This window comes from Allorhizobium sonneratiae (assembly GCF_023700755.1).
GTDB classification, from domain to species: domain Bacteria; phylum Pseudomonadota; class Alphaproteobacteria; order Rhizobiales; family Rhizobiaceae; genus Allorhizobium; species Allorhizobium sonneratiae.
Map to the genome: position 1 here is coordinate 172,649 of NZ_JAMKOJ010000001.1, position 57,671 is coordinate 230,319.

47 protein-coding genes and 1 pseudogene (2 of these 48 running past the window's edge) are annotated in these 57,671 nt (G+C 58.5%); 24 read left to right on the top strand and 24 right to left on the bottom strand.

Features of this window, described 5'->3' with window-relative positions; all coding sequences use genetic code 11:
- A protein-coding gene (locus tag NAC44_RS00695; RefSeq protein WP_250936861.1) for an N-formylglutamate amidohydrolase crosses the window boundary here: on the top strand, window positions 1-103 show its 3' portion. Its footprint begins 782 nt before the window's first position; 103 of the gene's 885 nt are visible here — the last part of the coding sequence; its start codon lies beyond the left edge, outside the window; it ends in the stop codon at window positions 101-103.
- Between the two features lie 293 nt (window positions 104-396).
- The gene (gene hisN, locus NAC44_RS00700; RefSeq protein WP_250936867.1) at window positions 397-1,170 is read left to right on the top strand and encodes a histidinol-phosphatase; all 774 of its coding nucleotides are present in this window, start codon (window positions 397-399) and stop codon (window positions 1,168-1,170) included.
- Here hisN and NAC44_RS00705 read toward each other — a convergent pair.
- Window positions 1,161-2,099, bottom strand: a complete 939-nt coding sequence (locus NAC44_RS00705; protein ID WP_250936868.1) for an alpha/beta hydrolase — start codon at window positions 2,097-2,099, stop codon at window positions 1,161-1,163. The genes hisN and NAC44_RS00705 overlap by 10 nt on opposite strands.
- 510 nt (window positions 2,100-2,609) lie before the next feature.
- Here NAC44_RS00705 and NAC44_RS00710 point away from each other — a divergent pair.
- Complete coding sequence (locus NAC44_RS00710; protein WP_250936869.1) at window positions 2,610-3,077, top strand: Hsp20 family protein; 468 nt, start codon at window positions 2,610-2,612, stop codon at window positions 3,075-3,077.
- Between the two features lie 62 nt (window positions 3,078-3,139).
- Here NAC44_RS00710 and NAC44_RS00715 read toward each other — a convergent pair whose 3' ends face one another.
- Entirely contained in the window at window positions 3,140-4,195 is a 1,056-nt protein-coding gene (locus NAC44_RS00715; protein ID WP_250936870.1) for a threonine aldolase family protein, read from the bottom strand.
- Between the two features lie 532 nt (window positions 4,196-4,727).
- On the opposite strand from NAC44_RS00715, the gene gltB reads away from it, so the two are divergent.
- Both gltB and NAC44_RS00725 read left to right on the top strand, forming a co-directional pair.
- Window positions 4,728-9,437: a glutamate synthase large subunit gene (gltB, locus tag NAC44_RS00720; RefSeq protein WP_420839847.1), complete on the top strand. Its 4,710-nt coding sequence runs from the start codon at window positions 4,728-4,730 to the stop codon at window positions 9,435-9,437.
- Window positions 9,438-9,528: 91 nt separating this feature from the next.
- Entirely contained in the window at window positions 9,529-10,983 is a 1,455-nt protein-coding gene (locus tag NAC44_RS00725) for a glutamate synthase subunit beta (protein WP_250936874.1), read from the top strand.
- Between the two features lie 43 nt (window positions 10,984-11,026).
- Here the strand turns inward: NAC44_RS00725 and NAC44_RS00730 are convergent, their stop codons facing one another.
- Complete coding sequence (locus NAC44_RS00730) at window positions 11,027-12,238, bottom strand: lytic murein transglycosylase (protein WP_420839848.1); 1,212 nt, start codon at window positions 12,236-12,238, stop codon at window positions 11,027-11,029.
- A 290-nt stretch (window positions 12,239-12,528) separates the two neighbouring features.
- On the opposite strand from NAC44_RS00730, the gene galU reads away from it, so the two are divergent.
- Both galU and bla read left to right on the top strand, forming a co-directional pair.
- Window positions 12,529-13,416: a UTP--glucose-1-phosphate uridylyltransferase GalU gene (gene galU / locus NAC44_RS00735; RefSeq protein ID WP_250936881.1), complete on the top strand. Its 888-nt coding sequence runs from the start codon at window positions 12,529-12,531 to the stop codon at window positions 13,414-13,416.
- A 157-nt stretch (window positions 13,417-13,573) separates the two neighbouring features.
- Window positions 13,574-14,638 (top strand): class A beta-lactamase, encoded by a 1,065-nt coding sequence (bla, locus tag NAC44_RS00740; protein ID WP_250936883.1) that lies wholly within the window; start codon window positions 13,574-13,576, stop codon window positions 14,636-14,638.
- Between the two features lie 15 nt (window positions 14,639-14,653).
- Here bla and NAC44_RS00745 read toward each other — a convergent pair whose 3' ends face one another.
- Complete coding sequence (locus NAC44_RS00745; protein ID WP_250936885.1) at window positions 14,654-16,240, bottom strand: outer membrane beta-barrel protein; 1,587 nt, start codon at window positions 16,238-16,240, stop codon at window positions 14,654-14,656.
- 173 nt (window positions 16,241-16,413) lie between these two features.
- Between NAC44_RS00745 and NAC44_RS00750 the strand changes: the two genes are divergently transcribed.
- Window positions 16,414-17,409, top strand: coding sequence for a KpsF/GutQ family sugar-phosphate isomerase (locus NAC44_RS00750; RefSeq protein ID WP_250936887.1), 996 nt, complete (start codon window positions 16,414-16,416; stop codon window positions 17,407-17,409).
- Between the two features lie 29 nt (window positions 17,410-17,438).
- Here the strand turns inward: NAC44_RS00750 and NAC44_RS00755 are convergent, their stop codons facing one another.
- From NAC44_RS00755 to NAC44_RS00780, 6 genes are all read right to left on the bottom strand, one after another.
- Window positions 17,439-17,897, bottom strand: coding sequence for an NfeD family protein (locus NAC44_RS00755; RefSeq protein WP_250936889.1), 459 nt, complete (start codon window positions 17,895-17,897; stop codon window positions 17,439-17,441).
- A 5-nt stretch (window positions 17,898-17,902) separates the two neighbouring features.
- Window positions 17,903-18,907: an SPFH domain-containing protein gene (locus NAC44_RS00760; protein ID WP_250936896.1), complete on the bottom strand. Its 1,005-nt coding sequence runs from the start codon at window positions 18,905-18,907 to the stop codon at window positions 17,903-17,905.
- Between the two features lie 121 nt (window positions 18,908-19,028).
- On the bottom strand, window positions 19,029-20,084 hold the full coding sequence (locus tag NAC44_RS00765) for a porin (RefSeq protein WP_250936897.1): 1,056 nt from the start codon (window positions 20,082-20,084) through the stop codon (window positions 19,029-19,031).
- 501 nt (window positions 20,085-20,585) lie between these two features.
- A complete protein-coding gene (locus tag NAC44_RS00770) occupies window positions 20,586-21,515 on the bottom strand; it encodes a homocysteine S-methyltransferase family protein (RefSeq protein WP_250936899.1) in 930 nt (309 codons plus the stop codon).
- Window positions 21,512-22,297 carry an amino acid ABC transporter permease gene (locus NAC44_RS00775; RefSeq protein ID WP_250936900.1) on the bottom strand — a complete coding sequence of 262 codons (786 nt, stop codon included), beginning with the start codon at window positions 22,295-22,297 and terminating at the stop codon, window positions 21,512-21,514. The genes NAC44_RS00770 and NAC44_RS00775 overlap by 4 nt, the downstream gene beginning before the upstream one ends.
- Before the next feature lie 52 nt (window positions 22,298-22,349).
- Window positions 22,350-23,186, bottom strand: coding sequence for a transporter substrate-binding domain-containing protein (locus NAC44_RS00780; protein ID WP_250936902.1), 837 nt, complete (start codon window positions 23,184-23,186; stop codon window positions 22,350-22,352).
- 234 nt (window positions 23,187-23,420) lie between these two features.
- Here NAC44_RS00780 and queC point away from each other — a divergent pair, with 234 nt between their 5' ends.
- From queC to queE, 3 genes are read left to right on the top strand one after another with little or no spacing between them, the layout of a single operon-like run.
- The gene (gene queC / locus NAC44_RS00785; protein ID WP_250936904.1) at window positions 23,421-24,140 is read left to right on the top strand and encodes a 7-cyano-7-deazaguanine synthase QueC; all 720 of its coding nucleotides are present in this window, start codon (window positions 23,421-23,423) and stop codon (window positions 24,138-24,140) included.
- A gap of 2 nt (window positions 24,141-24,142) precedes the next feature.
- Entirely contained in the window at window positions 24,143-24,499 is a 357-nt protein-coding gene (gene queD, locus NAC44_RS00790) for a 6-carboxytetrahydropterin synthase QueD (protein WP_250936906.1), read from the top strand.
- Complete coding sequence (gene queE / locus NAC44_RS00795; RefSeq protein WP_250937602.1) at window positions 24,418-25,230, top strand: 7-carboxy-7-deazaguanine synthase QueE; 813 nt, start codon at window positions 24,418-24,420, stop codon at window positions 25,228-25,230. Before queD ends, queE begins: the two co-directional genes overlap by 82 nt.
- A 138-nt stretch (window positions 25,231-25,368) precedes the next feature.
- Here the strand turns inward: queE and NAC44_RS00800 are convergent, their stop codons facing one another.
- The 10 genes from NAC44_RS00800 to NAC44_RS00845 all read right to left on the bottom strand — a co-directional run bounded on the left by NAC44_RS00800 (window position 25,369) and on the right by NAC44_RS00845 (window position 37,678).
- Entirely contained in the window at window positions 25,369-27,453 is a 2,085-nt protein-coding gene (locus NAC44_RS00800) for a HAMP domain-containing methyl-accepting chemotaxis protein (protein ID WP_250936907.1), read from the bottom strand.
- Between the two features lie 439 nt (window positions 27,454-27,892).
- On the bottom strand, window positions 27,893-28,921 hold the full coding sequence (gene hemH, locus NAC44_RS00805) for a ferrochelatase (protein ID WP_250936908.1): 1,029 nt from the start codon (window positions 28,919-28,921) through the stop codon (window positions 27,893-27,895).
- Window positions 28,922-29,213: 292 nt separating this feature from the next.
- Complete coding sequence (locus NAC44_RS00810) at window positions 29,214-30,890, bottom strand: bifunctional metallophosphatase/5'-nucleotidase (RefSeq protein WP_250936910.1); 1,677 nt, start codon at window positions 30,888-30,890, stop codon at window positions 29,214-29,216.
- A gap of 100 nt (window positions 30,891-30,990) precedes the next feature.
- Entirely contained in the window at window positions 30,991-32,049 is a 1,059-nt protein-coding gene (gene hisC, locus NAC44_RS00815) for a histidinol-phosphate transaminase (protein WP_250936912.1), read from the bottom strand.
- A 20-nt stretch (window positions 32,050-32,069) separates the two neighbouring features.
- Window positions 32,070-32,447 (bottom strand): outer membrane lipoprotein Omp10, encoded by a 378-nt coding sequence (gene omp10, locus NAC44_RS00820; protein ID WP_250936913.1) that lies wholly within the window; start codon window positions 32,445-32,447, stop codon window positions 32,070-32,072.
- A gap of 388 nt (window positions 32,448-32,835) precedes the next feature.
- The gene (locus NAC44_RS00825) at window positions 32,836-34,278 is read right to left on the bottom strand and encodes a homospermidine synthase (RefSeq protein WP_250936915.1); all 1,443 of its coding nucleotides are present in this window, start codon (window positions 34,276-34,278) and stop codon (window positions 32,836-32,838) included.
- A gap of 345 nt (window positions 34,279-34,623) precedes the next feature.
- Entirely contained in the window at window positions 34,624-35,271 is a 648-nt protein-coding gene (locus NAC44_RS00830; protein WP_250936916.1) for an aminotransferase class IV family protein, read from the bottom strand.
- Complete coding sequence (locus NAC44_RS00835; protein ID WP_250937603.1) at window positions 35,256-36,425, bottom strand: aminodeoxychorismate synthase component I; 1,170 nt, start codon at window positions 36,423-36,425, stop codon at window positions 35,256-35,258. The genes NAC44_RS00830 and NAC44_RS00835 overlap by 16 nt, the downstream gene beginning before the upstream one ends.
- 148 nt (window positions 36,426-36,573) lie before the next feature.
- Entirely contained in the window at window positions 36,574-36,834 is a 261-nt protein-coding gene (locus NAC44_RS00840) for an ArsR/SmtB family transcription factor (protein ID WP_250936926.1), read from the bottom strand.
- Window positions 36,835-36,916: 82 nt separating this feature from the next.
- Window positions 36,917-37,678 (bottom strand): sulfite exporter TauE/SafE family protein, encoded by a 762-nt coding sequence (locus NAC44_RS00845; protein WP_250936927.1) that lies wholly within the window; start codon window positions 37,676-37,678, stop codon window positions 36,917-36,919.
- Window positions 37,679-37,991: 313 nt separating this feature from the next.
- On the opposite strand from NAC44_RS00845, the gene NAC44_RS00850 reads away from it, so the two are divergent.
- The 6 genes and pseudogenes from NAC44_RS00850 (at window position 37,992) to NAC44_RS00875 (ending at window position 45,101) form a co-directional block, all read left to right on the top strand.
- Window positions 37,992-38,645, top strand: a complete 654-nt coding sequence (locus NAC44_RS00850) for a thiamine phosphate synthase (protein WP_250936928.1) — start codon at window positions 37,992-37,994, stop codon at window positions 38,643-38,645.
- Between the two features lie 62 nt (window positions 38,646-38,707).
- A pseudogene (locus NAC44_RS00855) lies at window positions 38,708-39,772 on the top strand (tetratricopeptide repeat protein); the annotation flags it as partial.
- Window positions 39,773-40,225: 453 nt separating this feature from the next.
- Complete coding sequence (locus NAC44_RS00860) at window positions 40,226-41,026, top strand: inositol monophosphatase family protein (RefSeq protein ID WP_250936929.1); 801 nt, start codon at window positions 40,226-40,228, stop codon at window positions 41,024-41,026.
- Window positions 41,027-41,221: 195 nt separating this feature from the next.
- On the top strand, window positions 41,222-42,259 hold the full coding sequence (locus NAC44_RS00865) for a flagellar motor protein MotA (protein WP_420839829.1): 1,038 nt from the start codon (window positions 41,222-41,224) through the stop codon (window positions 42,257-42,259).
- A 1-nt stretch (window position 42,260) separates the two neighbouring features.
- The gene (locus NAC44_RS00870) at window positions 42,261-43,292 is read left to right on the top strand and encodes a peptidoglycan -binding protein (RefSeq protein ID WP_250936931.1); all 1,032 of its coding nucleotides are present in this window, start codon (window positions 42,261-42,263) and stop codon (window positions 43,290-43,292) included.
- Between the two features lie 162 nt (window positions 43,293-43,454).
- On the top strand, window positions 43,455-45,101 hold the full coding sequence (locus NAC44_RS00875) for an FAD-binding dehydrogenase (RefSeq protein WP_250936932.1): 1,647 nt from the start codon (window positions 43,455-43,457) through the stop codon (window positions 45,099-45,101).
- A gap of 103 nt (window positions 45,102-45,204) precedes the next feature.
- Here the strand turns inward: NAC44_RS00875 and NAC44_RS00880 are convergent, their stop codons facing one another.
- Window positions 45,205-47,061 (bottom strand): M3 family oligoendopeptidase, encoded by a 1,857-nt coding sequence (locus tag NAC44_RS00880; RefSeq protein WP_250936933.1) that lies wholly within the window; start codon window positions 47,059-47,061, stop codon window positions 45,205-45,207.
- 601 nt (window positions 47,062-47,662) lie between these two features.
- On the opposite strand from NAC44_RS00880, the gene NAC44_RS00885 reads away from it, so the two are divergent.
- Complete coding sequence (locus tag NAC44_RS00885) at window positions 47,663-49,210, top strand: sigma-54-dependent transcriptional regulator (RefSeq protein ID WP_250936936.1); 1,548 nt, start codon at window positions 47,663-47,665, stop codon at window positions 49,208-49,210.
- Between the two features lie 497 nt (window positions 49,211-49,707).
- On the top strand, window positions 49,708-51,573 hold the full coding sequence (locus NAC44_RS00890) for a peptidoglycan L,D-endopeptidase MepK (protein ID WP_250936937.1): 1,866 nt from the start codon (window positions 49,708-49,710) through the stop codon (window positions 51,571-51,573).
- 357 nt (window positions 51,574-51,930) lie between these two features.
- Here NAC44_RS00890 and NAC44_RS00895 read toward each other — a convergent pair whose 3' ends face one another.
- Complete coding sequence (locus NAC44_RS00895) at window positions 51,931-52,104, bottom strand: YdcH family protein (protein ID WP_250936939.1); 174 nt, start codon at window positions 52,102-52,104, stop codon at window positions 51,931-51,933.
- A gap of 228 nt (window positions 52,105-52,332) precedes the next feature.
- Here NAC44_RS00895 and NAC44_RS00900 point away from each other — a divergent pair, with 228 nt between their 5' ends.
- From NAC44_RS00900 to NAC44_RS00920, 5 genes are all read left to right on the top strand, one after another.
- The gene (locus NAC44_RS00900) at window positions 52,333-52,536 is read left to right on the top strand and encodes a YdcH family protein (RefSeq protein WP_250936941.1); all 204 of its coding nucleotides are present in this window, start codon (window positions 52,333-52,335) and stop codon (window positions 52,534-52,536) included.
- A gap of 17 nt (window positions 52,537-52,553) precedes the next feature.
- Window positions 52,554-53,054 carry a 5-(carboxyamino)imidazole ribonucleotide mutase gene (purE, locus tag NAC44_RS00905; protein WP_250936943.1) on the top strand — a complete coding sequence of 167 codons (501 nt, stop codon included), beginning with the start codon at window positions 52,554-52,556 and terminating at the stop codon, window positions 53,052-53,054.
- Window positions 53,051-54,148 carry a 5-(carboxyamino)imidazole ribonucleotide synthase gene (locus NAC44_RS00910; RefSeq protein ID WP_250936944.1) on the top strand — a complete coding sequence of 366 codons (1,098 nt, stop codon included), beginning with the start codon at window positions 53,051-53,053 and terminating at the stop codon, window positions 54,146-54,148. Before purE ends, NAC44_RS00910 begins: the two co-directional genes overlap by 4 nt.
- Before the next feature lie 196 nt (window positions 54,149-54,344).
- On the top strand, window positions 54,345-54,470 hold the full coding sequence (gene ykgO, locus NAC44_RS00915) for a type B 50S ribosomal protein L36 (protein WP_003497670.1): 126 nt from the start codon (window positions 54,345-54,347) through the stop codon (window positions 54,468-54,470).
- Between the two features lie 95 nt (window positions 54,471-54,565).
- Window positions 54,566-55,222 carry a tetratricopeptide repeat protein gene (locus NAC44_RS00920; protein ID WP_250936945.1) on the top strand — a complete coding sequence of 219 codons (657 nt, stop codon included), beginning with the start codon at window positions 54,566-54,568 and terminating at the stop codon, window positions 55,220-55,222.
- 846 nt (window positions 55,223-56,068) lie between these two features.
- Here NAC44_RS00920 and pyk read toward each other — a convergent pair.
- Together pyk and NAC44_RS00930 are read right to left on the bottom strand one after the other, a co-directional pair.
- The gene (gene pyk, locus NAC44_RS00925) at window positions 56,069-57,508 is read right to left on the bottom strand and encodes a pyruvate kinase (protein ID WP_250936946.1); all 1,440 of its coding nucleotides are present in this window, start codon (window positions 57,506-57,508) and stop codon (window positions 56,069-56,071) included.
- Window positions 57,509-57,671 carry the end of a DUF1036 domain-containing protein gene (locus tag NAC44_RS00930; protein WP_250936947.1) on the bottom strand. It continues 269 nt past the right edge of the window, so 163 of the gene's 432 nt are visible here — the last part of the coding sequence; its start codon lies off the right edge, out of view; the stop codon is at window positions 57,509-57,511.

A 57,671-nucleotide genomic window follows, 5' to 3' on the forward strand; every position in this document is an offset into this window, starting at 1 on the left:
CGCCGACTTTTCCCTTCTTGCCAATGCGCTTGCCCGGTTCATCGAGCTGATGGCCGCCGTTGCCGCCGATATTGCTGGCGGCGATGCGCTTGCTGCGGAATAATCCCCTGCCTTGATCGGTCATTTCCCAGATTTTTGCAAAAAAAACCGCGCTTTGCGGCGCGGCTATAGTCTAGGGAGGAAACACCCAAGGAGGGTATTTACAGTCGGAAGACTGTGGCCCCATCATATTGTGCAGCGCACATATGTCAAGCGGCATGTGGCAATTTTTTAATCAAGCTTACAGAATGGGCAATTTTGCTGCGAAATCTCTGACAATGAGAAAGCCGGTTCCGTTTTGGCCGGTCCCGCGATAAGGAGTGTGCAGAGCAAACCGATGACATCAGGGAGAGGCGCATGCATCCGGACAAGGCATTTTTCGACGATCTGGCTGCGGCGGCACGGGCTGAGACCCTGCCACGATTTCGTGTCGGCATTGATGTGGTCAACAAGCTTGAAGGCGGTTTCGATCCGGTGACCGAAGGGGATCGGGCGGCGGAGCAGGCGATCCGCAGCCTGATCGAGGCACGGTTTCCCGAGCATGGCATTCTCGGTGAAGAGCATGAAAATGTCGGGCTGAACCGTGATTGCCTGTGGGTGATCGACCCGATCGACGGCACCCGCGCCTTTATCTCCGGCCTGCCGACCTGGGGTACGCTGATCGGCTTTCAGGAACATGGCCGCGCTGTGATGGGCATGATGGACCAGCCCTTTACCGGCGAGCGCTATTTTGCCGATGCGACCGGCTCATTCTATTCCGGGCCGGACGGCCAAAAGCGGATTTCGACCCGCGCCTGTGCCGGTCTGTCCGAGGCGATCTTTTATACCACCTCGCCGGATATTTTTGCCGAGGATGAAAAACCGCGCTTTGCCGCTGTGCGCGACCGGGTGCGGCTGATGCGCTATGGTGTCGATTGCTATGCCTATGCGCTTCTGGCGGCGGGCTATGTCGATCTGGTCATCGAAAGCGGGCTGAAACCCTATGATATCGCCGCGCTGATCCCGATCATCGAGCAGGCGGGCGGCATCGTCACCACCTGGGATGGCGGCAGGCCGGAGGGCGGCGGCCAGATCATTGCCGCCGGATCGCGCGCCGTGCATGAGGAGGCGCTGGCCCTGCTTCAGGCGTGAGCCTCCCGCAGGAAGTCAAGCATCGCCTTGAGCGCCTGCTGGCGAAGGGCTTCTTTTTCCTGCAAGACCTCATGGCGCGCGCCGGGGATCGGCAGAAGCCGGCATGTGGAAAAATCGCGGACAAGCGTCTGTTGCGCCTTGAAGGGCACGACACCATCCTCCTGCGGGGCAATCAGCAGTGTGGGCATGGTGATGAGGGACAGGTGGCTTCGGGTCCGCACCCGGGCAATGGCTTTGCCGCATTCCGACAGCCAGCGCGCGGTCGGCGCGCCAAGCGCCAGATCCGGCAGGCTGGCAAAAAAGCCGGTATTGCGCTGATAGCGTGCCTCATCGGTGGTGAGCGGATTGGTGGCGAACTCTGCCGATTTGCCTGAGGTGCCCATGGGCAGGCTGCCAAGGCCGATCATGGACAGAAAGCGGGTCAGGGCAAAGACCTTGCCCTGCGACAGCGCTTCGCCATGCAGGCCGACAAAGGGGGCGGAGAGCACCATGCGGCTGATGCGACCGACAAGGGCCGGGGCGGCTGACAAAACGATCAGCCCGCCGGTGGAATGACCGAGCAGATGCAGCGGTGCCGGACAGGCGGGCCGCACGATCTGATCGATGAAAAGGGCAAGGTCGCGCTCGTAATCGGCAAAGCGGTTGACGTGGCCGAGCAGCCGGTTTTTTAACGGCCGGTCCGAGAGGCCCTGACCGCGCAGGTCATAGGTGGCGACGGCAAATCCCTGGGCCGTCAGGTCGCGGATGGTTTCAAAATATTTCTCGATGAATTCGGAGCGACCATGCACCAGCACCACCGTCCCTTTCGGCTCAGCGGTGGCGGGAAAGACCGCATAGCGCAGCCGCACACCGTCATGGCCGGTGAAAAACCCGCTTTGATGCGGTTCTGGCACGGGATTGCCGGTCGAGGGATGAAGAATGGCGGTCATGGCGGCGGTCTGGTCCCATGGGTGCGATGGTGGATGAGGCGGCAGGGTAATCGCCAATCTTATACCATGTCGTGTTGTGTCTGCTACTGCATAAGTCCTTAAACCGGAACGGTTTAAGGAGAAAATTATGCAGGAGATTTAAAGCGTTACAGCATCTTATATGCTCTAAAACGCACGATGCTGTATGACTCAGAAAAAAGAAAGGCCGGTCATCGGGGCAATCTGCCCGAAGAGCCGGCCAAAGGCGCTGAAGATGCAGGGACATAGACCTTCAGGCGTCAGTTGCCTGACGTCTCATGCCTAGTGGCCTTGCCATGAACCGTCGCCTAATTCCCCGTTCAGCATGCGTTCATCTGCGCTTTCCGCACCAAAGGTCTTGAACTCGTTTTCGTCCTTTCCCATTTTGTGGGGGCAGGCGCCTGCAGGGCCTGCTGACATGGACCGAAGCCGCCTGATCACGGGGCCCGTGTTCATGAATTTCGCAAACAGTCGCTTCTTTGGAGGACAACCATGCGTCACGTTGATTTTTCCCCCCTTTACCGTTCCACCGTCGGTTTCGACCGTCTGTTCACCATGCTGGACAGTCTCGGCCAGCCGGATCAGGCCCAGACCTATCCGCCCTATAATATCGAACGCACCGGCGAAAATACCTATCGCATCACCATGGCCGTTGCCGGTTTCGACGAGCGTGAGCTTAGCATCGAGGCCCATGCCCATGTTTTGGCCATCAAGGGCGAGAAGTCCGAGGATGAGCAGAATAGCGAAAGCGAATTTCTCTATCGCGGCATCGCCAAGCGCGCTTTCGAGCGTCGCTTCCAGCTGGCTGATCATGTCGAGGTCACCAGCGCTTCGTTGAAAAACGGGCTGCTGCATATTGATCTTCTGCGCAACATTCCCGAAGCGATGAAGCCGCGCCGGATTTCGATCTCCACCGATCAGTCCGAGACGCCAAAGGCGATCGAGGCGCATGTCGCCTGATTGCCGGTGATTGTGCACCAGTGGTCGCGCAATGGATGCAGGGCGGCTTTGGCCGCCCTTTTTCATGGTTGCTGCAGCAGGGCAAGAAAATCATCGACATCCTTTTCGGTGGTGGCGAAGCTGGTGACGAGGCGGATCAGGGTCTCGTCCTTGCCGACCATGTCGGGATGTTCGCGCGGCGGCAGCCAGTCATAGAATTTTGCCCCTTTGGCCAGCGCTTCGGCGGCGGTTTTCTTCCCGATCACGGCGAAGACCTCATTGGCCTGTGTGTCCCAGGCAAGCCGGGCGCTGTTGCTGCTGGTCAGCCCGGCGCGCAGCCGGTCGGCCAGACCATTGGCGTGGCGCGCAAGGCTCAGCCAGAGATCGTCTTTCAGATAGGCGTCGAGCTGGGCGGAGATGAAGCGGGTCTTGGAAAAGAGCTGGGCCGAGCGCTTGCGGATATAAGGCATTTCCTCGGCCATGGCCGGGTTGAAGAAAATGATCGCTTCGGCGCACCAGCAGCCGTTTTTCGTCGCGCCGAAAGAAAGAATGTCGACACCGCGTTTCCAGGTCATTTCGGCGGGGGTGGTGTCGAGCGCCACCAGCGCATTGGCAAAGCGTGCCCCATCCATGTGAACGGGCAGTTTGCGCGCGCGGGCAATGGCCGTGAGCGCCTCGATTTCATCGAGCGCATAGACGGTTCCAGCTTCGGTCGCCTGGGTCAGGGTCACGGCCATGGGGCGGCCCTGATGCACGGAGGGCGTATCGAAGCGGGAGACGGCGGTTAAAAGCGCGCCCGGATCGATCTTGCCGTTTTCCCCCTCGACGGGGTAAAGTCGTGAGGCATGGCTGAGATATTCCGGCGCGCCGCCCTCATCGGCATTCACATGGGCGTCGAAATGGCAGAAGGCAACACCGCCGGCGCGGGCGACGCTGGCCAGCGCCAGTGAATTGGCTGCCGTGCCGGTGCCGACGAAAAAGACGGCCACTTCGCGCTCGAAAATGGCATTGAACTGTTCCTCGATCCGTTTGTCGAGATCGCTTGTTCCATAGGCGCTGGCATAGCCGGACGCCTCCCTGACCAGACTTTCGGCAATCAGGGGATGGGCGCCAGCCCAGTTATCCGAGGCAAAAAACATGAGATCCGTCTTTCGGGTGATGGATGATGATCCGGGTTTTAAAGCGCATCCCGAAAAGTGTGAAGCGGTTTTCGGATAAGATGCGCGCTAACAAGAAGCGCATCCCGAGTGTGTGAAGCGGTTTTCGGATAAGATGCAATCTCGACGATCTGTGAGATTTCGCTTCAGTAACAAATGAAAAGAGCGCGAGGCCAATAGGGATATTTTCTTGCGTCATCCCGGTTGCCCTTTGCAAGGAATGGCTTGCGCAGTTTAAGGCTTTCTGTCATAAGGTATGTGAAATTAGGTCAATCATATTGACATAAATTTGGAAGAAAGACCTCGAAGCTTCCTGCATTCCTTTGGCTTTGAAAGTGAAAAAAGCCTTTCAAACAAGGAATTGATGGAAAGGTAACTTATCGGAAAGGTCGCTTTTGCGACCTGTTTGAAAAGTGTCGCCGGGGAATTATTCGCCAGAGTGTCAAATCTCTGTGGGACAGCCGCGTTAGGTTGATCTTTGCAGAGCAGAAGGAGGGAAGCGATGACGATCAAGATGCCATCCAGGGATACCGATGTGCAACACTCGGCCGAGGCCGGGCAGGTGACGCGTCCGTTTGCCTCTGGCTTGCCGGACGCACAGGGGCTTTACGATCCGAAGAACGAGCATGACGCCTGCGGTGTCGGCTTCATTGCCCATATGAAGGGTGAGAAGTCGCATCAGATCGTCCGCGACGGCTTGTTCATTCTGGAAAACCTCACCCATCGCGGCGCTGTCGGCGCCGATCCGCTGATGGGCGATGGCGCGGGCATTCTGGTGCAGATCCCGGACCGCTTCTTCCGTGAGGAAATGGCAAAGCAGGGCGTGACCCTGCCCAAGGCAGGCGAATATGCTGTCGGCCATTTCTTCTTCCCGCAGGATGACGAGCAGGTTGCGCATTTCAAGAAAGTCATTCAGGACGTCTGTCTTGAAGAAGGCCAGACGCTGCTCGGCTATCGTGAAGTGCCGGTCGATAATTCCTCCCTGTCCAAGGCGCCGGAGATTGCCGCCACCGAACCGCGTCACATTCAGGTTTTCATCGGTGCGGGCCGCGATGCGGCCACGCATGAGGCTTTCGAACGTCGCCTGTTCCTGCTGCGCAAGGTGATTTCCAACCGTATCTATGAAGAGGGCGGCGGCAAGGAAAGCCAGGCCTTCTATCCGGTGTCGCTGTCATCCTCGACCATTGTCTATAAGGGCATGTTCCTCGCCTATCAGGTGGGGGCCTATTATAAGGATCTGTCCGACCCGCGCTTTGAAAGTGCTGTGGCGCTGGTGCATCAGCGCTTTTCCACCAACACCTTCCCCTCGTGGAAGCTGGCGCATCCCTATCGCATGGTTGCCCATAACGGCGAGATCAACACGCTGCGCGGCAATGTCAACTGGATGGCGGCGCGTCAGGCCTCGGTCTCCTCACCGCTGTTCGGCGAGGATATTTCCAAGCTCTGGCCGATTTCCTATGAAGGCCAGTCGGACACGGCCTGTTTCGACAATGCGCTGGAATTCCTGCAGCGCGGCGGCTATTCCATGGCCCATGCAGTGATGATGCTGATTCCGGAAGCCTGGGCAGGCAACCAGCTGATGGGCAAGGAGCGCAAGGCGTTTTACGAATATCATGCCGCCCTGATGGAGCCGTGGGACGGGCCTGCCGCCGTCTGCTTCACCGATGGCCGCCAGATCGGCGCGACGCTCGACCGCAACGGCCTGCGCCCGGCGCGCTATCTGGTCACCGACGATAACCGCGTCATTCTGGCCTCCGAGGCCGGTACGCTGCCGGTGCCGGAAGAAAAGATCGTCAAGAAGTGGCGTCTGCAGCCGGGCAAGATGCTCCTGATCGACATGGACGAGGGCCGCATCATTTCCGACGAGGAAGTGAAGTCGTCGCTGGCGACCAAGCATCCCTATCGTGAGTGGCTGGATCGCACCCAGCTCATTCTGGAAGAGCTGAAGCCGGTGGAGCCGCGGGCGCTGCGTCGCGACGTGTCGCTGCGTGACCGCCAGCAGGCTTTCGGCTATACCACCGAAGACACCAAGATGCTGATGTCGCCCATGGCCACCACCGGTCAGGAGGCGATCGGCTCCATGGGCACCGATACGCCGATTTCGGCGATGTCGATGAAGTCGAAGCTGCTTTATACCTATTTCAAGCAGAATTTCGCCCAGGTGACCAACCCGCCGATCGATCCGATCCGCGAAGAGCTGGTGATGAGCCTCGTCTCCTTCATCGGTCCGCGCCCGAACATTCTCGATCACGACGGCATGGCCAATGCCAAGCGGCTGGAAGTGCGTCAGCCGATCCTGACCAATGGCGATCTGGAAAAGATCCGCTCCATCGGCCATACGGAAGATCGCTTCGACACCAAGACGCTGGACTTCACCTATGATGTGGCCCGCGGCGCCGACGCCATGCCCGACATGCTCGACCGTCTGTGCGAGCGGGCGGAAGCGGCGGTGCGCGGCGGCTATAACATCATCGTGCTGTCCGACCGGCAGATCGGCCCGGACCGCATTGCCATTCCTGCCCTGCTGGCCACGGCGGCTGTGCATCATCACCTGATCCGCAAGGGTCTGCGCACCTCGGTCGGTCTGGTGGTCGAGTCAGGCGAGCCGCGCGAAGTGCATCATTTCTGCTGTCTGGCGGGCTATGGCGCGGAGGCGATCAACCCCTATCTCGCCTTCGACACGCTGACCGACATGCACAAGCAGGGCGAATTCCCCAAGGAGGTCGATGCCGACGAGGTCGTCTATCGTTACATCAAGGCGGTGGGCAAGGGCATTCTCAAGGTCATGTCCAAGATGGGCATTTCGACCTACCAGTCCTATTGCGGTGCGCAGATTTTCGATGCCGTCGGTCTCTCGTCCGAACTGGTGAAGCAGTATTTCTTCGGTACGGCGACGACCATCGAAGGCATTGGCCTTGCCGAAATTGCCGAGGAAACCATGGCGCGCCATCAGGCAGCCTTCGGCAAGGATCCGATCCTGGCCAATACGCTCGATATCGGCGGCGAATATGTTTACCGCATGCGCGGCGAAAGCCATGCCTGGACGCCGGATTCGATTGCCTCGCTGCAACATGCCGTGCGCGGCAACAGCCGCGAGCGCTACCGCGAATTTGCCGATATGGTCAATGAGACCGCGCTGCGGATGAACAGCATCCGCGGCTTGTTCAAGATCAAGACGGCAGCCGAGATCGGCCGCCAGCCGGTTGCGCTCGATGCGGTCGAACCGGCTTCCGAGATCGTCAAGCGCTTTGCCACCGGAGCCATGTCTTTCGGCTCCATCAGCCGTGAGGCGCATACGACCTTGGCCATTGCCATGAACCGGATCGGCGGCAAGTCGAACACCGGCGAGGGTGGCGAAGAGGCTGACCGTTATACGCCGATGCTGGATGGCTCGGCCAATCCGGAACGGTCGGCGATCAAGCAGGTGGCCTCCGGCCGTTTTGGCGTGACCACGGAATATCTGGTCAATGCCGATATGCTGCAGATCAAGGTGGCGCAGGGGGCAAAGCCCGGCGAGGGCGGGCAATTGCCCGGCCACAAGGTCGATGCAACGATTGCCAAGACCCGGCATTCGACGCCGGGCGTCGGGCTGATCTCGCCGCCGCCGCATCACGACATCTATTCGATCGAGGATCTGGCGCAGCTGATCTACGACCTGAAGAATGTCAATCCGGCTGCCGATGTCTCGGTCAAGCTGGTGTCTGAGGTTGGCGTCGGCACGGTGGCGGCGGGTGTCGCCAAGGCGCGTGCCGACCACATCACGGTCTCCGGCTATGATGGCGGCACGGGTGCTTCGCCGCTCACCTCGCTGAAACATGCCGGTTCACCCTGGGAAATCGGCCTTGCCGAAACCCAGCAGACGCTGGTCTTGAACGGATTGCGCTCGCGCGTGGCGCTTCAGGTCGATGGCGGGCTGAAGACCGGTCGTGACGTCATTGTCGGCGCGCTGCTCGGCGCTGATGAATTCGGCTTTGCCACTGCACCGCTTATTGCCGCAGGCTGCGTGATGATGCGCAAATGCCATCTCAACACCTGCCCGGTCGGCGTGGCAACGCAGGACCCGGTTCTGCGCAAGCGCTTCAAGGGCACGCCGGAACATGTGATCAACTACTTCTTCTTCGTGGCCGAGGAAGTGCGCGAAATCCTTGCTTCGCTGGGCTTTACCCGGCTCGACGAGGTGATCGGCATGAGCGAGCTTCTGGAAAAGGATGCCATGCTTGCCCACTGGAAGGCGAAGGGGCTGGATTTCTCGCGCATCTTCCACAAGGTCGAAGCGCCGCATGCGGCGACCTACTGGACCGAGCGCCAGCATCATCCGATCGAGGATGTGCTCGACCGCAAGCTGATCGAAAAGGCGATGCCGGCTCTGGACAACAAGCAGCCGGTGGTCTTCGATGTCGAGATCAAGAATGTCGACCGTTCGGCAGGCGCGATGCTGTCGGGCGAGCTTGCCAAGCGTTTCGGCCACAAGGGGCTGAAGGATGACACGATCCATGTGACGCTCACCGGCACGGCGGGCCAGTCTTTTGGTGCGTTTCTGGCGCGCGGCATCACCTTCGATCTCGTTGGTGACGGCAATGACTATGTCGGCAAGGGGCTTTCGGGGGGACGCATCATCGTGCGGCCGCCGGAAAAGGCCCGGATCGTTGCGGAAAACTCGATCATCGTCGGCAATACCGTGCTTTACGGGGCCATTTCCGGTGAATGCTATTTCCGCGGCGTGGCGGGCGAACGCTTTGCCGTGCGCAATTCCGGCGCGGTCGCCGTTGTCGAAGGCGTGGGCGATCATGGTTGCGAATACATGACCGGCGGCGTCGTCGTCGTTCTCGGTGAAACCGGCCGCAACTTTGCCGCCGGCATGTCGGGTGGCGTGGCTTACGTGCTGGACGAGGCGGGCGATTTCGCCAAGCGCTGCAACATGGCCATGGTCGAGCTGGAGCCGGTGCCGGAAGAAGATGACATGCTGGAAAAGCTGCATCACCATGGTGGCGACCTGATGCACAAGGGTCTGGTCGATGTCTCCGACGACATGACCCGTCACGATGAGGAGCGGCTTTACCAGCTAGTGTCGAACCATCTGCATTACACGGGCTCGAACCGGGCAAAGCAGATCCTCGACAACTGGGCCGATTACCGTCCGAAATTCCGCAAGGTCATGCCGGTGGAATACCGCCGCGCCCTTGAGGAAATGGAACGGATGCGCATGGGCGTTGCCGCCGAATAATTCGCCACCGCGCGGTCCCGGCTGAACGGGACCGCGACCACGCACGGCCTTATGACCGTGCAGTCGCAGGATCATTGAGTAGGACGAAAACATGGGCAAGGTTACAGGCTTTATGGAAATCGACCGGCAGGTGGCGAAGTATCAGCCTGCTTCGGACCGTATCCGGCATTTCCGCGAATTCACCATTCCGATGTCGGATGCCGAGGTGACCAAGCAGGCGGCGCGCTGCATGGATTGTGGCATTCCCTATTGCCACGGTCCGACCGGCTGTCCGGTGCACAACCAGATCCCCGACTGGAACGATCTGGTTTATAACGGCAAGTGGGAAGAGGCGATCCGCAACCTGCATTCCACCAATAATTTCCCGGAATTCACCGGCCGCGTCTGCCCTGCGCCCTGCGAGGAGGCTTGCACGCTCAACCTCGAAGACATGCCCGTCGCCATCAAGACAGTGGAGCAGGCGATTGCCGACAAGGCCTATGAGCTGGGCTTCATCGTGCCGCAGCCGGCCACCGTCAAGACCGGCAAGCGCGTGGCGATCATCGGCTCCGGCCCGTCGGGCCTGGCCGCTGCCCAGCAGCTTGGCCGCGCCGGTCACGAGGTACATGTCTATGAGCGCGAAACCAAGCCCGGCGGGCTTTTGCGCTACGGCATTCCCGATTTCAAGATGGAGAAGAACTTCATCGATCGCCGCGTCGAGCAGATCAAGGGCGAGGGCGTGACCTTCCATTGCGGCGTCAATGTCGGCGTCGATATCAAGGTCGAAGCGCTTCTGAAGGATTACGACGCCGTGCTGTACTGCGGCGGCTCGGAAACCCCGCGCGAGGCTGGCATTCCCGGCGTGGATTTCTCCGGCGTTTATGATGCCATGCCCTATCTGGTGCAGCAGAACCGCCGCGTCGGCCGGGAAAATATCGACAGCAATGGCTGGCCGTCCGAGCCGATCCTGGCGGGTGGCAAGCATGTTGTCGTTGTCGGCGGCGGTGATACGGCCTCCGACTGCGTCGGCACCGCTTTCCGTCAGGGGGCGGTAAAAGTCACCCAGCTCGACATCCGCCCGCGTCCGCCGGAAACGGAAGACAAGCTTGCCATCTGGCCGTTCTGGGCAACGAAAATGCGCACCTCCTCGTCGCAGGCCGAAGGCGCGATCCGCGAATTTCAGGTCGGCACGCTGGAATTTGTCGGTGAGGACGGCATGCTGACCGGGGTGAAATGCTGCCAGGTCGATGAACGCCGCCAGCCGATTGCCGGTTCGGAATTCATCATCAAGGCCGATCTCGCCTTCATCGCCATCGGTTTTTCCGGTCCGTTCAAGGACAGCGTGCTTCAGGACCTCGGTGAGAAGCTGACGCTCAACACCGACCGGCGCGGCTCCACCAATGTCGTTGCCAACGACAAGGACTACAGGACCTCGGTGGACAGGCTCTATGCCGCAGGCGACGTGCGCCGCGGCCAGTCGCTGGTGGTCTGGGCGATCCGCGAAGGCCGTCAGGCCGCCCGGGCCATTGACGAGGCGCTGATGGGCGTTTCGGTTCTGCCGCGATAAGGAATATTCGTCCCTGACCGTACCCCTGCGGTCAGGGACGCCTTCAATGCAATCTCAGCACGTCGAGCAGGTCTTTCGTCGGCTCACCGGTGTCTTGCATGCCCAGCCTTTTCTGGATGGCGGCGATGGCGGCTTTCGAGCCGGAGCCGAGATTGCCGTCGACGGCGCCGTCATAGTAACCGAGTGCTTTCATCCGGCTTTGCAGCTCGAATTTTTCCTTGATATCCAGCGCGCCGTTCGGGCGCGGCCAGGATTGCTGCAAACCGCCATAACCGGCAATCTCGTCGGCCAACAGGCCGACAGCCAGTGCGTAACTGTCGGCGGCATTGTATTTTTTCAGCACGAAGAAGTTCGATGTCATCAGGAAGCCCGGCCCTTTGGCGCCGGCCGGCAGTTTCAGCACCGCCCGGTCGCCCGGGCGCGGAAAGGCCTTGCCGTTCGCACGGCGAAAGCCGAGCTTGCTCCATTGGCCAAGCGTCAGCCTTTTTCCGGCATATTTGCCGCCGCCCGGCGGGACGATGATTTCATAGCCCCAGGTTTCGCCTGTCTGCCAGCCGTTCTGCGCCAGAAGATTGGCCGAGGTGGCCAATGCGTCGGGAATGGAATTCCAGATATCCTTGTGGCCATTGCCATCGGCATCGACGGCATAAAGAAGATAGCTTGAGGGTATGAACTGGGTGTGGCCCATGGCGCCTGCCCAGGAGCCCATCATCTCTTTCGGGGAAATATCGCCGTTCTGCAGGATTTTCAGCGCTGCAATCAGCTGTTTGCGGGCGTAAGCGGCGCGTTTGGGGTCAGCATAGGCAAGCGTTGCCAGCGCTTGAGGCACGTAATGCATCCGCTCATCCTTGGCCAGCGCGCTGCCGTAATTGCTTTCCATCGACCAGATGGCCAGCAGGATATGGCGGTCCACGCCATAACGGGTTTCGATGGCGCCAAGCACCCGATTGTAGCGCGACAGCATCTCCCGGCCGTTTTTCATCGTGTAAGGATTGACGCGCGAATCGAGATAATCCCAGATTTCCGTGGTGAATTCCGGCTGATAGGCGGCCTTGCGCAAGACGTCCTGGTCCGGCTCGGTGACACGGCCAAAGGCGCGGTTATAGGTCGTGGCGGTGATGCCGTTTGCTGCCGCTGTCGGATAGAAATCCCGGATCCAGTTGCGAAAGCCGCTGTCGGCATGGGCTTTAAGCGGGAGAAGACCGATCAGAAAAAGGAACGCGATCCTCATCAGGGTTTTGCTGTTCTGGCCGATCATGGGGGGAATGCTCATTACGCTTGTCCTGTGTTGAAGGTCTTCTCGCATGGATCTATGCGGGCGGCTTCTCAGGGCATGGTCACAGCAAAATCTTTACCAATTTACCAAAATCTGAAAGTTTTCTGTAATTCTTTTGCAATTTTTTAGTAATCCGTTGATTGTCGCTTCGCTTGCGCTTTGTGGAAAAAACATCGTATGGCCATGGAACCTGACATGGCATCATGATGTTGTCGCAAACACGCATCACAGGTTCGTGCGGTTATTTGATGATCCTCCAGGAGGAATGAGTGGGACAGTTAAAGAAGATTCGTAAAGCCGTTTTCCCCGTCGCAGGTCTTGGAACCCGTTTCCTCCCGGCAACCAAGGCGGTGCCGAAGGAAATGCTGACGGTGGTGGACAAGCCGGTCATCCAGTATGTCGTCGATGAGGCAGCCGAAGCCGGGATCGAACATTTCGTCTTCGTCACGGGGCGCGGCAAGGCAGTCATCGAGGACTATTTCGATATCCAGTTCGAGCTGGAACAGACGCTGAAGGCGCGTAACAAAAATGCTGAACTGACGCTGCTGAACGATCTTCTGCCCAAGGCCGGTTCCGCCAGCTTCACCCGTCAGCAGGAGCCGCTCGGTCTCGGTCACGCCGTCTGGTGCGCCCGCGATATCGTCGGGCATGAGCCTTTCGCTTTGCTTCTTCCGGATATGATCATGCGCGGTGAAAAAGGCTGTATGAAGGGCATGGTCGAGCTTTACGAGAAGGCAGGCGGCAATATCGTCGCCGTTGAGGAATGTGATCCCGATCAGGCGCATAAATACGGCATTGTCGGCGTTGGCGAAGAGCTGGATGGCGGTTTCCGCATCACCGGCATGGTGGAAAAGCCGGCCAAGGGCACGGCACCGTCCAACTATTTCATCAATGGCCGCTATATCCTGCAGCCGGACATCTTCTCGATCCTGGAAACACAGGAGCGCGGTGCGGGTAATGAAATCCAGCTCACCGACGGCATGTTGAAGCTGGCAAAGGAACAGAATTTCGCCGGTTATCGCTTCAAGGGCCAGACCTTCGACTGTGGCGCCAAGGATGGGTTCATCCTCGCCAATGCCGCCTTCGCCATCGAACGCGCCGATATCCGTCCGGCCATCGAAGAGCCGCTGAAGGCGCTGCTGGCGGCGCTGAAGTGAACAAGATCTAAAGCCTGAGATGGATCAGTAAAAGCCGCCGGTTTCCGGCGGCTTTTTTATTCCATTCTTACAACAAAGCATATTTCGACCGTTTAAAGTGTTACAGCGTCCTTTGTGCGTTTTATAAAACGCACGGCGCTGTAGAGTGTTGTGCTGAATGCATCAGGTGGTGGATGCTCTTGGGAGATTTCTTGTGAAACGGAGAAATTTTTTACATCGTTCACTGTTATTGGCGGCGGTAGAGCTTTGCTTGAAAGTTCAGCCGTCATTCGCCTCAGGGGCATCTGGTAAAGATAATCCTCCATCGTCATCAACCGATTTTCAAGCCCGGTTGAAAGAGCTTGCGACCTTTGCACTGCCAGGCCGTTTAGGGGTGACGGTGGTTGATCTGACATCAGGAAGACGCTGGGAGATCAACGGCAATCAGGCTTTCCCGATGATGAGCGTTTTCAAGGCGCCGTCTGCCGCCGCGATTCTGGCGATGGTGGATCGTCAAGAGGTGTCACTCACGCAGCCGGTCATCATCAGGCGCCAGGATTTGCGGGGCGGAGCCAGCGAGATTGCCCGAAGGTTTCAGGGACAAGAAATGACGTTTACAGTCCTGCAGCTTTTACGGGCTGCTGTCAGCAAAAGCGACAATACGGCTATCGATGCGCTTTTACGCTCCTTCGGCGGTCCTGCCTACGTTACAAAATTCCTGCAGGAGAATGGCATCAAAGATATGCGTGTTGACCTAGATGAAGGAGGTGTCGAGCAGGTATTTTCCGGGCTTAATGCTGGCCATCATCCTCCACGTGGTGAGACGGTTGAGGCGCGTCTTTTGCGTCTCGAACAAGGATATCGGGATTTTCTATCGGATCCGCGCAATCGTTCAACACCGGATGCCTCTGCCTTGTTTTTAGAGCTTTTGTGGCGGGAACGCTTGTTGTCAAAAGACTCGACACGTCTTTTGCTGTCAATGATGGAAAACCAGACGATGCCACGGCGTCTTCGGGCAGGTCTTCCAGCCGGAATCGTTTTTGCAGATAAGTGCGGGACATCCGTGTCTCTCAATGGTGTGACGGCAGCGTTTAACGATATCGGAATTCTGACTTTTCCGGATGGTCATTCCGTCATTGTGACCGCTTTCCTGTCCGGATCGACGCTATCCAGAAAGGGCAGGGATACATTATTTGCCGCTCTGGCCAGAGACGTTGTGTCGAATGTCGCAGGTGAAAAATAGGAGACGATTGACTCTTTACCGCTTCACCGTCACGCCAACGCTTGCCGTCAGGGTTCTGTCGCCGGGGCTGGTCTTGTTGTCGGTATATTCCCAGGTGAGATCGGTGTTGAGATCGAGATAACGGTTGAGGGAATAGGTGAGGCCGCCGCCTGCCGTGTAATAGACCGTGTTCGGCTGGCTGGCGCTTCGATAATCGCGCCAGGTGGTGCCGCCGGTGAGGCGGGCAATGAGATTGTCGCGCAATTGGTGGGCGACGGCGGCCGTGAGCGCATAGGCGACATCGCCGCTGACGCCTGCCGTGGTCGAGGGCTCGATCGATGTGTTGAAGCCGAGGCTCACATCGGTGCCGCGATGCGGCGACCAGTTGACCGTGCTGTCGAGCGCAAAAGCCCCAAGTGCATCGAGGCGGCTGTCGTCGAACGTGGCGCGTTTATAGCCGAGTGCAATTTCTCCGCTGAGCTTTTCGTCGAAATTCGAGGTGATCCCGGCCTTGAGGCCGTAGAGATTGCCGGAACGGGCATAACCGGAACTGTCCAGCGTCTGATCGTAGCGGGTCTTGCCGACCGAGGCTTCGATGAAGGGGATCAGCGCCGGTGACAGTTCATAGCCGAGGCGCGTGGTCAATGTCACGGTGTTGCGGTTGCGGTCGGAATTGGACAGCAGGCTGCCATCGGCAAGCTTGGCGTCGGAATAGACATAGCGCTCCAGCCCGAGGCCGACCGATCCACGCAGGCGGCCCACATCCTTTTCCAGCACCGCGCCGGTGCTGAACTGGTTGACGCCGGATTGCACCTGCGCATTGCGGATGGCATTGGGGTCGGTGTTGCTTTCGCGGCTATAGCCATAGCCTGCCGTCAGCTTTGCGGCCATGTCATCGGCCAGATCGAGCCGCAGTTCGGCATCCACCCGCCCGGAGGGGTCGTTGCTGCCGTCACCGGCGATCTTCTGGCGAAAATCGCCCTGGCCGGTGATTTTCAATTGATGGCGGGCCCAGTCCGAAGTCAGCGTGCCTTTGAGCCCTGTATCCCAATAGGTGGTCTTGTCCTTCGAGCTACCATCTGTCTCGCTCTTGACGGTGACACCCTGGCTGACCTCCGGCCTCAGGATCATCGTGCCGAGCTTGATGCCGGTGCCGTCATCCTCGGTTTTTTTCAGGGACCGGCGTTCGTCGATCGGCGACTGTCGGAGATTGATCCGGCTGGCGTCCAGCGCATCGTCGGTTACCTTGCCCATCCGCAGCCGGTCCAGATCAGCGGCTGTCGCGTCGCTGCGCTCTGTCGTGGTGGATGCGGCAAGGGCGGCAGAGGAAGACGTGGCTGCCGTTGTCGTGTCGCTTGCTGCCGTGGCGGGCAGGGTGGGGGCGATGCCACCTGTATCGGTGTCTGAGGCGGATGCGGAGGGATCGGCGCTGGTGGTGGGTACGCCACGCAGGACAAAGCCGCTGTCTGCCTCCTGTGCATGGGCGGCAGGCATGGCTGAGATGACGCCAGCCAGCAGCATGAAGCCGCCGTAAAGCGTCCGTCCGGGCTTCTTGTCCTGCCTTGCCCTCATCGGCTCTGCGCGATCCTGTTTCGATGTGTTTACCGAAACGTAAAGGCTCATGGTTAATTATTTCTTGAATTGACGACGCCAGTCGGAGATGACGAAGAAAGCCTTGAATTTTCCTCAAACCGCCGCATTTGAGGACGCAATCTTGCAACACGAGCCTGTCCTTTCTTTCGGATGAAGGAAGAGGGTGAATGGACAGTTGCGGTGTTTCGGTTTAAGGAAATTTCATGAACAAACTGGCTGTAAAACTTGTCGAGGCAAGCGCTGTTCAATCGGCGCTGAGGGTCATTTCAACCGAGCAGTCCGGTCTTGCCGCGCTGGAAGAGGCATTGACCGGACCTTTGGCCGGTTCGTTCTGCCGCGCCATCGACATGATCGGCAAAAGCTCCGGCCGCGTGATCGTGACCGGCGTGGGCAAGAGCCACCATATCGGCGGCAAGATTGCCGCAACCTTTGCCTCAACGGGCACGCCCGCCTTTTTCATTCATCCGGCAGAGGCCAATCACGGCGATCTCGGCATGATTGCCCGTGACGACGTGGTGATTGCCATGTCCTGGAGCGGCGAAAGCAGCGAGTTGCATGGCATCATCTCCTTTACCCGCCGTTTCTCCATTCCGCTGATTGCAATAACCTCGGGCGAAGCCTCGACCCTGGCACGCGAGGCCGATCTGGTCTTGCTGCTGCCCAAGGTGCCGGAAGCCTGCCCGCACGGCCTGGCACCCAGCACATCGGCGATGATGCAGCTTGCCATGGGCGATGCGCTGGCGCTGGCGCTTCTGGAAGCGCGCGGTTTCGGCGCAGAAGATTTCAAGGTTTTTCATCCCGGCGGCAAGCTCGGTGCGATGTTGACCCATGTCGGCGACATTATGCATATCGGCGATGATGTGCCGCTGGTGCCGGTTGGCACATCGGTGCCGGCAGCGATCATCATGCTGTCGCAGAAACGGTTCGGCTGCGTCGGTATTGTCGATGCAGATGGTCATCTTGTCGGCATCATTACGGATGGCGATATCGCCCGTAATCTCACCCGCAATCTCGGAGAGCGGCAGGTGGAAGAGGTAATGACGAAAATGCCGAAATCGGTGAAGCGTGACACGCTTGCCACCACCGCCATGGCGATCCTGAACAAGCACAATATTTCGGCGCTGTTCGTCACCGAGGCGGATGGCACGCCGAGCGGTATCGTGCATTTCCACGATCTTTTGCGCATCGGCGTAGCCTGATCTTTTCTTTGATTCTGAAATTGACGTGATCAGACGGCCTCGACCGTTAACTCCCGGCCATGGGCCGCGACGATTTTGACGCGGACGCCTGCGGCAAGATCCGGCCCGTTGACGGTCCAGAACGTGTCATCGAGGCGGATGCGCCCGCGCCCTTCGCGGATCGGGCTTTCCAGCGTGGCGGTGCGGCCAACGAGGCTTGCGGTGCGCTGGTTGAGCAGCGGCTCATCGCTGCGGTCGCGGTCTTTCACCAGAATCCGCCGTCCGATGAGGATCGAGGCGAGCGAGAGGGCGGCAAAGACGAGCATCTGCACCTGCCAGGGCCAGAAAGATGCGCCCCAGAACACGAGTGACAGGATGCCGGTGAGAAGCGCCGCCATCCCGAACCAGACGAGAAACATGCCGGGCATCATCAGTTCTGCGGCCAGCAGGATCAGCCCGCCGACCCACCAGCTCCAGAGACCAAGCTCGTTTACCCAGGCGATGATCATCGCGCTTACTCCTGTGAAGGCGGGCTAAACGGGCTGACGCTTGGCGTGCTGCGCGGCGCGGTCGTCCGCGGGGCCGGGGTGCGCGGCGGCGTCGCATCCGGACCGAAAACATCGCGGGCAATGGCGCCAATGCCGCCCAGCGTGCCGATCAGCGAAGACGCTTCCATCGGCATCAGCACCACTTTGGCATTGCTGGCGGTGCCGATGGCGCTCATGGCCTCGGTATATTTCTGCGCGACGAAATAGTTGATGGCGTTGACATCGCCGGCGGCAATCGCCTCGGATACCAGTTTCGTTGCTTGGGCTTCAGCGGCGGCCAGCCGCTCGCGCGCCTCGGCCTCGCGATAAGCGGCCTCGCGCTTGCCTTCGGCCTGCAGGATGGCGGCCTGTTTGGCACCTTCGGCCTTAAGGATCTGCGCATTGCGCTGGCCTTCGGCCTCCAGCACCTGGGCGCGTTTTTCACGCTCGGCCTTCATCTGTCGCGCCATGGCATCGACAAGGTCCTTTGGCGGCTGAATATCCTTGATCTCGACACGGGTGACCTTGATGCCCCAGGGGCTGACGGCGTCATCCACCACATGCAGCAGCCGGTCATTGATGGCGTCGCGGTTGGATAAAAGCTCGTCCAGTTCCATCGAGCCCATGACCGACCGGATATTGGTCATGGTCAGGTTGAGAATGGCGTTTTCCAGATTTTTCACCTGATAGGCGGCCTGTGCCACATTCAGCACCTGAAAGAAGGTGACGGCATCGGCAGTAACGCTGGCATTGTCCTTGGTGATGACCTCCTGGGTCGGCACGTTCAGCACCTGCTCCATCACATTCATTTTCGCGCCGATGGTCTCGACGAAGGGAGTGATCAGGTTGAGGCCCGGCTCCAGCGTGCGCGTGTAACGGCCAAAGCGCTCCACCGTATAACGATAGCCCTGCGGCACGGTCTTGATCCCGGCGATCAGCACCAGAACGACAAAGCCCACCAGGGCAATCACGAGAATATCGAAGCCGGTCATGGAAACCCCCTTGCTTGGCGTCTTGAAGAAGCATTTAGGCATTCTTCCTCTCACTTGCCATGGGCGGAAAAAAAGAAAGCCCCGCAGGGCGAGGCTTTCCATGGCGATGTGATGGCTGCGATCAGAAGTCGCGGCGCAGGCGCAGATAAGAGTTGAGCGCCTTGTCGTAGGTATCATAGCCAAGACCGGCCTGAACGAAAGTCTTGGTGTTCTTGTCCTTTTGCAGGTAGTAATAGGTGTCGCCGCCAACGGTCCAGAAGCCCTTGCCGTTGTTGACGCTGTCGAAATACTTGTTGTAGGCGACGGAGGGGCCGACCGTCAGCTTGTCGTTGACGGTATAGGTATAATCAGCGCTGACAGCCCAGTTATACTTGCCTTCGAACGAACTGATGCCGGAGGCATATTCCGCATCGAACTGTATGAGATGCGGGCCGAAAGCATTTTCGGCATGGCCGTAAACAACGCCGTGCTTGGCGAGATTGTCGTAAACGCCCCAGATATAGCTGGAGAAGCTGTCCTGCTTGTAGCTCAGCTGGGTTTCAAAGCCGAGATCCTTGTTGAATTTCGGGCTCTGGCTGGTGGCCAGCTGCGAATCCTGCAGGTCATCAATGCCGACGCCGAATTTGAGCGGGCCGGACGTGGTTTCGTAGCGAATGCCGGTGATGACCGAATCGCCATTGGCGAGATTGGTGCTGACAAAGCTCGGCCAATAGGAGTTGTTGCCGTTGTTGTCGACAAAGCTGGTCATGCGGCCGATGGTGAAGCCACCAATGGTGATGTAGGCAAGGCGGGCTTCAAAGCCATCGCTGGTGCTGCCGCTCTTCCACTTGCTGTGAAGCTGAACGTCGGTGCCGATGGTTCCAAGTTCGGAATCCATTTTGGTGGAGATGTTGATGCGCGCGCGCATTTCATCGGCCCAGTTGGCGCCAGTTGTCCCCGTGCTGGCGTCCTTCTTGTCATTCAGATCATTGCCTTTGAAGGTGTAGCGGAACTGGCCGCCAAACTTCAGGCAGGTTTCGGTGCCGGGAATGTAGAAATAACCGGTGCCGAAAGCGTCACAGACGCGGACATAGTCTGCCGGTTCCGGAGCGGCTGCGACAATGGCGTCAGCGGCGTGAACGCCGGACAGTGCAACGAGCGATGCTGCGCCGCTCAGGAGAATCTTCTTGATGAGCATAGATACCCTCTCTCTATGTTTGATGTATAACGATCATAATTACTTTATTTTTCAAGTATCTTATGTTCGTTTTTAGTGCAGCATTCGATATCATGTCATTTTTGTAATTTTTAGTGACCGATGGTTGAAATATATTTTATTAATGTGACAGTGTTGTATTATATTTTGCTTTTAAAACCCAAAAATGGTCAGAAATATATTATGTAAAATATTGATACTTTGAAATTTTAACAACGCTTATTGTTTTGTGTTGCAACATTTATGGATGTGTCTAAAGCGGGTTCCAGATGAGCGGCCCCTTGGATCGGATGTGATTGAAGAAGAGATTTTTGATAAAATTCAAAATGTTGCAGTGGCGTTCGGTTACGGGAGGCATGGCGCCGCAAAAGGCAAACAAAAAACCAGACCCCGTCAGGCTCTGATGAGTGTGACGGGGTCTGGTTCGTGATAAACCGTGTTTCAGGATTCAAACTGCGCCAAAGACCGGCCCAGATAACGGCCCTATCGGCGGTAGGAAAGCCTCAGCCGCCGAGCGCAAAGCTCGCCGATATGGTCCGGGCCGATGCCGCAGCAACCGCCGATGATGGTTGCGCCATCGGCAATCCAGTCTGCCGAAAGATTGGCATAATGGACCGGATCGAGATCGTTGCGAATTTCGGAAATCGCCTCATAGGGACTGTCGGACGGCGGTTCCGGCTCGAAGGCATTGGCATAGACGCCAAGCGGTTTATCGGCATGGATGGTTCCGGCAAGGGCGGCGCGGGCGGCGCGCACGGCAGGCCCCATCACCTCCGGCTGGCTGCAATTGAACAGCACGGCGGCAGCGCCCGCCTCGAAGGTTTTTAAAACGGCATCCGCCACCGGCTCGCCGGAGCGCAGTTCCGGTGCGGCTGTCCGGCCTTTTTCGTCCTTGATCGTGTAGGACACATAGACCGGCTTGCCGTCGCCCTTGACGGCTTCAAGCGCCGTCAACGCCTCAAGCGTCGAGCTTTGTGTCTCGATCAGCCAGCTGTCGACAAAGGGGCGCAGGCCCTCGATCAGGCTGTTGAGGATGCGCGGGGCCTCATCGCCGCGATAAAGCTGCGGTCGGTAGCTTTCGAAGAGCGGTGGTATCGAGCCCGCCACTTCCACGGGCCGCTCGCTTGCATCGGCGGCGGCGCGGGCAATTTCTCCGGCAAGCCGCGTCAGGCGCAGACCGTCATTCGAGAAGCGCTCTTCACCGAGCATATGCGGAACAAGCCCATAGGAATTGGTGGTGATGAGATCGGCGCCCGCGGCAATATAGGCGTCATGTGCCTGACGGACGAAATGCGGCGCTTCGATCAGCGACAAGGCCGACCATTCCGGCAGGCGGAAGGGCGCGCCGAGCTTTTCCAGCAGACGGCCCATGCCGCCATCGAAAATCCTTAAAGGGGGGAGCGTATCAGTCATTGTGTCTGTCTCCTTTCGCTGTCGCCGTAAGCGCGTCCATAGCGTTTTTCCAGGCGCGCCTGCACCAGTTCGAGCAGGATCGACATGATCCAGTAGATCGCGGCGGCGGTCAGCAGCATTTCCATATAGTGAAAGGTCGATCGGCCGAAGGACTGGGCGAGAAAATTCAGTTCCCACAGCCCCATGATCGAGACCAGAGAGGAATCCTTCAGCATCGAGATGAACAGCGCGCCGGCGGGCGGCACGATGATGCGCATGGCCTGCGGCGCGATGATCTTGTAGGCGATCTGTGCCGGTTTGAGGCCAAGCGCTCGGGCGGCCTCGCGCTGGCCATGGGCAACGGCGGCAACGCCGCTACGGATGGTTTCAGCCAGATAGGCGCCGTAATTCAGCGAGAGTGCCAGAACGCCAGAGGTGAAGCCCGACAGAATGAGACCCGCCTGCGGCAGCGCCAGATAGATGATCAGTACCTGAACGAGCAGTGGCGTGCCGCGAAAAAACGACGCGTAAAATGTGGCGCAGGCAAAGGCCACCGGGTTTTTCGATAGTCGTCCGAGCGCCGTCAGCACAGCCACGATCAGGGCAAAGCCCGCCGAGGCAATGGTCACGACAACGGTCAGCACTGCACCCTGCACCATGCCTTCCGGAGAGAGTCTCAACCCCAGAAGAAACGGCAGTTTCTGCTCGATCAGGCCGAAATCCAGCCCCATGCGCGAAAAAACGAAGATGAGGCCCAGCAGCAGCAGGGCCCAGACGAGCCGGACCCTGGCGCTGAATGACATGATCGGTGGTTTGCCTGTTATGGCAGGACGGCCAGCCATCAGGCTCATGTCCTCAATCTTTGAAGGCATATTTGCTGATATCGGTCTTGAACCATTTTTCCGAGATTTTGGCGAGCGTACCGTCCTTGTGCAGCTCGAGAACCACCCGCTTCAATTCGGCGTCCCATTCCGGATCGCCCTTGTCGGTGACCACGGCATTGGGTTCGGCAAACAGCGGTTCGCCAAGGATTTTCAGCTTGCCGCCATTCTTGGTGAAGCCTTCCGCCGTGCCGAGCGAGGCGATGATGGCATCGAGACGCACGCCGGGACCAAGTTCCAGATTCTGGAAATTCACCGTCTCGTCGCCGGGCACGGCCATGACGTCATGGAAGGGAAATTTGATCGGCGGCTCTCCGGGAATGGAGAAATTGCGGTTGACATAGGCCTCGTAGGAGGAGCCGGTGCCAACGCCGACCCGCTTGCCGGAGATATCGGCAATCGACTTGATGTTTTTCTCATCCTTGTTGACCACCAGAACGGCGGGCACAGAATAATAATTCACCGGGAAATCAACGACCTTTTCCCGCTCCGCCGTCGGCGTCGAAGAGGTGATCGCCACATCCCAGCGCTTGGCCCAGTGGCCGCCGATGATGGTTTCCCAGCCGGGCGTTTCCAGCTTCAGCTTGACGCCGAGCTTGGCCGCCACCGCCTTGCCGACATCGATATCGAAGCCATCGAGCTGGTTCTGGTCGTTCAGATAGGCAAAGGGCGGATAATCATTGACCACGGCATCGACCATGACGCCGGTTTTCTTCACCCGGTCGAGCGTTTCGCCGGCAAGAGCGGCGTTGGTGGCAAAGGTGGTGAGGAGGAGTGTGGTGACGGTGGTTAACAAAGCGGTTTTGCGCACGGAATAGGCCTTTTTGGTCTCTCGGTTGAAAAGGACAATAACCGACTCTTTTGCGCAAATCATCGTTTGCAGCACCAAAATTTACCTGAAATGCAGTAGAATTTTCCCTGATCTCGCCCGGCTGTCGCGGCTTTGATTGCACAGCACCTTTTCAAAGGGGCCACAATCCTCTATGAGACCCCCGGTTCTTACCACCGGTCGCAGCCTACCCGGTTACAAAACAAGGATGAAACCATGAAAACGCTTGTTGTCTGCTCCGGCGGACTGGATTCCGTGTCGCTTGCCGACAAGATGGCGGCAGAGCAGGAACTGGTCGGCCTGATTTCCTTCGATTACGGCCAGCGCCATAAAAAGGAGCTGGATCATGCCGCCCGTGCGGCAGAGCGCCTTGGCGTGCCCCATCAGATCATCGATATCACCACCATCGGCCAAAGCCTGACCGGCTCGGCGCTGACGGACAATATCGATGTGCCGGATGGGCATTATGCCGAAGAAACGATGAAGGTCACGGTCGTTCCGAACCGCAATGCGATCATGCTGGCGATTGCCTTCGGCGTGGCGGCGGCGAAAAAGGCCGATGCCGTGGCCGTTGCCGTGCATGGCGGCGATCACTTCATCTATCCCGATTGCCGTCCCGGCTTCATCGACGCCTTTCAGGTCATGCAGAACCATGCGCTGGATGGCTATGCCGACGTGAAACTTCTCGCCCCTTTCGTCACCGTTTCCAAGGCTGATATCGTGCGCGAGGGGGCAAGATATAACACGCCCTTTGCCGAAACCTGGTCCTGTTACAAGGGCGGCGCCCATCATTGCGGCCGTTGCGGCACCTGTGTCGAGCGGCGCGAGGCCTTTCATCTGGCGGGAATTGCCGATCCGACCGTCTATGAAGACCCGGATTTCTGGAAGGCGGCGGTCAGGGCGCATGACGGCGGCTTCAAGGCCGAGGGCGTGTGACCATGTATCGCATCACCAAGGAATTTCACTTTTCCGCCTCGCATCAACTGAAAAACCTGCCAGCCGATCATCAATGTGCCCGGCTGCACGGGCATAATTATATCGTTATGGTCGAGCTTGCCGGGACCGAGTTGAACGAACACGGTTTCCTGCGCGATTATCATGAGCTGAAGGCGCTGAAGACCTATATCGATGATCATTTCGACCACCGTCATCTCAACGATGTGCTCGGTCACGACAAGACCACGGCGGAATGTCTGGCGAAGCATTTTTACGACTGGTGCAAGGCGCGCTTTGCCGAAACCTCTGCCGTCAAGGTCAGCGAAACGCAGAAGACCTGGGCGGAGTATCGTCCGTGAGTGCGGAGCAGGGCGTCATCCGCGTCGCCGAGATTTTCGGCCCGACCATTCAGGGCGAGGGGGTGCTGATCGGCGAGCCGACCGTGTTTGTGCGCACCGGCGGCTGCGATTACCGTTGCTCATGGTGTGACAGCCTGCATGCGGTGGAAAGCCGGTTTCGCGAGGACTGGCTGCCGATGAGCGTCGAGGCAATCTGGTCCGAGGTGGAAAAGCTGTCTGGCGGCGTGCCGCTGATCGTGTCGCTGTCGGGCGGCAATCCGGCGATCCAGCCGCTTGGGGGGCTGATCGACCACGGCCATCGGCGCGGTTATCGCTTTGCGCTGGAAACGCAGGGTTCGCTTGCCCGTGACTGGTTTGCCGATCTTGATGTGCTGGTGCTGTCGCCCAAACCACCATCAAGCGGCATGGAAACGGACTGGCAAAAGCTGGCGGACTGCATTGACGCCTCTGATGGCGGGCCGCAGACGGTGCTGAAATTCATTGTCTTCGATGAGGCGGATTATGCCTATGCCCGGCAAGCGGCGGCCCGGCATCCACACCTGCCCGTCTATCTCCAACCGGGCAACCACACGCCGCCGCCGCCCGAGGAAGAGGATGCCGTGATCGACATGGACGGCATCATGGAACGGATGCGCTGGCTGGTGGACAAGGTGGTGCAGGACCGCTGGTTCAACGCGCGGGTTCTGCCGCAATTGCATGTGCTGATCTGGGGTAACCGGCGCGGGGTGTGAACATCTTTTGCGCAAGGCCGCGCTTAACAGACTGCTGAAAAAGGCGGGCCGGGCTGAAACCGGTTTCCGGTTTCCGCTCCGATGCTCTATCTTTTGAGGCCGAATAAAAAGGGAGGCTTTCGCCTCCCTTTTTGCTGATCAGAATTCTTCCCAATTGTCTTCTGCCTTCCGCGCTGCAGTTGCTGGCCCGGAGGAGGGCTTGCTGAAGGCGCGTTGCAGGGATTTGACCTGTTGGCGTGCGGGCGAGGCGACAGGTGCCGACGTCTTGCCTGCGACACGGGGTTGGCTGACGCTTGCCCGTTTTGCCACAGGCGCTGCGACCGGGGCGTGCGGTGTGACAGAGACTGGAGCCATCCTGCTCTGTCCGGTGCCGGTGTTGAAGCGTTGCAGCAGGCTCGTGAGGTCCACGGCGTCGTCATGCAATTTCTGGGTGGCGGCGGAGGTCTCTTCGACCATGGCGGCGTTTTGCTGGGTCACCTGATCCATCTGGTTGATGGCTGTGCTGACTTCATTGAGGCCGGTCGCCTGTTCCTTTGCCGCGCTGGCGATTGCCTGAATATGATCGTTGATTTCCAGAACCCGGCTTTCGATCTGGGTCAGAGAGGCACCGGTTTTCTGCACCAGGCGCACACCGCCCGCGACTTCCTGGCCGGATTTGGTGATCAGCGCCTTGATATCTTTGGCGGCATTGGCCGAGCGCTGGGCAAGCTCGCGCACTTCCTGAGCAACGACAGCAAATCCCTTGCCCGCCTCACCGGCACGGGCGGCTTCGACGCCGGCATTCAGCGCCAGAAGATTGGTCTGGAAGGCAATTTCATCGATCACGCCGATGATGTTGGAAATTTCACTCGACGCGTGTTCGATCCGCTCCATGGCGGTCACGGCCTCGCGTACGATGGTGGCTGATTCCTGCGAATTCTCCTTGGCTTCGCCAACGAGTTTGCTTGCTTCCTGCGCACGGTCGGAGGTGTTGCGCACGACGCTGGTAATCTGTTCGAGCGCGGCCGATGTCTGCTCAAGCGCGGCAGCCTGCCGTTCGGTGCGTTGTGACAGGTCGCCTGCCGCACTGCTCAGTTGCTGCGAATTGCCGTTGATAGCGTCGGCCTTGTGCCGGACCTCGACGATGATATCGCGCAGGCTGGACAGAGTCGTATTCACATTGGCCTGCAATTCCTCGAAAATGCCGGCGAATTGCCCGGTCATTTCCTGGGTGAGATTTCCCGCCGCAAGCGCGCCCATGATCCGGCCCACTTCGGTGACGCTTTTATCGACACCGGAGAGCAGTCCGTTGATATTGGCGGCAAAACGGTCGAGATTGACGTCGTCATACTGTTTTTCTATGCGGGCCGTAAAGTCACCAGCGGCTGCGGCGGTGACGACACCGGACATGCTGGACTGCAGGTCGTCGCTCTTGCCGCGCAGTGCGCGTTCCTCTTCATTCATCCGGTTGACCTCAAGGCCATTGCGCTTGAACACCTCGACCGTATCGGCCATTTCACCGATTTCATCCTGCCTGCCGATGAAGGGGGCGTCTGCGTTATAATCACCACTGGCCACTATTTTCATCGCTTCTGTCAGCTTGCGGATAGGGCGGCTCAAATGGTTGAGGCCGATATGCAGGCCGATGACAATGCTGGCAATGACGGCGACGAGACTGGTGACGACAATGATGAGCATCATATCGAGACGGAAGCGCGCCAATGATGCCTGTACTGTTTTCAGCTCGGCTTTGTCGGCGGTGATGATCTTGTCGATCTCTTTCTGAAAGTTTTTGCGATTGGTGCGGTTGCCTTCGTTGTTGCCCTGGAGATTGGCGGCCGGGGGGCCTTCCTCGCGGCCAAGGCGAATGGTTTCGGTGCGGAAACTGCGGAATTCCTTGGCCTTCTGTTCCATGGCATTGAACGTGTCGACCTGCTGTGCCGGGATCAGCTTGCGCCATGCCGCAATTGTCTCGTCCATATTATCGAGACTGGCGAGCATGCCCTTGCCAAACTGTTCAGTGCCTTCCTTGCTTTTGGCCGCGTAAATTCCTCGGGCATCCATGACCACGGTTGTGACCAGCCGATTCAGATGTTCTCCCTGATAGGCGCGCTCCGAAATATTCATCAGTTCGGATGTTTTGCTTTGATATTGCAGGACCACAAACAGTCCAAGCGCCCCCACCACCAGAACCGCAGCAGAGAGGATGGCGACAAGGGATGTGATTTTCCCTGTAATTTTCATAGGAATCTCCAAAACAACACGCAAGACGCAAGCCCGCTAAGCTGCTACCCGTATTCACAAAATCATTCCGCCGAACTGATCCTCACCTGCGGCAGTCACCGGCAGGCTCCAATAACCAGATGATGATGACCGTGATGGTTTCCAAACCGCCTCATCAGGCTCCCAGATTGACCCTATTCTGGAATAATTAAAAAATGCTTGTAAAAGCATGTTGTTATGTATTTATATCAGCGGTTGTTTTTCGGTGAAGTGCAATTGTGCTTGAGGCGCGAGCGGGTAGCCCTACACGGCTTATAGACCGCGTAGTGGTGTCTTGGTTTGCGTCTGATCATTGCGGCTTGCGTTTTGACCCGGGAAATGTCTGCGCAACCGGAAACACTTTAACTCTTTGTTTTTTTGCATGTCGGGTTTTATTGAGGGCAATAAAACCCGACATGCTTTAGATCCAGCCCATCAATTCGCGGCGCACGACGTGATTGAGAACCTTCATGCCGTCATCGCTGTCGTTGAGGCAGGGGATATGGGTGAAATGTTCGCCGCCATTGTGCTCGAAGCTTTCTTTCGCCTGTTCGGCGATTTCCTCGAGCGTTTCCAGACAGTCGGAGACGAAGCCGGGATTGAGCACGGCAATGCGCTTGACGCCGTCTTTGGCCAGTTTTTCCACGGTCTTGTCGGTATAGGGCTGCAACCATTCCTCCGGTCCGAAACGGGACTGGAAGGTGACCATGAGCTTTTCCTTTGACCAGCCCAGATGCTCACGCAAAAGCCGCGTGGTTTTCATGCATTGGCAATGATAGGGATCGCCCTTCTTGAAATAGGACATGGGGATGCCGTGATAGGAGGTGATCACCACCTCGGGCTCCCAGTCCAGTGTGGCCAGATGGGCCGTGATCGAGTTTGCCAGCGCCTCGATATAGACGGGATCGTCTGAATATTGCGGCACGGTGCGCAGCGCCGGCTGCCAGCGCATGGCAAGCAAGGCCTTGAAAGCCTCGTCATTGACGGTGGCGGTGGTGGCGGCGGCATAATGCGGATAGAGCGGGAAGACGAGAATTTTTTCGCAGCCAGCCTTTTGCAGGGCATCCATGCGCGAGCGGATCGACGGCTGGCCGTAACGCATCGCCCAGTCGACGACAATGTTCGGGATGTCCTTGAAATGCTGCGCCATCTTTTCCGCCTGGCTGCGGGTATAGGTACGCAGATAGCTTTCATCCAGATCCTTGTTCCAGATGGTCTCATAGGCCTTGCCGACCTTTTGCGGGCGCTTGTTCAGCACGATGCCGTACAGGATCGGATACCACAGCCACCGCGACCACTCGATCACCCGACGGTCGGTGAGAAATTCTTCCAGATAACGGCGCATGGATTTGTAATCCGTGCCATCCGGCGTCCCGAGATTGACCAGCAGAACGCCGACCTTGCCGAAATTGACGGTCGGGTGATCGCTGGGAAGATGGTTCACGCTCATATCTGGATTGTCCTGCTCACGTTTTCACTCACGTCATTACGGTTTTGCCGCTTTGCTGGATCAGTGTCCATAGCAATTCCAGCAAAAGTGCGAAGCGGTTTTGCGTCCGCGAATTGCGCTGAACAAAAGCTAATTCCAGCAAAAGTGCGAAGCGGTTTTGCGTCCGCGAATTGCGCTGAACAAAAGCTAATTCCAGCAAAAGTGCTTGAGCGTTTTGCGTGCCGGTTTCGAGATGGGGATCAATAGAAACCGGCCTTATCCAAGGCCGGTTTCTGATTGGGAAAACCTGTCCTTATTTGCTGGGTGCGGTTGCCGCAGCACCTGCTGCTGTTTTCGGCTGAGCGGCGGGGGCGACGTAACCGGCAGGCGTGACATCCTTGATGCGGCCATCGGTATAGGGCTTGTAGGGGCTGTGTTTGGTGATGTAATCGGCGGCAATATCGGCCAGATCGGGACCGTAATCATAGGCGTTTTCCGCCCTGGCGGCGAAAATCTTGTAGCCGTCACCACCGGCGCGCATGTAATTGTTACTGACGATGCCATAGGTTTTGGCCTCGTCGAGCGGCACGAAATTATCACCCTCACGGACCTCGACATCCGTGATGCGGCTGCCAGCGGGTTTCGAGCGGTCGAAGCTGAAGCGCATGCCTGCCACTTGCGGGAAACGGCCAGCACCATCCTCCACCTGCGAGACGCCGTTTTCCAGGGCGGCGCGCAGATCCGAACCCTTGAGATGGAAGGTGGCGAGCGTGTTCTGAAAAGGCAGAACGGTGATCACTGCGCCCATCGTCACCTTGCCTTCGCCGATCGAGGCGCGCACGCCGCCGCCATTCAGAAAGGCGATGGTGATGCCCTGATTTTTCGTGGCGTCCAGCATCGCGTCGGCGACGAGATTGCCCATCTGGCACTCTTTTGTCCGGCAATTGCTTTCGGTGCTGTCGATATTGGCGGCAGCCTCACCGATCACCTTGTCGCGCAGCGCCTGAATGGGGGCGCCGAGTTCCTTGATATGATCGGCCATGGCCTGATCCGGGGCGAAGTGCTGATCGATCAGGATCGGATCGCCCTTGGCGCTTTTGACCACGCCATGATCGTCGAAGACCACGGTGAGATCGCCGAGATATTTGCCGTAGGAGCGGGCCGTGACCACCGGCACCTTGTAGCCGCCGGGATTGTCCACCAGGGTGGGATAGGGGCCTTCGGCGCTCTTGTCGGTGTTGGAGAGCAGCGTGTGCGAATGACCGCCGACCACGACATCGACATCCGGGATTTTGGCAATCTCCATATCGCGATGATAGCCGACATGGGTGAGCGCGATGATCTTGTTGACGCCCTCAGCCTTGAGCTTGTGTACTTCTTCCGTCATGGCGGCAATATCGTCGGTGAAGGCGACATTCGGTCCCGGCGAGGCAAGCTCTGCGGTGTCCGGGGTAATGGCCCCGACAATGCCGATCTTCTGGCCGCCGACGGTCAGAATGGTCGAAGGCTTGATATGGCCGTTCAGGGCCGAGGCCGGTTTCAGGGTGATATTGGCGGTGACAACCGGGAAATTCGCCTTGTCGAGGAAGGGGCCGATGGCCTTTTCGCCATCGTCGAATTCGTGGTTGCCGAGCGTCATCGCGTCGAATTTCAGCGCATTCATCACATAGAGTTCCGCCGCACCCTTATAGGTGGTGTAGAACAGTGAGCCCTGGAAATTATCCCCGGCATTGAGCGTGATGACATTCTGGCCGGAAAGGGCGGCGCGGGTTTCATCAATGGCGGTCTTCAACCGGGCCGCACCGCCGAAGCATTTGTTGGCGGCCTCATCCTTGGCCGAGCAGGTGGCGTCATATTTGTTGATCGGCTCGATACGCGAATGAAAATCGTTGATATGCAGGATGGTCAATTGATAATCGGCAAAAGCTGCCGACGATGACAGCGCCAGCATGGAAAGGGCGATCAGGCCCGTTTTCAGTCTCATCGACATCCCGTCTCTCCTGTGAAAATCCACCGCATATTTTCATCACGGTTTCGTTACCGCAAGTGAAGATATGACGACAAGAACAGAAGCGTTGCGTGGGGGAAAATCAGTTGAGAAGATCGCGAAGCGCAGCAACCAGCTGGTCGCATTCCTCATCGCTGCCAATGGTGATGCGCAGGTAATTCTCTGTCCTTGTGCTGGCAAACCGCCGCACCAGAATGGCGCGGTCTCTTAAAGCCTGCAAAAGCCTTGCCGCCTCATGATGGGCATGGGTCACAAAGATGAAATTGGCCGAGGAGGGCAGGATGGTGAAGCCGAGATCGCGCAGTGCGTTGCTCAAGCGCTCACGGCTCGCCATCACCTTGCCGCAGCAGGCCTCGAACCAGGCTCGGTCCTGATAGCTGGCAAGCGCGCCAGCAAGGGTTATCCTGTCCAGCGGATAGGAGTTGAAACTGTCCTTCACCCGCTCCAGCGCCTCAATCAGCGGAGGCTGGCCAAGGGCGAAACCGACGCGCAAACCGGCAAGGCCGCGCGATTTGGAAAAGGTCTGCACCACCAGCAGATTGGGATAGCGGGCAATCAGAGGAATGGCGCTATCCGCCCCGAAATCGACATAGGCTTCATCGATCACCACCACCTGATCGGGATGGTCGCGCAGCAGGGTCTCGATGTCGGCCAGGGGAAGGGCGATGCCGGTTGGCGCATTGGGATTGGCCAGAATGATCGCGCCACATGCCTGCCGATAATCCTCAACCCTGATCCGCATGGCCCCATCAAGCGGGACGTCCCGGTAATCGATGCCGTAAAGCCGACACCAGACAGGGTAAAAACTATAGGTGACATCGGGAAAGAGCAGGGGCGCATCATGGTTCAGCAGAGCCTGAAAGACAAAGGCCAGCACCTCGTCGGAGCCATTGCCGACAAAGACCTGACTGGCATCAAGCCCGTTTTGCCCGGCGATTTCAGCGCGCAACGCTCTTGCCGTGGGATCGGGGTAAAGACGAAGTCTGTCATCGACCGCCGCGCGCATCGCCTCGATGGCAAGGGGGGATGGCCCATAGGGGCTTTCATTGGTGTTGAGCTTGATCAGCCCTGTCATGGCCGGCTGTTCACCGGCCACATAAGGGGTCAGGCCATGGACCAAAGGGCTCCAGAAACGGCTCATGGATCAGGTCGCAACCAGGCTCAGCGCATCGCCATCTGCTGACGGCGCAGCGAGAAGTTCTGCCCGGTATCGGTGGTGCAGTTCAACTGATTGGGCGTGACCAGCGCGCAATTGACCCGCGACTGGGTCTTGCGGATCAGCGAGGTCATGTTGATCTCGACCAGCGTTGGTGACTGGTTGATATAGGTGCCCGAGGCCAAAAGCGCATTGTTGTCGGTCGAGCGGGTGGTGAAGGTGCCAGCCTGGAAAGTGGAGACGATGCCGTTCGGATCGACCCAGGCGCCGTCAACGCCTTGCGGACGCGGCGGTGCATAGCTGATTTCGCGCGGGGCCGGTCCCATGCATGAGGACAGGGCCATAGCGGCCAGAAGCAGGGTCGCTGCGCTTTTCACCTTCATTTCACGTCTCCCTCAGGCGTTGCGGACATTCAGCATCACGCATTTCATCAAAATCCAGCAGGATGCTGTACCATGACAGATTATTGCATCATACAATCCTTAAATTGCAAGCAATTGAAGGAATTATGCAATAGCCCCGTCATGGAACGCCATGCTCAAATCATCAGTTTGAAAACGGCTTGCGCCGATTTTCGTCATTGTGAGGTATATTCAGCTCTTGTCCGCCTCTGCCGTCAAGCCCTAACCTTGGCTCTGACCGCGGCAGAATAGCCGTTTGCTGCAACAAAGAGCTGGCTGTTTCCATTGGGTCACAGCGCGGATGACGGCGGGTCTTTACCCGCCGCCGGCAGGCCTGTCACTCCTGCTCAACCCGGTCACGCCAACCGTGTCAGCGCACCAGAATATTTTTGAACTGCCACGGGTCCTTCTCGTCCAGATCTTCCGGGAACAGGCCCGGACGGCCGGTGAGCGGTGTCCAGTCGGTATAGTGGCCTTCCACCGGACCGAGATAGGGCAGTTGCACCTCAAGGCAACGTTTGTAATCCATTTCGTCGGCCTCGACGATGCCGGATGTCGGATTTTCCAGTGCCCAGACCATGCCGGCCAGAACGGCGGAGGTTACCTGCAGGCCGGTGGCGTTCTGGTAAGGTGCGATCCGGCGGGTTTCTTCAAGCGATAGCCGCGAACCATACCAATAGGCATTCTTGTCGTGGCCGTAGAGCAGCACGCCCAGTTCGTCGACGCCGTCCACCAGCTCGTTCTCGTCGAGAACATGCAGGACTGGCTGCGCCGTGCCGCCATTGCCGAACATTTCATGCAGCGACAGCACTGCATCATTGGCCGGGTGATAGGCATAATGGCAGGTCGGGCGGAAAACCACCTCATCGTCCTTCTCGACGGTGAAGTAATCGGCAATCGAGATCGATTCATTATGGGTGACGAGGAAGCCATATTGCGGCCCGGGTGTGGGGCACCAGGTGCGCACGCGGGTATTGGCGCCGGGCTGCTCCAGATAGATCGCGGCCTTGCAGCCCTTCTTGTGCTTTTTGGCGTTTTTCGGCATCCAGTTTTCATGGGTGCCCCAGCCAAGCTCGGAGGGTTGCAGACCTTCGGAAATAAAGCCCTCGACCGACCAGGTGTTCCAGAACACATTGAGGGGCTTCGGATTTTTTGTCCGCTGGGTGTCGCGCTCGGCAATGTGGATGCCCTTGACACCAAGCTTCTTCATCAGCTTGGCCCAGCCGTGACGGTCATCGGCAGACGGTTCTTCGATGGTCAGCCCGGTGTCGCGGGCAATATTGACCAGCGCCTGCTTGACGAACCAGGAGACCATGCCGGGATTGGCGCCGCAGCAGGAGACGGCCGTGGTGCCGCCGGGATTTTTCTTCTTTTCCTGACGCACGGTTTCGCGCAGCGCATAATTGGTGCGCTCGGCATTGCCCTTGTCCTTATCGAAATAGAAGCCGAGCCAGGGTTCGACCACGGTGTCGATATAGAGGACATCGAGCTTGCGGCAGAATTTCATCAGATCGAGCGAGGATGTGTCGACCGAAAGATTGACGCAGAAGCCCTGACCTTCGCCCTCGGTGAGAAGCGGCTTCAACAGCTCCTTGTAATTCTCCCTGGTCACATGGGCCTGAATGTGCTTCACGCCATGTTTTGCCAGAATGCCCTGATCGTCCGGGTTCGGATCGATCACCACCATCCGGGTCTTGTCATAGGTGAAATGTCGTTCGATCAGCGGCAGGGTGCCGCGGCCGATCGAGCCGAAGCCGATCATCACGATCGGGCCGGTGATCTCGCCATAGACCGGATAGGTGGTGTCTGACATGAAGGGTCTCCTGGAAAGCCGTTTGCTGCAAACCGGCCCGCTGAGCCTGAGCGGATGTCGCCGGACTCTGCCGTTCGCGATAGTCTTTTGTTGTCGTCCGTTTTTTCGGGATCACCACTTGCGATGGACCCTTGTGGACTTTCAATTTCTTTGTTTTCGTTTGTATCTTTGTTTTCGTTTGTCTTTGCGGGAAAACCGGTAACCACTTTTCCCTGACAAACTCTAGATCACAGTTGAGCGACAGAATAAAGACGAATCCCATGCGGTTTGCCCCTGTCGGGGCCGGGTTATCCCGGTAAATCGACAGATGTTCGGGAAAAACCGCCTCAGCTTGGCCGGTCCGTGTCAGGCCACCGCCTTGCTCACGGCGGTCTCGGCCAGCTCACAGCGGATAAGCCCACGCAGCGCATTGCCAACGAAGATGCGTTTTCCCTTGAGCATGTCGGGTTTCACGACCTCGGAGCGTGCTTTTCGCTCACGGATCAGATCGGCGCGCAAAATACCGGGCAGCAGTCCGCTGGCCAGCGGCGGGGTGATCAATATGCCATCCGGCCCCTCGACGAAGAGATTGGTGATTGTGCCTTCGCAAAGCTCGCCGCGCTCGTTCGTGAGCAGCACCTCGTCGGCTTCGTCCTTGCTGTATTCGGCCCTTGCTGCCTCATAGGGGTCGCGCCGCGAGGTCTTGTGACGGTAAAGCGGATCGTCGGATTTCAGCCTGGTCTTTTCGGCAATTTTCAGCCGCCAGACCGTGCTCTCCGCCACCGGCTCGAAGGGCGTGACGGTCACCTCGATCTTGCCGCGAAAATTCATGATCAGGCGCACGCGCAGAGCCACATCGCCGCTCACAGCCTCTTTCAGCGCCGCCTCCGGCTTGACCGGCAGGCGAAAGCCAAGCGCATCGGCCGAGCGGTTCAAGCGCCGCAGATGCTGGTCCAGCCGCAGAAACCCGTTCTCAGGCTCCCAACGCAGCGTTTCAATCAGCGAGAAATCCATTGATCACCTATCGCAAATCGCGCCTTCAGCAGGCATTCCTCATACTCTGCTTCGGCGGTCGAATCAAAAACAATGCCGCCGCCGACATTGAAAACCGCCTTGCCGGAATTGTTAAGCCCTTCTTTTACGAGTGTTATCGTGCGGATGGCGACGGAAAAGCGCATCGGCCCCGCCGGATCGCACCAGCCGATTGCGCCGCAATAGATGTCGCGCGGACCTTGTTCCAGCCGGTGCAGGATCTGCATGGCCGAGAGTTTCGGTGCGCCGGTGATGGAGCCGCAGGGAAAAAGGGCGGCGAGAATGTCGCCAAGGCCGGTGCCGGGTTTGAGTCTGCCGCGCACATGGCTGACCAGCTGATGCAGTGTGGGATAGGTCTCGATCTCGAAGAGTTTTGGTACCGACAGGCTGTCCGGCATAATGATGCGGCAGAGGTCGTTGCGCAGGAGATCGACGATCATCCGGTTTTCCGCCTGGGTCTTCTCATCGGCGACCATGGCCGCCTTGATCGCCGCATCCTCCTCAGGCGTGGCACCGCGTGGTGCCGTGCCTTTCATCGGATGGGTCTCGATGAAGCCGGCCTCGTCCACCTTGAAAAACAGCTCCGGCGAGCGCGAGACGATGGCAGGACCGTAAGCCTCGCCGAAATCGATCAACGCGCCGTATGACACCGGCTGACGCGCGATCAGGGTGTGAAACAGGTCCTCAGGGCTGCCCTCAAACTGCGCCTTGACCGGCATGGTCAGGTTGGCCTGATAACAATCGCCACGACGCAGATGGGCGTGCAATGCTTCGAAACGGGTGCGATACTCCTCGAAAGGCCAGGCGGCCTGCGGGGCCGACAGCGTGGCCGTTGGACGCCTATCTGCCCCGAAGGGGTCATGGTCGCCGGGTGGCGCATCATAAAGGCCGAAGCAGAGAAGGGGTGTCGGCCGGTTTTCGGGGATCAAGGGACGAAGCTTGTCTTCAAAGACGAAACCGGCTTCATAGGTGATGAAACCGGCCAGCCATAAGCCCTCTTGTCGCGCCGCATCCAACCGCGCCAGCGCCGGACGAATCTCTGCCGCCCTGCGGGCGCAGACGATTTCGACCGGTTCGGCAAAGGTCATAGCCTCGCCGCTTTTGTCATTGCGAAAGACAAGGAATGGTGCGCGCATCATGCCGAGCGGTTTAGCCGATTATCGGCCAAAGCAAAACAGCAATATACCAAGGTGTGTGTGGTCTTTGGCAGGGTGTTGGACGATGTCGGGACGGCAAATCCGCCTCTTGCTTTCGCCGGTCAATTCTGTTGGCTTGTCGTCGCCATCAGGACCAGAACTGGTCGAGCCAGAGATTGAGACGGTTAAAGCCGGGGCTGTTGACCGAATAGATGCGCTGTGTGCCCTTGGTGGTCACCGTCACAAGATCGCATTCCAGCAATGCCTTGAGATGCTGCGACACAGCGGGCCGGCTGATTGGCAGGCCATTGGCCAGGTCGTTGACGGTTTTGGGTGAGCGCCTGAGCTCCTCCAGCAGGTGGCGGCGATTGGGATCGGCAATGGCGGCGAAGGGATCGGTTGTGCTCATGGTGAAACGTTACGTCATGGTGGTCGTTTCGGCAAGGGCAGTCCTGGCTTACCAATGAAATTTCTTCACGTTTACAACAGGATTAAAGAAAACTGTCGGCAATGAGCTTGACGCCTGCCAAAAGCGTCATGCCGTAGACCAGCGGATAGAATGTTTCGGGTTTCAGTCGCCTGACGATGGCCGCACCGATCATGGTCGAGATGAGGGCGAGCGGCATCAGCACCAGCGACAGCTTGAAATTGCTGAAATCGAGTTCGCCGAGCGCGATATAGGGAATGAGCTTGACCGCGTTCAAAATGGCGAAGAACCGGACGCTTGCCCCCGTATAAGAGCGTGGATTGAGTTTTAACGGCAGAGCGTAGATTTCAAAAGGCGGGCCTCCGGCATGGGCGATGAAGCTGGCATAGCCGGCAACCGAACCCCAAAGTCCGGCCTTGAGCGGATGATGGCGCCTTGCCGGAAGGGTGTCGTGACCGATGCCTTTGAGGCGGCGCAGGAAATAACGACCGGCAAAGGTGGTGGTGATCAGGCCGAGTGCCAGCCGCATCATGGCAACCGGCACCAGCGCCGAGGTCAGATAGCCGATCCCGATGCCGGCGAGCGCTCCCGGCAGCAGCATGATCAGGGTTTTCCGGTCATTTTCATGTCGCCAGCTATAAAGTGCGACAGCATCCATAACGATCAGGATCGGCAGGAAAATGGCCGCTGCCGCCAGAGGTGGCACCGCAAGCGCCAGAATCGGCACAGCCATCAGAGAGAACGCACCGCCCAGCCCGCCCTTTGACAGGCCAACGAGAAAAACGGCGGGAATGGCTGCAAGATAAAATTGGATATCGGTGAGCATGGCGGGTCAGTTGGCGGTTGAAACCCGACAGTGATCGCAGGCCCGGACGGGAATGGCAACCTCACCTTTGCAGACGAAGCCTTCTTCAGCGGTCGGGACATGAGGATCTGATCTATAATGTCACGATGACACCGCACGGTCTTTGCCGTAAAAACCGGTTTCCTCTTTTCGCTCCGATGTTATAGAGACGATGCCATAGAGACAAAGCAATCCTTGACGCGGGTAGACAGCCGATACTCCGGCGGCACTCCGTTTCCTGATTTTGTTTTGCCTGCCATGCTTTGGATATGCCTGAAAGAGAAACCGCCCGACCATGACCGATCCTGAAACCCGCTGCCGTCTGGTTCTTGTCGCGCCGCCGCTTGGCGATGTGGCGTCTGCTGTTCGCATTCTCGGCGATGCCCTGAAGGGTGGCGATGTCGCCACCGTGCTGTTGCCGCAATATGAGCTGACAGACCCCGATTTTCAGACGCTGGCGGAGGCGGTGACCCCGGTCATTCAGGCGGCGGGTGCCGCCGTGATTGTCGTGGATAACAGCCGCGTTGCCGGTCGCGCCAAAGCCGATGGACTTCATGTGAGCGGCGATTTCGAGACGCTGGCGGATGCGGTGGAAAAATTCACGCCGAAGCTGATCGTCGGCGCAGGCGGCGCCAAGGATCGCCATGCGGCGCTGGAAATCGGCGATATTGCGCCCGACTATATTTTCTTCGGCAAGCTGGACGGCGACATCAAGCCGGACGCCCATGACAAGAACCTGGCGCTGGGAGAATGGTGGTCGTCGATGATCGAAATTCCCTGCATTGTCATGGGCGGCACCGATCCGGCCTCTGCCCTTGCGGTGGCGCAGACGGGGGCGGAATTCGTCGCGCTCGGCAAGGCCGTGTTTGCCGATCCTGCCAATGCCGCAACCGTTATTGCTCAGGTCAATGCCCTGCTTGACGAAAAAGCGCCACGGTTTCACGATTGAACCAGATTATGCCGTCTGTTTTGAAACGCATCCTGCCCGGTTTTTTCGCGCTCGCCTGTCTGATGACCACAGGGGTGGCACTGGCTGACGACGTCAATCTGCTGAAAACAGGCAAGGCGCCTTATGGGGCCTCGCGATCCGGGCGGGTGACGCGCGCACCGGATGCGGGCGAGGCAAGCCCGATCAACAGTCCGGACATCGACAGTCCTGACGGTGTGGACACCAGCTCGGATGGCGGGCTGACGCTTTTGGAGCGCATGGGCGTGCCCATGCCGCCGCTACCACCGGAAAAGCCGTATCACGGGCCGATTGATCTGGCTTATGGCGCGTTTCAGCGCGGCCTGTTCGCCACCGCCTACAAGGAAGCCGAAGTGCGGGCGCAAAAGGGCGATGCGGCAGCTGAAACCCTGCTGGGTGAGCTTTTGAGCCGCGGTCTTGGCGTGCGTCGCGATCCGAAGGCGGCGGCCTTATGGTATGGTAAGGCGGCCAAGGCCGGCAATCCGGCGGCGATGTTCATCTATTCCCTGCTGCTTTATGAAGGTCAGGATGTGACCCCCGACCGGGCGCTGGCGGAAGATTACATGAAGCGGGCGGCGCTGGCCGGCAATGCATCTGCCGAATTCAACTGGGCGCAGATCCTTGTCTCGCAAAATCCCGGCGGGCGTGGCCTCGATCTGGCGCTGCCCTTTTATCTGAAATCGGCGGATCAGGGCATTGCGGATGCGCAATATGCCGTCGCACTGATTTATCGCAATCAGGCGGATCTCGGACCGGAAAAGGCGGCAGAGGCGCGGCAATGGCTGTTTCGCGCCGCAAGGGCCGGTTTCGATACCGCCCAGCTCGATCTCGGTATCTGGCTGATCAACGGCATCTGCGGGCCGCAGGATCTGGAAGATGGGTTCAAGTGGCTGTGGATTGCCGCCAATCGCGGCAATGTCGCCGCCCAGAACAGGCTGGCGCACGCCTATGTCGAGGCGCTTGGCACAAGGCCCGATCCGGTGGCGGCGGCCAAATGGTATGTGTTGTCGCGCCGGGCAGGGCTCAACGATCCAAGCCTTGAGGATTTTTATCTCGGCCTGCCGGACCGTCAGCAGAAACAGGCGATCGAGGCGGCCAACGCCTTCCGCATCGGACCGCACCAGACCGCACTGGCGGTGTTGCAGCCGCCCGGTATGGCCGCGCCCGTGCCGATGCGCACAGCACCGGGACCCGAGCTGAAACCGGCGCAGCCTGCCAGTGCCTCGATGATCCCGCAGGCGGAGGGCCTGCCCGGTGTGCCGGCGCAAATGAGCGCCGGACATGAGGACAGTGTGCCGGCGCAATTAAGCACCGGACAGGGCAGCGGTAACGGCGGGGCGGGCCAGGGTGCGGGGCAGGACGGCAAAGCACCGCTGCTTCAAGAGAAGAGCGGCAAGACAGACTCCCCTTGAATTTGCCCGCGCTTTGTGGTCTTGAACCTGCCAATCGATGAAAGCTGCGGGTCTTGACCCGGTGCTGCGACCCATTCAGTCGTTTTGCCCCGCAAATTCCCCATGACCGACGCAGGCTTATCCGCCAATTTTTCTTGAAGGACGTTTCATATGGCCCGCTCCGCGCTTCTCAATGTCATGGTTCAGGCTGCCCTCAAGGCCGGAAAATCGCTGGCGCGCGATTTCGGCGAGGTGCAGAATCTGCAGGTTTCGGTCAAGGGACCGAGTGATTTCGTTTCGCAGGCCGATCTGAAGGCGGAAAAGCTGGTGCGCGACGATCTTCTGAAGGCGCGCCCGACATACGGTTTTCTCGGCGAGGAAGGCGAGGAGATCAAGGGGACCGACGGCGCGCATCGCTGGATCGTCGATCCGCTCGACGGCACCACCAATTTTCTGCACGGCATTCCGCAATTTGCCGTGTCCATTGCCCTGGAGCGCAACGGCGAAGTTGTCGCAGGCGTGATTTTCAATCCGGCAACGGATGAGCTTTACACTGCCGAAAAGGGCGGTGGCGCTTTCATGAACGACCGCCGCATCCGCGTCGGCGCGCGCAAGGTACTGTCCGATTGCGTCATCGGTTGTGCCGTGCCGCATCTTGGCCGTGGGCAGCATGGCAAGGCGCTGGTGGAACTGCGCCATGTCATGGGTGAGGTGGCCGGCATTCGTCGGTTTGGCGCAGCCGCACTCGATCTTGCCTATGTCGCCACCGGTCGTTTCGACGGTTTCTGGGAGAGCGGGCTGAATGCCTGGGATATTGCTGCCGGTATCTTGCTGATCCGTGAAGCGGGCGGTTTCGTTTCCGACCGTTCGGGCGGTGCGGATGCGCTCGACAAGGGCGAGGTCGTCGCCGGTAATGAATATATCCAGAAGGCACTGCTCGAGGTGGTCAATCGCCCGCTGCCAGCCAATTGATTGCCACAGATCCGTGACAAGACGATGCCGTTTGGCTGATGAGGCAGGATTTTCGCTGTAGAATGAAAACGCTGCAGCGAAGCTTTGTGCACCCTGTCTGGCGCACGGCACCCTATAATTTTCTCAAAGCCTCGGTTCCGATTTGAGGAATTATGCAGTAGTGTCCGGTCAAATGTTTCAGGACGGGACGGAGTAGTGACGCGCATGAGCGAGGTGGATGTGGACGCCCCGGAGGCCGAACCGGCCCGTTACGGATCGAGACTGTCTAGTCCGGCCCCGATCATCGTCACCATGGTGATATTCCTCATTCTGATCGGCTTTATCGCCGCCATCCTGTTTCGCCAGGCTGAGCGTGCCTTTTTCACCAATCCGGGCCTGAACGGCCTGATCCTCGGCGTTCTCGTCGTCGGCGTGGTGCTGATCTTTTCCCATGTCGTCGGCCTCATTTCCGAGGTTCGCTGGTTCAACCATTACCGCACGCTCGGCACGGCGGAAAAAATCGGACGCGAACCGAAGCTTCTGGCGCCGATGCGCTCGCTGATCGGTGATCGCCGTCAGGTGGCGCTGACGGCAACCGTCTGGCGTTCCATTCTCGATTCCATCGCCAACCGTCTGGATGAATCGCGCGATACCTCGCGCTATCTGATCGGGCTTCTGGTGTTTCTCGGCCTGCTCGGCACCTTCTGGGGGTTGATCGGCACGATCGGCTCGATCGGAACCGTGATCCAGTCGCTCGATGCCGGATCGGGCGGCGATGCCGCCGATATTCTGCAAAGCCTGAAAAACGGTCTGTCGGCCCCGCTGGCCGGCATGGGCACGGCCTTTTCCTCCTCGCTGCTGGGGCTGTCCAGCTCGCTGATCCTCGGCTTTCTCGATCTTCAGGCGGGTCGCGCCCAGAACCGCTTTTATACCGAGCTGGAAAACTGGCTTTCCTCCGTCACCGATGTCGGTCCCGACCCGTCACTGCCGGTCAAGGCTGGGCCATCGACTGCCGAAATGAACCGGATGCTGGAGGCGATGCAGAAAATCGCCCAGCAATCGGCAGGCAGCAGCGCGGGAGCGGACCGTTCTGCGGCAGCGCTTGCCAGCCTGTCGGACGGTATTCAGGGACTGGTGAAAAACATGCGCAACGAGCAGCAGATGCTGCGCGACTGGATCGAGGCGCAGCAGGAAGACGCCCGCGCCATGCGCAAGGCCATCGAACGGCTGAACGACAAGCTCGGGAGCAAGTGACATGGCGCTTTCGCGCAACCGCAGACGCGAACGCGGCGGCGATTACTGGCCGGGTTTTGTCGATGCGCTGTCGACGCTTCTGATCGCCATCATGTTCATTCTGACGGTGTTCGTCGTGGCGCAATTCGTGCTGAGCCGCGAAATCTCCGGCAAGGACGCCGTCCTGAACCGGCTCAACAACCAGATTGCCGAACTGACCCAGATGCTGGCGCTGGAAAAAAGCGGCAAGCAGGATATGGAGCAGACGCTGGCCAATCTTCAGGCCTCGCTGGCCACCTCGGAAAAGGAGCGGACGCGGCTGCAAAGCCTGCTCGACAGCGGTTCGGGCAATGCGGCCCAATCGGACGCCACCATCCGGGACCTGACCGGCAAGCTGGCGAATGAGCAGCAGGTCAGCGCCCGCGCCATGAACCAGATCGAGCTTTTGAACCAGCAGATTGCCGCCTTGCGCGCCCAGATCGCCGCCGTGGAGCAGGCGCTTCAGGTGTCGGAGGCCAAGGATCAGGCATCGCAGGCGAAAATCACCGATCTCGGGCGGCGGTTGAACGTCGCTCTGGCCCAGCGGGTGCAGGAGCTGAACCGCTACCGCTCCGATTTCTTCGGGCGCCTGCGGGAAATCCTCGCCGACCGGCAGAATATCCGCATTGTCGGCGATCGTTTCGTTTTCCAGTCGGAAGTGCTGTTTGCCTCGGGCTCTGCCGATCTCAATCCGCAGGGGCAGGAGGAAATGGCCAAGCTGGCCTCCGTACTCCTCGACATTTCCAAGGAAATTCCCGCAGACATTCCCTGGGTGCTGCGCGTGGATGGCCACACCGACAATGTGCCGCTCTCCGGCAATGGCCGCTTTGCCGATAACTGGGCGCTGTCGGCGGCCCGCGCCATTTCCGTGGTCAAGTTTCTGATCTCGAAAGGCGTGCCTGCCAACCGTCTGGTGGCGGCAGGTTTTGGTGAATATGATCCGATCGCGCCGGGCGACACACCGGAAGCCCGCGCCCAGAACCGTCGGATCGAATTGAAGCTGACAGAAAAATAAGCGCCCGTTTGCGCGCTGTTGCGATCTGAGCCAATAGGATCGCCGCTTCCTGTGCATGGCATCCAGGAGCGGGATGGTTGTAAATTCCACTTGCCTCATCTTTACGTTTTCGTAAAAGTCAAAAACCGTTCATCCGGGAGGGGATGACGGCGGAGGGGAATGATGGAACGATTTGATGTTGTGGTCGTGGGGGCGGGGCTTTCCGGCCTTGTTGCGGCAACCGAGGCGGGCGCGCGCGGGCTTTCGGTGTGTGTGGTTGATCAGGAGGGGGAGCAGAATCTCGGCGGTCAGGCCTTCTGGTCGCTGGGGGGCCTGTTTTTCATCGACAGTCCCGAACAACGGCGTTTGAGAGTGCGGGACAGTCTCGATCTTGCCCGGCAGGACTGGTTCGGTTCGGCAGGCTTCGACCGGGGCGAAGATCACTGGCCGCGCCGTTATGCCGAAGCCTATCTTGATTTTGCCGCAGGCGAAAAACGCCGCTGGCTGCATGCCATGGGCATGCGCTGGTTTCCGGTGGTTGGCTGGGCTGAGCGCGGCGGAATGCTGGCCTCCGGCCATGGCAATTCCGTGCCGCGCTTTCACGTGACCTGGGGCACGGGGCCGGGCGTTCTGGCGCCTTTCATCGCCCGGGCGCGGGAGCTGGAAAAGACCGGAAAGCTGACATTTCGCTTTCGCCATCGGGTGGACCGGTTGGAGAAGGACGGGGGCGGCGTGACCGGTGTATCGGGCACGATTTTCCCGATTGATGGGGTGGCGCGCGGCGAAAAGAGCAGCCGCGAAGTGGTGGGAGATTTCACCCTTGGCGCCGACAGTGTGATCGTGTCTTCCGGCGGCATTGGCGGCAATCATGCGCTGGTGCGGGAAAACTGGCCGGTGGAACGTCTCGGCGCGCCGCCGCCCTTCATGGTCTGTGGTGTTCCGGCCCATGTCGATGGCCGGATGCTGGCGATCAGCGAGGCGGCAGGTGCGCGCCTGATCAACCGCGACAGGATGTGGCATTATACGGAAGGGTTGAAGAATTACGCGCCGATCTGGCCCGGTCACGGCATTCGCATTCTGCCCGGCCCGTCTTCTTTCTGGTGCGATGCCGATGGCCGCCGCCTTGGGCCGCCTGCCATGCCGGGTTTCGATACGCTCGCCACATTGAAGGAACTGAGGGCCCGCAACAGCGATTACAGCTGGTTCATTCTGACCAAGGCGATCATCAAGAAGGAGTTTGCGCTTTCGGGCTCGGAACAGAATCCCGATCTGACGGAGAAGGATATCCCGCTTTTGCTGAAACGGCTCGGCAAGGAGCCGCCCGGCCCGGTTCAGGCTTTCATGGACAAGGGCGAGGATTTTGCCGTCGCCGACCGTCTGGAGGATCTCGTCATCAAGATGAATCGGATCACCGGCGAAAACCGTGTGGACTTCGTATCGCTGCGCACAGAGATAGAGGCACGGGACCGGGAAATCGACAATCCCTTCAGCAAGGATGCGCAGGTCACGGCCATTCGCGGTGCGCGCCGTTATCTGGGCGATCAATTCATGCGCACCGCCAGACCGCACCGGCTGCTCGACCCGACAATGGGTCCGCTGATTGCGGTACGCCTGCACATCCTCACCCGAAAGACGCTTGGTGGGCTGGAAACGGATTTGCAGGGGCGGGTGTTGTCTGAAACCGGTGCGCCTGTGCCGGGGCTTTATGCCGCCGGCGAAGCCGCCGGTTTTGGCGGCGGCGGTATGCATGGTTATAATGCGCTGGAAGGCACGTTTCTCGGCGGATGCATGTTTTCCGGTCGCATAGCGGGGCGTCACGCCGGTTTGTGAGCGGCTGGTTTGTGAGCGCAAGGCGAAAAGAGGAATGCGGTTTTCGCCTTGCTCTTTTCGCCTGTTCAGAGAAAGTGGCTGCTGGCTTCCTGTGTGGAAAAGCTCAGCCGACCGTCTTGTCCAGCGTTTCAAGCTCGTCGATCAGCCCCTCGATCATCGACAGACCTCTGGCCCAGAAGCCGGGATCGGTGGCGTCGAGACCGAAGGGGGCGAGGAGTTCGCTGTGGTGGCGGCTGCCGCCGGCTTTCAGAAGCTCGAAATATTTCTGCTGAAAACCGTCCGGGGCATTTTGATAGACGGCGTAGAGCGAATTGACCAGGCAATCGCCGAAGGCATAGGCATAGACATAGAAGGGCGAGTGAATGAAATGCGGGATATAGGCCCACCAGTTTTCATAGCCCTGTGAAATGCTGATGGCGGGGCCAAGGCTTTCGCCCTGCACCGAGAGCCAGAGCTTGCCGATGTCCTCTGCCGTCAGTTCGCCCTGCCTGCGGGCTGTGTGAACCTTGCGCTCGAACTGATAAAAGGCAATCTGGCGCACGACCGTATTGATCATGTCCTCCACCTTCTGCGCCAGCATGGCCTTGCGCTCTTTCGCATCTGAGGTGCGCGCGAGCAGGGCGCGGAAGGTCAACATCTCGCCGAAGACGGAGGCGGTTTCGGCCAGCGTCAGCGGCGTCTGGCACATCAGTGCGCCCTGCGCGCCCGCCAGCACCTGATGCACCCCGTGGCCAAGTTCATGGGCAAGGGTCATCACATCGCGCGGTTTGCCGAGATAATTGACCAGAACGTAAGGGTGGACGGACGGTACTGTGGGATGGGCAAAGGCACCGGGCGCCTTGCCGGGCCGGGCAGGTGCATCGATCCAGCCGCGATCGAAAAAGCGCGAAGCGATTTCCGCCATGTCCGGTGCAAAGCCATGATAGGCTGACAGCACCGTCTCACGCGCCTCATCCCAGCCGATCAGTCTTGTCGGGCTTTCCGGCAGGGGCGCATTGCGGTCCCAGAAATTCATCGTCTCCATGCCGAGCCATTTTGCCTTCATCCTGTAATAGCGATGGGACAGGCGCGGATAGGCATCCTCGACGGCCTTGGCCAGCGCATCCACCACCGGACGTTCCACCCGGTTGGCCAGATGACGGCTGTCGGCAATGTCCTCGAAACCGCGCCAGCGATCGGAAATTTCCTTGTCCTTTGCCAGTGTGTTGGTCACCAGCGTAAAGATGCGGATATTGTCGGCAAAGGTCTTCGATAGGGCTTCGGCAGCCTTTTGGCGGGTTTCGGGTGCGCTTTCCTGCAGGAGATTGAGGGTCGGTTCCAGCGTCTGGCTCTTGCCGTCGATGTCGAAACGCAACGAGGCCAGTGTCTCATCGAACAGACGGTTGAAGGCGGCAGAGCCGGTCTGGGATTTTTCGAGGAAAAGCTGTTCGAATTTTTCATCGAGCTGATAAGGCTTGTCTTTGCGCAGATCGATCAGCCATGGCCGGTAATGGGCCGTTTTGGCATCGCGGGCCATGGCGGCATCGATGACGCCGTCCTCGATCTGATTGAGCTCCAGGGTGAAGAACAGCAGTTGCGTGGAGAGATCGGTGAGTTTTGCCTGGGCGTCGCCAAAAAATTTCGCCCGGGCCGGGTCGGTCATGTCGCTGTAATAATAAAGACCGGCATAGGAGCCGAGCTTGCCGAGAAGATCGTCCAGCGCCTCGTAATCCTGAAGAGCGGCCCCCAGCCCCTGCGCCCCGTCCAGCTCTGCCGCATCGGCCAGACGGCCTTTCCAGCGCAGGGCGAAGTCCCGGCTCATCGTGGCGGCCTTATCCATATCCTGCAGAAACGCTTCCGACTGGGGCGAGGGGTAGAGGTCGTCAAGCCGCCATTGCGGCAGGCTGCCGAGCGCCTCTGCACCGGCGCTCTCGGCTGCATCGCGAAAGACAGTGGTACGGGTGACGGAAAGGCTCGGCATGACGGTGTTTCCTTATTGACGCTGTTGGCACTGGCTGTTGTGGACGATGAACAGATTTGCGTGAAAAGACAAACCGGAAAACCAAAAGGTGAACTCCGGTTGGTCCTCCTGGTTTGGCACTGGCCGGATTGCGGCAAAACCGTTCTTCTCGTGATGAGCCTATGGTTGTTTGTGACCGATTGCAATTTTATCTGGATCGTTCCGGTGAAGTGTGTCAAATCCTAACAAATCTTTAAAATGAAGCGCTGTCTTTGTGTCTCTTGGGATGTGACGGTATCGGCAATCATGCTGCTTTGTAGAACAGCTTTGTATCGAAGCGGACGATTTGACGAGGGATCGTTAAAATTCAAACAAAAACAGGAACCTCTTTTTCAAACCTCTATGTCAAATTGTAGCACGGAAACAAAGTTTGGCACTTTATGCGTGTGTTTTTTGAGTAAAAATAGGGATTCTGGGTTTTGTCTTCCGGCATGGGAGGCGGGTGCAGGATCAAATTGATCAGTAATCGTCCACATTGAGAGGGGATCTGCCTCCGCCCGAGAGTGAGGGAGGGTCCCAGCAACCGGCGCAAGACGCCGCACGACCGCAGGGAGAAATGAACGTGAGCGCCCATATTCTGGTTGTCGATGATGATCCCGTGCAGCGCCGCCTGTTGAAGGCTGCCATTGAGGCGCAGGGCCATACCGCCCATCTGGCCGAGGATGGAGAGGCAGGCTTTGCCTATTTCCAGCAGCATCGCATGGATATTTCCGCCATTCTCCTCGATCTGATGATGCCGGGCATGAGCGGTCTCGATTTCCTGATTGCCATTGGCGGCCAGGAGGCCGACGTGCCGGTGATCGTGCAGACCGGCCAGGGCGGCATCGATACGGTCGTGCAGGCGATGCGTGCGGGCGCTTTCGATTTTGTCGTCAAGCCGGTCACGCCGGAACGGATCGGTGCCGCGCTTGCCAATGCCATTCGCATGGATGGCCGTGACGGTCGTGCCCGTCCGCAGCGCCGGGCGCGTGTCGGGGTCGTGCATTTTTCTGATATCATTTCGGCAAGCCCTGCCATGAGCCGGGTGATCGAACTGTCGCGCCGGGCGGCACAATCGACCATTCCCGTCGTGCTCGAAGGTGAGTCCGGTGTTGGCAAGGAAATGGTGGCGCGGGCGATCCAGTCATCCAGCGACCGTTCCTCCCGGCCCTTCATCACCGTCAATTGCGGCGCCATTCCGTCGCATATGGCTGAATCCATCCTCTTCGGCTATGAAAAAGGCGCCTTTACCGGCGCCAATGAGCGCCATGCCGGAAAATTCATCGAGGCCGATGGCGGCACGCTGTTTCTCGACGAGATCGGCGAATTGCCGCTTGAGGCCCAGGTGAAGCTGTTGCGCGCTGTCCAGGATGGCGAGATCGAGATGATGGGCGCGCGCCAGCCGCAAAAAGTCAATGTGCGGCTGATTTCGGCGACCAACAAGGATCTGATCGAAGAGGTGAAGGCTGGCCGTTTCCGCGAGGATCTTTATTATCGGCTCAATGTGTTTCCAATCACCATTCCGGCACTGCGTCGCCGCAAGGAGGACATTCCTTTCCTGGCCCGCGCCTTTGTCGAACGCTTTTCCGCCGAACAGCGTCTGTCGCGCAGCCTGATGCTTGGTCCGGGTGCCCTGGCGCTTTTGACGGCTTTCGATTGGCCGGGCAATGTCCGCCAGCTGGAAAATGCCATTTACCGGGCGGTGATCCTGGCGGAAGGCCCAGAACTGACGGAAGAGGATTTCCCGCAGATTTTGGCGCAGATTCCCGGTGGCTTGTCAAAAGACAAGTTCTGGAGCGGTCTTTCTGCCGTCAATGAACCGCAGCAGTCGTCTTCGTCGATTCCGGTGCAGGAGCGCCCGGAACTTGCCTTTATCGATCGCCTGTCCGCTCCCCGCGCCGACGATCATCGTGCGGGGCCTGCGGAGAATATCATTGTGTCGCTGGATGACAGCGGTCACGTGCGCCGTCTGGCTGAAATCGAGGAGGAATTGATCCGTTTTGCTCTCAAATTCTACAGGGGGCAGATGAGTCAGGTGGCGCGCAAGCTCGGCATTGGCCGCTCGACGCTCTACCGCAAGCTCAAGGATTATGGAATCGATCCCGACAATCCGCAGAAAAGTGCAGCCTGATAAGGCTGACCTGCTTTTCTACAAATATGCTGCGGCAAAAACTTAAAACTGACTTTGAAAACAGCTCCCCCAAAAGGGGAGCTGTTTTTTGATCATCACGTTTTACGATGAAAATGGTGACAAGACACAGATATGACGCGAGTCGGTCATATTTCCATTCACAATTCGTTATAAATGAATAAGCAAATCAGATTAAGGGCTTGCTACGCCTGTGTGGGGCGATGTTCGGTTGCAAGCGATTTTGTTAACCTCCGCGTAAGCATGGTTGGTTACTATTTGTCAACGGGTTGTTATGTATTGGTTCACCATATATGAATCAAACGTTTCCCTGTGGCAGATATGTCATGGAGCTACCGCATTTCACAGGCATGTGATAAGTCGTACAAACGAAGTTGTGTAACGGGGACGGGATTTTGCGAAATTCTGGCATGAGGCAGGCGCCCGCATGGGCCGGGCAAGCGATAGCTACGGCCCAGCGCAAGGCGATCCTTTGCAGGATGGTGACTTTGCTGTTCCTGTTCATGGCCTGTTTTTCCGCCGGGTTGTTCGGGTCCGTCTCGAAGGCTGCCGCCGAGACCCGTTCGCTGAAGATCTATTTCGTTCATACCGGTGAAAAGGCGGAGATCACCTTCAAGCGTAATGGCCGCTACGATCCGCGCGGGCTGAAACAGCTCAATTACATTCTGCGCGACTGGCGGCGCAATGAATCGATCAACATGGACCCGCGCCTGTTCGATCTGGTCTGGACCGTTTACAGGAAAGCCGGGGCGAGCGGTTATATCTATGTCGTCTCCGGCTATCGTTCGCCGGAAACCAATGCCATGCTGCGCTCCCGTTCGAGCGGTGTCGCCAAGGAAAGCCAGCATATGCGCGGCAAGGCGATGGACTTCTTCATTCCCGGTGTGCCGTTGAAAACATTGCGCGATATCGGCATGAAGCTTCAGGAAGGCGGGGTCGGCTATTATCCCAATTCCGGTTCGCCTTTCGTGCATATGGATGTGGCGGGCGTCCGTTCCTGGCCGCGAATGCCGCGTGAGGAACTGGTGCGTCTTTTCCCCGATGGCAAGACCCTGCATATTCCTGCCGACGGTAAACCGCTGCCCGGCTATCAGCTGGCGATGGCGGAATACAAGAAACGCATCGAATCCGAAGAAATAATGATGGCGGACAACAAGATGACCGCCCGAAGTCGACCCAGAGGGTTGCTGGCCATGCTGTTTGGCGGTGGTGGCGATGAGGATGAGGGCGATGAAGACAGTTCTGCTCCGTCGAATGCGCAGACGGCGCCGGTGCCACAGCCGTCGCGACCGCAGCCGATCCTGACCAATCCCGGTTCGCCGCTGGTGGCAATGGCGTCCACCGCGGGCCAGCAGCCTGAAATCGATGCGCCTGTGCCGCAGGCACGACCGAATGTCGGCTCGGGCGACAGTCTCGCCGTGGCGCTTTATTCTTCCGGTGGTCGCAATGCGGCAGAAGAGGCCCTGCAGAAAGTGGCCTCCAATCCCGCCGGGCAGCCGGATCATAATGGCACAGACGGCGATTATGCCAATCTGGCCGATTACAAGGTGCCAGTGCCCACGCTTCTGGGTCCACGTGGCATGAAGGGTGATGCCGAGCCGCTGATGACCGCCTCGATTGCGCCTGCCGATGTGCAGCCTGCCGATGACAGCGGCATCCACATTCCCATTCCCGCCGGTCGTCCGGCGCTGGCCGATGCGATGGCAGCTACCTTGCCGCTGAAGCAGCAGGCTGAGCCGGCAACGGTGGAGGAGGCGATGTTGTCTCCCGCCGCAGCCGAGGCTCTGGCTGCCAGCCAGAACCAGATCGTGGCAACACCGCGTGATCGCCCGCTTGAGGCCCCGAGCGAACCGATGTCGACTCAGGCTTCGGTCACGCCGCAGGCCAAGCCGACACTTCCGCGTCCGGATGTGGTCGCAGCAGAGGCGCGGGCTGATGGCAGAGGTGCAGCAAAAACCCAGTCCGGCCAGCAGGAAATCGCTTCGCTGGTTCCAGCCTCGGCGTCTGAGCGTGCTGCAGGTTACGGTGATGTGTTTGATTTGCCCTCCGGCAAGGCGCAGATGGCGGGCGCCCATATGCAGCCCGTTCGCGGAGACCGGCCCGGACCAAGCGAAGCCGAAGCCGCAAGGCGTGGTCTTTCCGGCGGTACACGGCTAACACGGGCTTTGCTGGCGCAATGGGCGCTGAGCAAGGACCATATCGATGTTCCGCGCAAGGCAGGCCGTCTCATCAAGTTGCCGCAACAGGTTGAGGCGGCGGTTGCTCAGCCGACGGAAGCCCTTGCCGTGGGTTTTAATGCCAAGCCTGATGCGATCGATCCGAGCCGGTTTGGAACCTTGCGTTAATGGCCCCTGCGCGCGATGGGCGAAGGGCTTTGGTCGTGAATTATAAAGCCTTATGCATTTATCAAAATGCATAAGGCTTAATATTTTGTTTTATAATGATTTTCAGGAGTTTAGCCTGTTCCTGCTTTCGGTCGGCTGCTGTCAGAAATTCTACAGTCGGTTTTTGAAGTGTCGAATGTCCGTTATCGTTTGATTGAGGACAACGACACGCGACCTGCTTCAGGGTGGTCAACCTTAAGGGCGGACAACAAAAAGGCTCCGGAGGGGTGGTCCGCCTCCGAAGCCCTGTAATTTCGTTTCTGCAGCCATCGCCCTCATATGTCTTCGGGCAGGCAGGCGTAAAATGACCAGAACTGTTTAATGACGTGTGCCCTTAAGGCGCTCCATTTCGTCTTTGAGCTTGAGCTTCATGCGCTTGATTTCAAGGATTTCGCGTTCGTCGGTCGAAGGGGAGGTGCGAGCGGTATGGAGCTTCTCCTCCAGAGCCCCATGCTTCTTTGCCAGCTGTTCAAGATGAGCCTGAATCGTCATTTGATCAGTCCTTCCTTGTTTGACCCCGGCACCCATTTGCCGGGTTTTCCGGTTTGCAACAGGAGTGTGACATGATCCGCTTTCATTGTCTAAGGCGAAAACCTGAAAACTTCGCGGCAATTTCGTGCATAAGGATAACTTCCCGTTATCGCTGTTTAATGATAGGAGCTTGCCGATTCCTTGGTGCATCTGATGTAGATGCTGAGATGACAAGATGGGGACAGGACCATGCCGGATCAGGAACAGGCGGATTCAAGGCTGCAGCTCGCGCGGTTGCGACAGGAGCATGAAGACTATGACGCAGCTATCAACGCCATGGTTCAGGTCGGTTGCGATGCGCTGAGAATCCAGCGCATGAAGAAAAAAAAGCTTGCGATCAAGGACAAGCTGACGAAGCTCGAAGATCAGATCATTCCTGATATTATCGCCTGAAGAGGAGAAAGCCGCCGATGCAGGAGGAAAGACCGCCCGTCGCCATCATCATGGGCAGCCAGTCGGATTGGGAGACGATGAAAAATGCTGCCGATACGCTGGATCAGCTAGGCGTCAGCTATGAGGCGCGCATCGTTTCGGCACATCGCACCCCCGACCGCATGGTTGCTTTTTCCAAGGGTGCCCGCGAGGAAGGCTTTCAGGTGATCATTGCCGGCGCCGGCGGTGCTGCCCATTTGCCGGGCATGGTGGCGTCGATGACCCCATTGCCCGTGTTCGGTGTGCCGGTGCAATCGAAATCCATGTCCGGCCTCGACAGCCTATATTCCATCGTGCAGATGCCGGCAGGTATCCCGGTGGGGACGCTGGCCATCGGTCGGGCAGGAGCAGTCAATGCCGCGCTTCTGGCCGCCCGGGTGCTGGCCCTTGGCGATGATGATCTTGCCGACCGTCTGGAAGACTGGATGGCGAGCCAGACCGCGTCGGTGGCTGATTATCCGGCGGATGAGGCTCCATGACGCGCCCTGAGATGCAGTCTGCACGGACAGTCAAAACCATCGGCATCATCGGTGGCGGCCAGCTTGGCCGGATGCTGGCCATGGCCGCAGCCCGGCTGGGGTTGAGCACAGTGATTCTCGAACCGCAGGCGGATTGTCCTGCGGCGCAGGTGGCCAATCGCCAGATCGTGGCGGCCTATGACGATCCCGCCGCGCTGGAGGCTCTTGCGCAGGCCTGCGATGTTGTGACCTATGAATTCGAGAATGTTCCGGTGGATGCCGCAGAGCGGCTTTCCGTCGTCCGTCCGGTGTTTCCTCCGGCGAAAGCGCTGGAAGTGTCGCAGGACCGCCTGGTGGAAAAGCAGTTCCTCAACGGGCTTGGCATTGCCACGGCCCCCTTCCGTGCAGTGGACAGCCAGGCGGCGCTTGAGGCGGCGCTAAAGGATTTTGGCGGGCAGGGGGTATTGAAAACCCGCCGCTTCGGCTATGACGGCAAGGGACAAAAGGTCTATCGCACAGGTGACAAGTCTGAAGGCGGCTATGCTGCGCTGGGTGGAGTGCCCTTGATCCTTGAAGGTTTTGTCGCCTTTGAGCGAGAAATCTCGATCATCGCGGCGCGTGGTGCCGACGGACATATTGCCTGTTACGATCCGGCGGAGAACATCCATCGCGATGGCATTCTGCACACATCTACGGTGCCGGCGCGGATCGGGGAGGCCACGGCCAGCGCCGCAAGAGCCGCCGCTGAGAAGCTGCTGGACGGTCTCGATTATGTCGGGGTTGTCGGCATCGAATTCTTCCTCATGCCGGACGGGTCGCTGATTGCCAATGAGATGGCGCCACGTGTGCACAATTCCGGCCATTGGACGGAAGCAGCCTGCGTCATCTCCCAGTTTGAACAGCATGTTCGGGCTGTTGCCGGGCTGTCGCTGGGCATTCCAGGCCGCCATAGCGACTGCGTGATGACCAATCTGATCGGTGACGACATCGATCATGTCGGCGACTGGCTGGGCATGGCCAACACGCTGGTGCATCTTTATGGCAAAGCGGAAGCACGGCCCGGCCGCAAGATGGGGCATGTGACGGAGCTGCGTGCGCTACAGGCCGCACACTGAGTGGCGTTGGTGTTGCAGGATTTTTATCCGAAAGTGGTGGTCATTGTTTCGGAAATCCTGCCCAAGCGGTTGACATGCTGACTGGGCCGCGGTATTTGCCTGCAACCCTGAACCAGCGCGCCCTTGGGCGTGCTTTTCAAAGATAGATATACCGGCGGAAACCTCTGGTTCCCTGGCAAACCTGCGGATCGAAACAATGAAGATCAAGAATTCGCTGAAAGCGCTGAAGGCTCGTCACCGCGACAACCGTCTGGTTCGCCGCAAGGGTCGCGTTTACATCATCAACAAGCAGAATCCGCGTTTCAAGGCTCGTCAGGGCTGATTGTGCTGCCCATGCCGATAAGGACCTGGGCAGATCGATTTGAAAGACGCAAAATTCAGTTTGAGAAAAAGCGCATCGACGATATTGTCATCGTCATGCGCTTTTTGTTTTTTTCTCTCTCTCTCATCCTTCCAGCCACCGGAATTGCTCTTGTCGCCTGGGCGCCCGCTTTCGCGGCCTCTGGTCGGGCGGGGCAGGCCCTTGAGCAACCGTCCATAGAGCAAGGACAGGCGGTAGAGAGGCTTGTCGACAGATCGTCTGCTGCCATGGCCGCAGAGCCTGTTGCTCAGCTTCTGGCACGGTTGAAGCGTGAGCGCGACCCTGAGGCGGCCAATGTGATTGCCGCCGCTATTGTCAGTCACTGGACCGATTCGGGCAGCGCAACCGTCAACCTGCTGATGCAATGGGCGCAAAAAGCAGAGAAAGACAAGAAAACCTCTGCTGCCTATGATTTTCTCGATCAGGCTATTGAACTGTCTCCAAATTACTCCGAGGCCTGGTTTGCAAGAGCCAGGTTGAATTTTGCCCTTGGTAGTCAGGCAAAGGCTATGGCGGACCTGAACCGTGTGCTGAGCCTTGAGCCGGAACGCTTTGACGCTCTTGCCTTTCTTGCGGCTGTCCTGAGTGAAAACGGCATGCAGGCCAAAGCACTGAAGGCCTGGCAGCAGTCGCTGGATCTTTATCCGGCCAATCGCACAGCGCAAAAGGCTTTGAGCGCTCTTTCCGAGGCTCTGGCGGGTGTCAGAACCTGAGACTGCATGGAGGCCATGCAAATATCTGCCGGCACATATTGCAAGCGCGCAGGCAAACGGCAAGTAATATTCATAAATGATAAAATAATGATTTTTCTATGCCTGTACTTTCCCACCAATCCTGTACCGATTTTTTAGAGCATTGGCAGGAGAAAAGTGGGGAGGGGTTCTCCGTGAGGGCGTGATCTAACAGGCTGCTGAAAACGGCGATCCGGGCTGAAACCGGTCTGTTTCGGTGATTGAAAAGCGCCAAAAAAACGTTGCAAATGGTCTATTTGCGCCGTTCTTGGCACTTTTACTCCGCACAACATCCTCGTTTTCAGCTCTGCCTGACGTTTTCAGCAGCCTGCTCAAGTGTGTCTGTGAAACACTGAAACACTCTAAAAAGCATCATTTAATGCATTGGAAACCATACAGGCTTTGCCTGTACAATTCAGGCGTTATTTGTTGTTGACGGAGAAACTTTAAGGTTGTAAAACAAATCTATTACATCCATTGGTTTTTAAGGTTCTTTTATAACCTAAAAATAGTCTAATACTTTATCAAAAGTGATCTCGAAAATTTTATAGCCGCCTACGGGCGGCTATATTTTTGCGCTTGTAAACGACATAAAGGGTGATAGAGCCTCGGCCGAAAAGCGGGAACCGGTTTTTGGAAAAACCGATGCAGAAACAAAATCTTAGAGCAGTTCCAGGAAACGTGTGAAACGGTTTTCCGTCCGGAAATGCGGAAAAGAAAGAGTGAGAGCATTGTGCCGATTCCGATTTTCGGTACGATGCTCTCGCCCTCTGAACGAAAAGAGGGGAGCATAATGCTCCCCTGGTTCAATTTGGTCGTTTGAGGATTTTAAATCCCAGATTGTCCGTCCTGGCCGATATAGGCAATGCGCAACATGTTCGTCGCGCCCGGCGTGCCGAGAGGAACGCCGGCGGAAATGATGACGCGATCGCCCGGCTGACCGAACTCCTCGCTCACGACTATGCGGCAGGCGCGATTGACCATATCATCGAGATTGGTCGGCTCTTCAGAGACCACGCAGTGCAGGCCCCAGACCACTGAAAGGCGGCGAGCGGTCTGAATGACCGGGGAGAGGGCGATGATCGGCACTTCCGGCCGTTCACGCGAGGCGCGCATGCCGGTGCGGCCAGACGAGGTGTAACAGACGATGGCGGTGAGCTTCAGCGTTTCGGCAATCTGGCGGGCGGCCAGCGAAATCGCATCGGCGCCGGTGGCTTCCGGCTGCGGGCGCTGGGCGTAGATGATGCCGGGATAATGCGGCTCTTTCTCGATGGTCCGGGCAATCGAGGCCATGGTCGAGACGGCTTCGACCGGATATTGGCCGGAGGCGGATTCTGCCGAGAGCATGATGGCGTCGGCGCCTTCGAACACGGCGGTCGCCACGTCCGAGACTTCGGCGCGTGTGGGGACCGGCGCAGTGATCATCGATTCCAGCATCTGGGTGGCGACAACGACCGGCTTGCCTTCACGTCGGCAGGCGCGGATCAACTGTTTCTGGATGCCGGGGACGGTTTCCAGCGGCATTTCAACGCCGAGATCGCCGCGCGCCACCATCAGCGCATCGGACAGCGCAATGATTTCATCGATACGCTCGATGGCCTGCGGCTTTTCGATCTTCGACATCAGGCCGACTCGACCACCGGCAATCTTGCGCACTTCCGCCAGATCTTCCGGGCGCTGGATGAAGGAAAGCGCCACCCAGTCGACATCATTGGTGGCGAGAACCGCATCCAGATCGGCGCGGTCCTTGTCGGTCAGCACGCCGGCGGACAGGATCGTATCCGGCAGGCTGACGCCTTTGCGGTCAGAGATCTTCGTGCCGGACACCACGGTGCAGACAATGCTCTTTCCGTCGCATTTTTCCGCTTTGAGATGCAGCTTGCCGTCGTCAATCAGCAGACGGTCGCCGGGCTTGACGGCTTCGAGAATTTCCGGATGGGGCAGATAAACGCGGCTGTTGTCGCCAGGAGCCTCGTTGTTGTCGAGAGTGAAGGTCTGGCCCGGTTTCAGTTCGACCGAAGTTTCGGCAAATTTGCCAACCCGGAGTTTCGGCCCCTGAAGGTCGGCAAGAATGCCGATCGGGCGTCCGCAAACCGCTTCCACATTACGGATGCGCTTGATCAGTGTGCGCATCAGATCATGGCTGGCATGGCTCATATTGATGCGAAAAACATCCGCGCCCGCTTCATGCAGCTTGCGGATCATCGCCTCATCCTGCGAAGCCGGACCGAGTGTGGCGAGAATCTTGACCTTGCGTTTGCGCCTCATTTATTTCTTGCCTTCCTGCGTCCCTTGAGTGTCTGACAATTGAACCATCCAGCTCGTCTGGCGGCCCGTATCATATTCCTTGAAGCCCATTTGCTGATAGCCGCGCTTGAAGCAGTCCTTCACGCCGGAAATCTTGAATTCGTTTTCCGCCACGCACATCTTC

What these genes read in the sequence shown, in the direction of transcription:
- hisN (WP_250936867.1), top strand. Translation starts at nt 397, where the DNA reads ATGCATCCGGACAAGGCATTTTTCGACGATCTGGCTGCGGCGGCACGG.
- NAC44_RS00705 (WP_250936868.1), bottom strand. Translation starts at nt 2,099, where the DNA reads ATGACCGCCATTCTTCATCCCTCGACCGGCAATCCCGTGCCAGAACCG.
- NAC44_RS00710 (WP_250936869.1), top strand. Translation starts at nt 2,610, where the DNA reads ATGCGTCACGTTGATTTTTCCCCCCTTTACCGTTCCACCGTCGGTTTC.
- NAC44_RS00715 (WP_250936870.1), bottom strand. Translation starts at nt 4,195, where the DNA reads ATGTTTTTTGCCTCGGATAACTGGGCTGGCGCCCATCCCCTGATTGCC.
- gltB (WP_420839847.1), top strand. Translation starts at nt 4,728, where the DNA reads ATGCCATCCAGGGATACCGATGTGCAACACTCGGCCGAGGCCGGGCAG.
- NAC44_RS00725 (WP_250936874.1), top strand. Translation starts at nt 9,529, where the DNA reads ATGGGCAAGGTTACAGGCTTTATGGAAATCGACCGGCAGGTGGCGAAG.
- bla (WP_250936883.1), top strand. Translation starts at nt 13,574, where the DNA reads ATGCATCAGGTGGTGGATGCTCTTGGGAGATTTCTTGTGAAACGGAGA.
- NAC44_RS00745 (WP_250936885.1), bottom strand. Translation starts at nt 16,240, where the DNA reads ATGAGCCTTTACGTTTCGGTAAACACATCGAAACAGGATCGCGCAGAG.
- NAC44_RS00750 (WP_250936887.1), top strand. Translation starts at nt 16,414, where the DNA reads ATGAACAAACTGGCTGTAAAACTTGTCGAGGCAAGCGCTGTTCAATCG.
- NAC44_RS00755 (WP_250936889.1), bottom strand. Translation starts at nt 17,897, where the DNA reads ATGATCATCGCCTGGGTAAACGAGCTTGGTCTCTGGAGCTGGTGGGTC.
- NAC44_RS00760 (WP_250936896.1), bottom strand. Translation starts at nt 18,907, where the DNA reads ATGACCGGCTTCGATATTCTCGTGATTGCCCTGGTGGGCTTTGTCGTT.
- NAC44_RS00765 (WP_250936897.1), bottom strand. Translation starts at nt 20,084, where the DNA reads ATGCTCATCAAGAAGATTCTCCTGAGCGGCGCAGCATCGCTCGTTGCA.
- NAC44_RS00770 (WP_250936899.1), bottom strand. Translation starts at nt 21,515, where the DNA reads ATGACTGATACGCTCCCCCCTTTAAGGATTTTCGATGGCGGCATGGGC.
- NAC44_RS00775 (WP_250936900.1), bottom strand. Translation starts at nt 22,297, where the DNA reads ATGTCATTCAGCGCCAGGGTCCGGCTCGTCTGGGCCCTGCTGCTGCTG.
- queC (WP_250936904.1), top strand. Translation starts at nt 23,421, where the DNA reads ATGAAAACGCTTGTTGTCTGCTCCGGCGGACTGGATTCCGTGTCGCTT.
- queD (WP_250936906.1), top strand. Translation starts at nt 24,143, where the DNA reads ATGTATCGCATCACCAAGGAATTTCACTTTTCCGCCTCGCATCAACTG.
- NAC44_RS00800 (WP_250936907.1), bottom strand. Translation starts at nt 27,453, where the DNA reads ATGAAAATTACAGGGAAAATCACATCCCTTGTCGCCATCCTCTCTGCT.
- hemH (WP_250936908.1), bottom strand. Translation starts at nt 28,921, where the DNA reads ATGAGCGTGAACCATCTTCCCAGCGATCACCCGACCGTCAATTTCGGC.
- NAC44_RS00810 (WP_250936910.1), bottom strand. Translation starts at nt 30,890, where the DNA reads ATGTCGATGAGACTGAAAACGGGCCTGATCGCCCTTTCCATGCTGGCG.
- hisC (WP_250936912.1), bottom strand. Translation starts at nt 32,049, where the DNA reads ATGAGCCGTTTCTGGAGCCCTTTGGTCCATGGCCTGACCCCTTATGTG.
- omp10 (WP_250936913.1), bottom strand. Translation starts at nt 32,447, where the DNA reads ATGAAGGTGAAAAGCGCAGCGACCCTGCTTCTGGCCGCTATGGCCCTG.
- NAC44_RS00825 (WP_250936915.1), bottom strand. Translation starts at nt 34,278, where the DNA reads ATGTCAGACACCACCTATCCGGTCTATGGCGAGATCACCGGCCCGATC.
- NAC44_RS00830 (WP_250936916.1), bottom strand. Translation starts at nt 35,271, where the DNA reads ATGGATTTCTCGCTGATTGAAACGCTGCGTTGGGAGCCTGAGAACGGG.
- NAC44_RS00835 (WP_250937603.1), bottom strand. Translation starts at nt 36,425, where the DNA reads ATGCGCGCACCATTCCTTGTCTTTCGCAATGACAAAAGCGGCGAGGCT.
- NAC44_RS00840 (WP_250936926.1), bottom strand. Translation starts at nt 36,834, where the DNA reads ATGAGCACAACCGATCCCTTCGCCGCCATTGCCGATCCCAATCGCCGC.
- NAC44_RS00845 (WP_250936927.1), bottom strand. Translation starts at nt 37,678, where the DNA reads ATGCTCACCGATATCCAATTTTATCTTGCAGCCATTCCCGCCGTTTTT.
- NAC44_RS00850 (WP_250936928.1), top strand. Translation starts at nt 37,992, where the DNA reads ATGACCGATCCTGAAACCCGCTGCCGTCTGGTTCTTGTCGCGCCGCCG.
- NAC44_RS00860 (WP_250936929.1), top strand. Translation starts at nt 40,226, where the DNA reads ATGGCCCGCTCCGCGCTTCTCAATGTCATGGTTCAGGCTGCCCTCAAG.
- NAC44_RS00870 (WP_250936931.1), top strand. Translation starts at nt 42,261, where the DNA reads ATGGCGCTTTCGCGCAACCGCAGACGCGAACGCGGCGGCGATTACTGG.
- NAC44_RS00875 (WP_250936932.1), top strand. Translation starts at nt 43,455, where the DNA reads ATGGAACGATTTGATGTTGTGGTCGTGGGGGCGGGGCTTTCCGGCCTT.
- NAC44_RS00880 (WP_250936933.1), bottom strand. Translation starts at nt 47,061, where the DNA reads ATGCCGAGCCTTTCCGTCACCCGTACCACTGTCTTTCGCGATGCAGCC.
- NAC44_RS00890 (WP_250936937.1), top strand. Translation starts at nt 49,708, where the DNA reads ATGGTGACTTTGCTGTTCCTGTTCATGGCCTGTTTTTCCGCCGGGTTG.
- NAC44_RS00895 (WP_250936939.1), bottom strand. Translation starts at nt 52,104, where the DNA reads ATGACGATTCAGGCTCATCTTGAACAGCTGGCAAAGAAGCATGGGGCT.
- NAC44_RS00900 (WP_250936941.1), top strand. Translation starts at nt 52,333, where the DNA reads ATGCCGGATCAGGAACAGGCGGATTCAAGGCTGCAGCTCGCGCGGTTG.
- purE (WP_250936943.1), top strand. Translation starts at nt 52,554, where the DNA reads ATGCAGGAGGAAAGACCGCCCGTCGCCATCATCATGGGCAGCCAGTCG.
- NAC44_RS00910 (WP_250936944.1), top strand. Translation starts at nt 53,051, where the DNA reads ATGACGCGCCCTGAGATGCAGTCTGCACGGACAGTCAAAACCATCGGC.
- ykgO (WP_003497670.1), top strand. Translation starts at nt 54,345, where the DNA reads ATGAAGATCAAGAATTCGCTGAAAGCGCTGAAGGCTCGTCACCGCGAC.
- NAC44_RS00920 (WP_250936945.1), top strand. Translation starts at nt 54,566, where the DNA reads ATGCGCTTTTTGTTTTTTTCTCTCTCTCTCATCCTTCCAGCCACCGGA.
- pyk (WP_250936946.1), bottom strand. Translation starts at nt 57,508, where the DNA reads ATGAGGCGCAAACGCAAGGTCAAGATTCTCGCCACACTCGGTCCGGCT.